The sequence below is a fragment of the Thermus igniterrae ATCC 700962 genome, assembly GCF_000376265.1.
Classification (GTDB): domain Bacteria; phylum Deinococcota; class Deinococci; order Deinococcales; family Thermaceae; genus Thermus; species Thermus igniterrae.
This window is the reverse complement of the sequence record NZ_AQWU01000067.1, coordinates 1-53,267: the sequence shown is the minus strand read 5'-3', so window position 1 is coordinate 53,267 and position 53,267 is coordinate 1. Positions and strand designations below refer to the sequence as shown.

56 protein-coding genes, 5 tRNA genes, 1 pseudogene and 2 CRISPR repeat arrays (1 of these 64 running past the window's edge) are annotated in these 53,267 nt (G+C 68.5%); of the genes and pseudogenes, 23 read left to right on the top strand and 39 right to left on the bottom strand.

Going from position 1 to position 53,267, the window contains the following annotated elements; genetic code table 11:
* The 5 genes in view from B128_RS0108535 to B128_RS0108515 are tightly spaced (at most 54 nt apart) and all read right to left on the bottom strand, a layout consistent with a single transcriptional unit that may run on beyond the window.
* Positions 1 to 61, bottom strand: the 5' portion of a protein-coding gene (locus tag B128_RS0108535) for a glycogen debranching N-terminal domain-containing protein (RefSeq protein WP_018111856.1). It extends 1,724 nt beyond the left edge of the window; the window shows 61 of its 1,785 coding nt (coding positions 1-61); it begins with the start codon at positions 59 to 61; its stop codon lies off the left edge, out of view.
* Between the two features lie 3 nt (positions 62 to 64).
* Entirely contained in the window at positions 65 to 1,426 is a 1,362-nt protein-coding gene (locus B128_RS0108530) for a carbohydrate ABC transporter permease (RefSeq protein WP_018111855.1), read from the bottom strand.
* Positions 1,426 to 2,529, bottom strand: coding sequence for a carbohydrate ABC transporter permease (locus B128_RS0108525; protein WP_018111854.1), 1,104 nt, complete (start codon positions 2,527 to 2,529; stop codon positions 1,426 to 1,428). The genes B128_RS0108530 and B128_RS0108525 overlap by 1 nt, the downstream gene beginning before the upstream one ends.
* Before the next feature lie 46 nt (positions 2,530 to 2,575).
* On the bottom strand, positions 2,576 to 3,811 hold the full coding sequence (locus B128_RS0108520) for an extracellular solute-binding protein (protein WP_026175137.1): 1,236 nt from the start codon (positions 3,809 to 3,811) through the stop codon (positions 2,576 to 2,578).
* A 54-nt stretch (positions 3,812 to 3,865) separates the two neighbouring features.
* On the bottom strand, positions 3,866 to 4,849 hold the full coding sequence (locus tag B128_RS0108515; RefSeq protein WP_018111852.1) for a LacI family DNA-binding transcriptional regulator: 984 nt from the start codon (positions 4,847 to 4,849) through the stop codon (positions 3,866 to 3,868).
* Positions 4,850 to 4,949: 100 nt separating this feature from the next.
* Here B128_RS0108515 and B128_RS0108510 point away from each other — a divergent pair, with 100 nt between their 5' ends.
* Positions 4,950 to 5,996 carry a glycoside hydrolase family 130 protein gene (locus tag B128_RS0108510; protein ID WP_018111851.1) on the top strand — a complete coding sequence of 349 codons (1,047 nt, stop codon included), beginning with the start codon at positions 4,950 to 4,952 and terminating at the stop codon, positions 5,994 to 5,996.
* Between the two features lie 338 nt (positions 5,997 to 6,334).
* A complete protein-coding gene (locus B128_RS12335) occupies positions 6,335 to 6,808 on the top strand; it encodes an LptF/LptG family permease (protein ID WP_018111849.1) in 474 nt (157 codons plus the stop codon).
* Positions 6,809 to 6,838: 30 nt separating this feature from the next.
* Here B128_RS12335 and B128_RS0108500 read toward each other — a convergent pair.
* Positions 6,839 to 6,915, bottom strand: a tRNA-Ile gene (locus tag B128_RS0108500).
* Positions 6,916 to 6,995: 80 nt separating this feature from the next.
* Between B128_RS0108500 and B128_RS0108495 the strand changes: the two genes are divergently transcribed.
* Both B128_RS0108495 and B128_RS0108490 read left to right on the top strand, forming a co-directional pair.
* Positions 6,996 to 7,187 (top strand): YgaP family membrane protein, encoded by a 192-nt coding sequence (locus tag B128_RS0108495; protein WP_018111848.1) that lies wholly within the window; start codon positions 6,996 to 6,998, stop codon positions 7,185 to 7,187.
* Complete coding sequence (locus B128_RS0108490; protein ID WP_018111847.1) at positions 7,184 to 7,708, top strand: ribonuclease FAU-1 family protein; 525 nt, start codon at positions 7,184 to 7,186, stop codon at positions 7,706 to 7,708. Before B128_RS0108495 ends, B128_RS0108490 begins: the two co-directional genes overlap by 4 nt.
* Here the strand turns inward: B128_RS0108490 and B128_RS0108485 are convergent.
* The 4 genes from B128_RS0108485 to B128_RS0108470 are packed head-to-tail and all read right to left on the bottom strand — an operon-like array spanning position 7,705 to position 11,418.
* Positions 7,705 to 8,721 (bottom strand): hypothetical protein, encoded by a 1,017-nt coding sequence (locus tag B128_RS0108485; RefSeq protein WP_018111846.1) that lies wholly within the window; start codon positions 8,719 to 8,721, stop codon positions 7,705 to 7,707. The two genes, B128_RS0108490 and B128_RS0108485, sit on opposite strands and share 4 nt — an antisense overlap.
* A gap of 6 nt (positions 8,722 to 8,727) precedes the next feature.
* Complete coding sequence (locus tag B128_RS0108480) at positions 8,728 to 9,276, bottom strand: LabA-like NYN domain-containing protein (RefSeq protein WP_018111845.1); 549 nt, start codon at positions 9,274 to 9,276, stop codon at positions 8,728 to 8,730.
* A gap of 53 nt (positions 9,277 to 9,329) precedes the next feature.
* Complete coding sequence (locus B128_RS0108475) at positions 9,330 to 10,337, bottom strand: NAD(P)/FAD-dependent oxidoreductase (RefSeq protein ID WP_018111844.1); 1,008 nt, start codon at positions 10,335 to 10,337, stop codon at positions 9,330 to 9,332.
* A gap of 49 nt (positions 10,338 to 10,386) precedes the next feature.
* Entirely contained in the window at positions 10,387 to 11,418 is a 1,032-nt protein-coding gene (locus B128_RS0108470) for a zinc-binding dehydrogenase (protein ID WP_018111843.1), read from the bottom strand.
* Between the two features lie 125 nt (positions 11,419 to 11,543).
* On the opposite strand from B128_RS0108470, the gene B128_RS0108465 reads away from it, so the two are divergent.
* The 10 genes from B128_RS0108465 to B128_RS0108420 all read left to right on the top strand — a co-directional run bounded on the left by B128_RS0108465 (position 11,544) and on the right by B128_RS0108420 (position 20,924).
* Positions 11,544 to 13,289: an ABC transporter substrate-binding protein gene (locus B128_RS0108465; protein WP_026175136.1), complete on the top strand. Its 1,746-nt coding sequence runs from the start codon at positions 11,544 to 11,546 to the stop codon at positions 13,287 to 13,289.
* 52 nt (positions 13,290 to 13,341) lie between these two features.
* Positions 13,342 to 14,325 (top strand): ABC transporter permease, encoded by a 984-nt coding sequence (locus tag B128_RS0108460; protein WP_018111841.1) that lies wholly within the window; start codon positions 13,342 to 13,344, stop codon positions 14,323 to 14,325.
* Positions 14,326 to 14,335: 10 nt separating this feature from the next.
* A complete protein-coding gene (locus B128_RS0108455; protein ID WP_018111840.1) occupies positions 14,336 to 15,691 on the top strand; it encodes an ABC transporter permease in 1,356 nt (451 codons plus the stop codon).
* A 73-nt stretch (positions 15,692 to 15,764) separates the two neighbouring features.
* Positions 15,765 to 16,784, top strand: a complete 1,020-nt coding sequence (locus B128_RS0108450) for an ABC transporter ATP-binding protein (protein ID WP_018111839.1) — start codon at positions 15,765 to 15,767, stop codon at positions 16,782 to 16,784.
* Positions 16,781 to 17,755, top strand: a complete 975-nt coding sequence (locus B128_RS0108445; protein ID WP_018111838.1) for an ABC transporter ATP-binding protein — start codon at positions 16,781 to 16,783, stop codon at positions 17,753 to 17,755. Before B128_RS0108450 ends, B128_RS0108445 begins: the two co-directional genes overlap by 4 nt.
* A gap of 50 nt (positions 17,756 to 17,805) precedes the next feature.
* A complete protein-coding gene (locus B128_RS0108440; protein ID WP_018111837.1) occupies positions 17,806 to 18,432 on the top strand; it encodes a CBS and ACT domain-containing protein in 627 nt (208 codons plus the stop codon).
* Positions 18,426 to 19,553: an acetoin utilization protein AcuC gene (locus B128_RS0108435; protein ID WP_018111836.1), complete on the top strand. Its 1,128-nt coding sequence runs from the start codon at positions 18,426 to 18,428 to the stop codon at positions 19,551 to 19,553. Before B128_RS0108440 ends, B128_RS0108435 begins: the two co-directional genes overlap by 7 nt.
* 4 nt (positions 19,554 to 19,557) lie before the next feature.
* The gene (gene ttuB / locus B128_RS0108430) at positions 19,558 to 19,755 is read left to right on the top strand and encodes a sulfur carrier protein TtuB (RefSeq protein ID WP_018111835.1); all 198 of its coding nucleotides are present in this window, start codon (positions 19,558 to 19,560) and stop codon (positions 19,753 to 19,755) included.
* Between the two features lies 1 nt (position 19,756).
* On the top strand, positions 19,757 to 20,722 hold the full coding sequence (gene ttuA, locus B128_RS0108425) for a tRNA-5-methyluridine(54) 2-sulfurtransferase (protein WP_018111834.1): 966 nt from the start codon (positions 19,757 to 19,759) through the stop codon (positions 20,720 to 20,722).
* On the top strand, positions 20,712 to 20,924 hold the full coding sequence (locus tag B128_RS0108420; RefSeq protein WP_018111833.1) for a DUF1653 domain-containing protein: 213 nt from the start codon (positions 20,712 to 20,714) through the stop codon (positions 20,922 to 20,924). Before ttuA ends, B128_RS0108420 begins: the two co-directional genes overlap by 11 nt.
* Positions 20,925 to 20,971: 47 nt before the next feature.
* Here the strand turns inward: B128_RS0108420 and B128_RS0108415 are convergent.
* Positions 20,972 to 21,048 (bottom strand) — tRNA-Val (locus B128_RS0108415).
* A gap of 7 nt (positions 21,049 to 21,055) precedes the next feature.
* Positions 21,056 to 21,130 (bottom strand) — tRNA-Cys (locus B128_RS0108410).
* A gap of 85 nt (positions 21,131 to 21,215) precedes the next feature.
* On the opposite strand from B128_RS0108410, the gene B128_RS0108405 reads away from it, so the two are divergent.
* Both B128_RS0108405 and B128_RS0108400 read left to right on the top strand, forming a co-directional pair.
* Complete coding sequence (locus B128_RS0108405) at positions 21,216 to 22,658, top strand: ATP cone domain-containing protein (protein WP_018111832.1); 1,443 nt, start codon at positions 21,216 to 21,218, stop codon at positions 22,656 to 22,658.
* On the top strand, positions 22,651 to 22,989 hold the full coding sequence (locus B128_RS0108400) for a hypothetical protein (RefSeq protein WP_018111831.1): 339 nt from the start codon (positions 22,651 to 22,653) through the stop codon (positions 22,987 to 22,989). The genes B128_RS0108405 and B128_RS0108400 overlap by 8 nt, the downstream gene beginning before the upstream one ends.
* On the opposite strand, the gene B128_RS0108395 is transcribed toward B128_RS0108400, so the two are convergent.
* From B128_RS0108395 to B128_RS0108380, 4 genes are read right to left on the bottom strand one after another with little or no spacing between them, the layout of a single operon-like run.
* Positions 22,962 to 23,258: a hypothetical protein gene (locus tag B128_RS0108395; protein WP_018111830.1), complete on the bottom strand. Its 297-nt coding sequence runs from the start codon at positions 23,256 to 23,258 to the stop codon at positions 22,962 to 22,964. The two genes, B128_RS0108400 and B128_RS0108395, sit on opposite strands and share 28 nt — an antisense overlap.
* Complete coding sequence (locus B128_RS0108390) at positions 23,258 to 23,572, bottom strand: hypothetical protein (RefSeq protein ID WP_018111829.1); 315 nt, start codon at positions 23,570 to 23,572, stop codon at positions 23,258 to 23,260. The genes B128_RS0108395 and B128_RS0108390 overlap by 1 nt, the downstream gene beginning before the upstream one ends.
* A 15-nt stretch (positions 23,573 to 23,587) precedes the next feature.
* Positions 23,588 to 24,643 (bottom strand): threonine synthase, encoded by a 1,056-nt coding sequence (thrC, locus tag B128_RS0108385; RefSeq protein WP_018111828.1) that lies wholly within the window; start codon positions 24,641 to 24,643, stop codon positions 23,588 to 23,590.
* 44 nt (positions 24,644 to 24,687) lie between these two features.
* Positions 24,688 to 25,686 carry a homoserine dehydrogenase gene (locus B128_RS0108380; RefSeq protein WP_018111827.1) on the bottom strand — a complete coding sequence of 333 codons (999 nt, stop codon included), beginning with the start codon at positions 25,684 to 25,686 and terminating at the stop codon, positions 24,688 to 24,690.
* Between the two features lie 21 nt (positions 25,687 to 25,707).
* Here B128_RS0108380 and queG point away from each other — a divergent pair.
* A pseudogene (gene queG / locus B128_RS0108375) lies at positions 25,708 to 26,853 on the top strand (tRNA epoxyqueuosine(34) reductase QueG); the annotation flags it as partial.
* Here queG and B128_RS0108370 read toward each other — a convergent pair.
* Positions 26,764 to 27,468 (bottom strand): metallophosphoesterase family protein, encoded by a 705-nt coding sequence (locus B128_RS0108370; protein WP_018111825.1) that lies wholly within the window; start codon positions 27,466 to 27,468, stop codon positions 26,764 to 26,766. The pseudogene queG and the gene B128_RS0108370 sit on opposite strands and share 90 nt — an antisense overlap.
* A gap of 67 nt (positions 27,469 to 27,535) precedes the next feature.
* Between B128_RS0108370 and lnt the strand changes: the two genes are divergently transcribed.
* Positions 27,536 to 28,867 carry an apolipoprotein N-acyltransferase gene (gene lnt, locus B128_RS12705; RefSeq protein WP_026175135.1) on the top strand — a complete coding sequence of 444 codons (1,332 nt, stop codon included), beginning with the start codon at positions 27,536 to 27,538 and terminating at the stop codon, positions 28,865 to 28,867.
* Positions 28,846 to 28,932 (top strand) — tRNA-Leu (locus tag B128_RS0108360). Before lnt ends, B128_RS0108360 begins: the two co-directional genes overlap by 22 nt.
* 121 nt (positions 28,933 to 29,053) lie before the next feature.
* On the opposite strand, the gene B128_RS0108355 is transcribed toward B128_RS0108360, so the two are convergent.
* Genes B128_RS0108355 through B128_RS0108340 form a run of 4 tightly spaced genes read right to left on the bottom strand, consistent with a single transcriptional unit; the run spans position 29,054 to position 32,288 of the window.
* Positions 29,054 to 29,806 carry a class I SAM-dependent methyltransferase gene (locus tag B128_RS0108355; RefSeq protein ID WP_018111824.1) on the bottom strand — a complete coding sequence of 251 codons (753 nt, stop codon included), beginning with the start codon at positions 29,804 to 29,806 and terminating at the stop codon, positions 29,054 to 29,056.
* A complete protein-coding gene (locus B128_RS0108350) occupies positions 29,797 to 30,441 on the bottom strand; it encodes a class I SAM-dependent methyltransferase (protein WP_018111823.1) in 645 nt (214 codons plus the stop codon). The genes B128_RS0108355 and B128_RS0108350 overlap by 10 nt, the downstream gene beginning before the upstream one ends.
* A 4-nt stretch (positions 30,442 to 30,445) precedes the next feature.
* Positions 30,446 to 32,032, bottom strand: a complete 1,587-nt coding sequence (locus tag B128_RS0108345) for an alpha-amylase family glycosyl hydrolase (RefSeq protein WP_018111822.1) — start codon at positions 32,030 to 32,032, stop codon at positions 30,446 to 30,448.
* A 49-nt stretch (positions 32,033 to 32,081) separates the two neighbouring features.
* Positions 32,082 to 32,288, bottom strand: a complete 207-nt coding sequence (locus B128_RS0108340) for a CDGSH iron-sulfur domain-containing protein (protein ID WP_026175134.1) — start codon at positions 32,286 to 32,288, stop codon at positions 32,082 to 32,084.
* A gap of 21 nt (positions 32,289 to 32,309) precedes the next feature.
* On the opposite strand from B128_RS0108340, the gene tilS reads away from it, so the two are divergent.
* Entirely contained in the window at positions 32,310 to 33,836 is a 1,527-nt protein-coding gene (gene tilS / locus B128_RS12700) for a tRNA lysidine(34) synthetase TilS (protein ID WP_026175133.1), read from the top strand.
* Positions 33,815 to 33,906, top strand: a tRNA-Ser gene (locus tag B128_RS0108330). The genes tilS and B128_RS0108330 overlap by 22 nt, the downstream gene beginning before the upstream one ends.
* Before the next feature lie 25 nt (positions 33,907 to 33,931).
* Here the strand turns inward: B128_RS0108330 and B128_RS0108325 are convergent.
* Together B128_RS0108325 and B128_RS0108320 are read right to left on the bottom strand one after the other, a co-directional pair.
* Positions 33,932 to 34,537 carry a YkgJ family cysteine cluster protein gene (locus tag B128_RS0108325; RefSeq protein WP_018111820.1) on the bottom strand — a complete coding sequence of 202 codons (606 nt, stop codon included), beginning with the start codon at positions 34,535 to 34,537 and terminating at the stop codon, positions 33,932 to 33,934.
* Positions 34,534 to 34,737 carry a hypothetical protein gene (locus tag B128_RS0108320; RefSeq protein WP_026175132.1) on the bottom strand — a complete coding sequence of 68 codons (204 nt, stop codon included), beginning with the start codon at positions 34,735 to 34,737 and terminating at the stop codon, positions 34,534 to 34,536. The genes B128_RS0108325 and B128_RS0108320 overlap by 4 nt, the downstream gene beginning before the upstream one ends.
* A 31-nt stretch (positions 34,738 to 34,768) precedes the next feature.
* On the opposite strand from B128_RS0108320, the gene B128_RS0108315 reads away from it, so the two are divergent.
* Positions 34,769 to 35,257 carry a DinB family protein gene (locus tag B128_RS0108315; RefSeq protein WP_018111818.1) on the top strand — a complete coding sequence of 163 codons (489 nt, stop codon included), beginning with the start codon at positions 34,769 to 34,771 and terminating at the stop codon, positions 35,255 to 35,257.
* Positions 35,258 to 35,294: 37 nt separating this feature from the next.
* Positions 35,295 to 35,687, top strand: coding sequence for a DUF3197 domain-containing protein (locus B128_RS0108310; RefSeq protein ID WP_018111817.1), 393 nt, complete (start codon positions 35,295 to 35,297; stop codon positions 35,685 to 35,687).
* On the opposite strand, the gene B128_RS0108305 is transcribed toward B128_RS0108310, so the two are convergent.
* The 16 genes from B128_RS0108305 to B128_RS0108230 form a co-directional block, all read right to left on the bottom strand.
* Positions 35,684 to 36,541 (bottom strand): hydroxymethylglutaryl-CoA lyase, encoded by an 858-nt coding sequence (locus B128_RS0108305; protein ID WP_018111816.1) that lies wholly within the window; start codon positions 36,539 to 36,541, stop codon positions 35,684 to 35,686. The two genes, B128_RS0108310 and B128_RS0108305, sit on opposite strands and share 4 nt — an antisense overlap.
* A 16-nt stretch (positions 36,542 to 36,557) precedes the next feature.
* Positions 36,558 to 38,219 carry an acyl-CoA carboxylase subunit beta gene (locus B128_RS0108300; protein ID WP_018111815.1) on the bottom strand — a complete coding sequence of 554 codons (1,662 nt, stop codon included), beginning with the start codon at positions 38,217 to 38,219 and terminating at the stop codon, positions 36,558 to 36,560.
* 24 nt (positions 38,220 to 38,243) lie between these two features.
* Complete coding sequence (gene rnhA, locus B128_RS0108295) at positions 38,244 to 38,774, bottom strand: ribonuclease HI (protein ID WP_018111814.1); 531 nt, start codon at positions 38,772 to 38,774, stop codon at positions 38,244 to 38,246.
* 5 nt (positions 38,775 to 38,779) lie between these two features.
* Positions 38,780 to 39,160 (bottom strand): VOC family protein, encoded by a 381-nt coding sequence (locus tag B128_RS0108290; RefSeq protein ID WP_018111813.1) that lies wholly within the window; start codon positions 39,158 to 39,160, stop codon positions 38,780 to 38,782.
* The gene (locus B128_RS0108285; RefSeq protein ID WP_018111812.1) at positions 39,161 to 39,448 is read right to left on the bottom strand and encodes a glutamine synthetase/cystathionine beta-lyase binding protein; all 288 of its coding nucleotides are present in this window, start codon (positions 39,446 to 39,448) and stop codon (positions 39,161 to 39,163) included.
* A 24-nt stretch (positions 39,449 to 39,472) separates the two neighbouring features.
* The gene (locus B128_RS0108280) at positions 39,473 to 40,042 is read right to left on the bottom strand and encodes a Uma2 family endonuclease (protein WP_018111811.1); all 570 of its coding nucleotides are present in this window, start codon (positions 40,040 to 40,042) and stop codon (positions 39,473 to 39,475) included.
* On the bottom strand, positions 40,042 to 41,553 hold the full coding sequence (gene guaA, locus B128_RS0108275) for a glutamine-hydrolyzing GMP synthase (protein ID WP_018111810.1): 1,512 nt from the start codon (positions 41,551 to 41,553) through the stop codon (positions 40,042 to 40,044). The genes B128_RS0108280 and guaA overlap by 1 nt, the downstream gene beginning before the upstream one ends.
* A gap of 24 nt (positions 41,554 to 41,577) precedes the next feature.
* A CRISPR array of direct repeats spans positions 41,578 to 42,518; the repeat unit is 28 nt; unit sequence GGTCCATCCCCACGCGTGTGGGGACTAC.
* A 57-nt stretch (positions 42,519 to 42,575) separates the two neighbouring features.
* Entirely contained in the window at positions 42,576 to 42,932 is a 357-nt protein-coding gene (cas2e, locus tag B128_RS0108270) for a type I-E CRISPR-associated endoribonuclease Cas2e (protein WP_018111809.1), read from the bottom strand.
* Complete coding sequence (gene cas1e, locus B128_RS0108265) at positions 42,892 to 43,857, bottom strand: type I-E CRISPR-associated endonuclease Cas1e (RefSeq protein ID WP_018111808.1); 966 nt, start codon at positions 43,855 to 43,857, stop codon at positions 42,892 to 42,894. Before cas1e ends, cas2e begins: the two co-directional genes overlap by 41 nt.
* An 8-nt stretch (positions 43,858 to 43,865) precedes the next feature.
* Complete coding sequence (gene cas6e, locus B128_RS0108260; RefSeq protein WP_018111807.1) at positions 43,866 to 44,486, bottom strand: type I-E CRISPR-associated protein Cas6/Cse3/CasE; 621 nt, start codon at positions 44,484 to 44,486, stop codon at positions 43,866 to 43,868.
* On the bottom strand, positions 44,476 to 45,138 hold the full coding sequence (cas5e, locus tag B128_RS0108255; protein WP_018111806.1) for a type I-E CRISPR-associated protein Cas5/CasD: 663 nt from the start codon (positions 45,136 to 45,138) through the stop codon (positions 44,476 to 44,478). Before cas5e ends, cas6e begins: the two co-directional genes overlap by 11 nt.
* A gap of 15 nt (positions 45,139 to 45,153) precedes the next feature.
* Complete coding sequence (cas7e, locus tag B128_RS0108250; protein ID WP_018111805.1) at positions 45,154 to 46,269, bottom strand: type I-E CRISPR-associated protein Cas7/Cse4/CasC; 1,116 nt, start codon at positions 46,267 to 46,269, stop codon at positions 45,154 to 45,156.
* Positions 46,266 to 46,763: a type I-E CRISPR-associated protein Cse2/CasB gene (casB, locus tag B128_RS0108245; protein ID WP_018111804.1), complete on the bottom strand. Its 498-nt coding sequence runs from the start codon at positions 46,761 to 46,763 to the stop codon at positions 46,266 to 46,268. The genes cas7e and casB overlap by 4 nt, the downstream gene beginning before the upstream one ends.
* Positions 46,764 to 46,775: 12 nt before the next feature.
* A complete protein-coding gene (casA, locus tag B128_RS0108240; RefSeq protein WP_026175130.1) occupies positions 46,776 to 48,215 on the bottom strand; it encodes a type I-E CRISPR-associated protein Cse1/CasA in 1,440 nt (479 codons plus the stop codon).
* Positions 48,216 to 48,273: 58 nt separating this feature from the next.
* Positions 48,274 to 51,036, bottom strand: a complete 2,763-nt coding sequence (locus tag B128_RS0108235) for a CRISPR-associated helicase/endonuclease Cas3 (protein WP_018111802.1) — start codon at positions 51,034 to 51,036, stop codon at positions 48,274 to 48,276.
* A 9-nt stretch (positions 51,037 to 51,045) separates the two neighbouring features.
* Entirely contained in the window at positions 51,046 to 52,014 is a 969-nt protein-coding gene (locus tag B128_RS0108230; protein WP_018111801.1) for a helix-turn-helix transcriptional regulator, read from the bottom strand.
* Between the two features lie 190 nt (positions 52,015 to 52,204).
* Positions 52,205 to 53,267: direct repeats of the CRISPR family, unit length 28 nt; unit sequence GTAGTCCCCACGCACGTGGGGATGGACC.

The following is a 53,267-nucleotide window of genomic DNA, read 5'->3' as shown; positions in this document are numbered from 1 at the left end:
CGGCGAAGCCCTTGGCGTTCAGGACCAGGTAGGTGTCGTCTTCCTTCAGGGGAATGGTCATGGCCTACTCCTTTACCGCCCCCACGCTCACCCCCTCCACGAAGTAGCGCTGGAAGACGGCGAAGAGGATGAGGACGGGGATCATGGAGAAGAAGCCCCCGGCCAGAATGAGCCCCCAGTCCCCCACCTGGCCGTAGGCGCTGCGGAAGGAAAGGAGGCCCACGGGCAGGGTGTAGATCTCCCGGGGGCTGGTGAGGACCACGAAGGGCCAGAAGAAGTCGTTCCAGGCGCCCTGGAAGGTGAGGATGGCCAGGGCTCCCAGGGCGGGTGTGGACATGGGCAGGACGATGCGGAAGAGGGTCTGCACCGGGGTGGCCCCGTCGATGAGGGCCGCCTCCTCCACCTCCTTGGGGATGGACTCAAAGAACTGCTTCATGATGAAGACGGCCCCCGCCCCCACCAGGCCGGAGAGGATGAGGCCGGTGTAGGTGTTGAGGAGGGTCTCCGCCCCGAAGAGGCGGGAGAGGCCGAAGATGCCGTCCCGCAGGACCAGGTAGTTGGAGATGAAGGTGACCTGCCCCGGCACCATCATGCTGAAGAGCATAAAGAGGAAGAGGGCCTGGCGGCCGGGAAAGCGCAGGCGGGCCAGGGCGTAGCCGGCCATGGAGGCGAAGACCAGGGTGGTGGCTATCTTGAGGAGGGCCAGGAGGAAGGAGTTGAAGGTCCAGCGCAGGAAGAGGCTTTCCCCCGTCTCCAGGCTCCGGGTCTCGCGGAAGGCCCGCACGTAGTTGTGGAAGACGTAGCCCAGGAGGCCGGGGACGGCGTTGTCCCAGCTGGCCACCCGCCCCCGGCGTTCAAAGCGGGTGGGGTCCAGGGTGGCCGCCACCAGGACCGCTCCCCGGGGGGCCTCGAGGTCCAGGGGCACCCGCTCCAGGTAGGGCCCCGCCCCCTCGTAGGCCAGTTCCAGGCGGTAGCGGTAGAGGAAGCCCTCGGCCTCCCCCAGCCGGAAGGGCCTCCGTTCCAGGAGCTTTGGCCCCCCAAGGCGCACGAAGTCCGCGGCGTAGGGGGCCTCAAACACCGCCCCCATGCCCGCCCCGGGCTTGCGCCGGGGGATCTGGGCCAGCAGGCTGGGCGCCTCCTCCCCGGGGAAGAAGTAGGCCACCTCCAGGGCCACCCGCCTCCCCGGGCGCATCCCCCCGAGCCAGGGGTCCCCCGCCCCCTCCCGCCCCAGCCGCCAGGCGGCGGCCCAGTTCTTGGGGCTCACCTGGGCGAAGCCCAGGGTGAAGGGCCACTCCAGGGGGTTGGCCTTGAGGCTGGCCAGGAAGCCCATGAGGAAGGGTCCCACGAAGAAGACCCCGAAGGCCAGGAGGAGGCCGTAGGCCCAGGCCACCCGGGCCCAGCGGCGGCGGGCCGCTTCCTTGCCCATCAGGACCACCCCCTTTCCCCCACGCCGAAGCGCCGTTGCACCAGGACGATGAGGAGGGTGAGCCCCGCCAGGACCAAGGCCGCCGCCGAGGCCAGCCCCACCCGCGGGCTGGCCCCCGAGGGGAAGACGTTGTTGTACACGTAAAAGGCCAGGGTGATGGTGCTTTCCAGGGGGGCCCCGCCCGAGCCGCCCACGAAGAGCACCTGGTCAAAAAGCTGCAGGGTGCCGATGAGGCCCATGGTGATCACCAGGAAGAGGACGGGCCTGAGGAGGGGAACGGTGATGTGGCGGAACATCACCCAGGGGGTGGCCCCGTCCAGGGCCGCCGCCTCATAGAGGGTCCGGGGAATGCCCTTAAGCCCCGCCAGGAAGAGGACCATGAAGGTGGGGATGGTGGTGTAGGTGTTCATGAGGATGATGGCCCAAAGGGGGTAGGGGAGGCCCAGGAAGCTGGCCCGGCTGGGGAGCCAGGGCACCTCCACCCGTACCTCCCTGGGGACCAGAGCCCCCAAGGCCCCCAGGGCGTAGACCCCCAGGAGGGCCAGGAGGAGGGAGAGGGCGGCCAGGGCCGGGTCAAAGAAGGGGGTGGGTAGGCCCTTCCGCCGCTCCCAGGCCACCTGGACCCCCTGGAAGGCCAGGAAGAGGAGGAGGAAGGCCCCCAAGTGGGGCAGGTGGGCCAGGAGGAGGGAGAGCCCCTGGTTGACCAGGCCCGTGCGCTGGAAGAGCCAGAGGAGGAGGAGGCTGGCCGCCGCGGTGGAGATCACCGAGGGGAGGTAGTAGAGGGTGCGGAAGAGGGTGATCCCCCTGAGGGGCTGGTTCAGGGCGATGGCCAGGAGGAGGGCCAGGAGGGTCTGGAGGGCGGTGACGATGAGGCTGTAGGCCAGGGTGTGCTTTAAGGCGGTGAGGAAGAGGGGCTCCTGGAAGAGCCTGAGGTAGTTGGCGAGCCCCACCCAGCGGGGAGGAGAGAAGAGGTCGTAGTCGGTGAAGCTGAAGTAGACCGCCCGCAGGAAGGCGTAGAGGAAGAAGACCAGCAGGGTGAAGAGGAAAGGGAGGAGGAGGAGGAGGGCGTAGAGGCCCTCGAGGGTTCTTGCCTTGAGCCGCATGGCGCTCCTAAAAGGGGGGCGGCACAGGCCGCCCCCCAAAGCCCCTTTACCGCCTGCCCGTGAGCCGGTCCAGGGCGGCCTGGGCGTCCCTAAGGGCCTGGTCCACGCCCTTCTGCCCGGTCATCACCGCCAGGAGGGCGTCGTTGATGGGCCGCATCCAGTCGCCGCCCAGGCTGCGGAACTTGAAGGGGAAGACGTTCCCCCCTTGCGGGGTGGAGCCCTGGAAGACGATGCGGTTCAGCTCGGGCTCCTTGCCCGGACGCTGGAAGTAGGGGTTGTTGGCCAGGGCGCGGCGGCTGGGGATGGCCAGGCCCCGCTCCAGCACCCACTGCTGGGCCTCGGGGGAGGTGAGGGCCTTGAGCACCTTGACCGCCGCCTCCTTGTTCTTGCTGGCGGCGTTCAGGCTCCAGGACACGGTGTAGACGAAGTTGCCCCGCCTTTTGCTCACGGGGTCCAGGGGCAGGAAGGTGGTACCGTAGCGCAGGTTGGGGGCCTTGTCCCGTAGGAAGCCGGCGATCCAGGCCCCCTCCAGGGCCGTGGCCGCCTTTTCCCCGCCGAAGCAACCCCCGGTCCAGCCCTCGCCCAGGTCCTGGGCGAACCTGGCCGCCCCCCGCCGGACCAGGCCGGTGTACCACTCAAAGGCCCGGCGGAAGTTCCCGTCCAAGATGGTGTGTCCCTTCTCGTCAAAGGGCTTCCAGCCCGCGGCGAAGGCGAAGGCCCCAAAGCGGGCAAAGTCGGCCACCACGCAGAGGCCGGCCACGTCCTTCAGCCTTTCCTGCACCTGCCGTAGCTTCGCCTCAAAGGTCTCCCAGGTGTCCTGCTGGTTGGGGTAGGGCACCTTGGCCTCGTCAAAGAGGTCCTTGTTGAACTGGAGGGCCAGGGTGTTGAAGTCCTTGGGGATGCCGTACAGCCTGCCTCCGTAGGTGAAGGCCTGGAGCAGGTTGCTCAGGAACTCCCCCCGTTCCGCCGGGGTGAAGTAGCGGTCTAAGGGCTCCACCCGCCCCGTGGCGAAGAGGCTTTCCGACCAGAAGATGTCCACGTAGAAGAGGTCGGGGGCGGTGCCCGCGGAGAGGGCGTTGAAGAGCCACTGGGTGTAGTCCCCCTCAATGGGCTCGTAGACCACCCGGATCCCCTCCCGGTCCATCCGGGGCTGCACCACGTCCTTCAAAAGGCCGTTGACGATGGCGATATCCGTACCGCCCCAGCCCGAAATGCGCACCTGGGTCTGGGCCAGGGCACCGAGGCCCACCAGGGCCAGGAACAAAACCGCAATCCTACGCATCCTTACCTCACCAAAGGGCCAAAAAGCCTGGGGCCGAGGGCCGACAAGGGGTCTTTAGCCTGCTCCCACCTCCCTTCGCGCCGTGGTCCCCCGGGGGACCAGGTGCACGGGGAGGCGGCGGCCCTGGGGTGGGTGGCCCTCGAGGGCCAGCTTCAGGAGGGCCACCGCCTCCCGGGCGATGGCGGGGATGTCCTGGTGGATGGTGGTGAGCCTCTCCCCCAGGTCGGGCAGGTCGTCGTAGCCCACCAGGCTCACCTCCTGGGGCACCCGCAGGCCCAGGTCCTCCAGGGCTGCCCAGGCCCCCAGGGCCATCTCGTCCGAGGCGGCGAAGAGGGCGGTGAAGCGCAACCCCCCCTCCCAGGCGCGGCGCACCGCCCGGTAGGCGGCGAGGGCGTCAAAGTTGCCGTCCAGCACCAGTTCGGAGCGGAAGGTGAGGCCGGCTTCCAGGAGGGCCTTCTTGTACCCCAGGAGGCGCTCCCTACCGGCCTGGTGGTGGGGGTGGCCGGTGAGGTGGGCCACTTCCCGGTGGCCCAGCTCCAGCAGGTGGCGGGTGGCCTGGTAGCCCCCATCCCGGTCGTCGGGGGCCACCCAGAAGACCCCGGGGTAGGCCCCGATGAGGACGAAGGGGGTGCCCCGGGTGCGGAGGGCCTCGAGGCGGGGGTCGTGGTCGTGGGCCCCCAGGAGGAGGTAGCCCAGGGCCTCCTCCTGGGGCAGGCCCCGGGCGTCCGTGGGCACCTCGGCCACCCTCAGGCCCTCCCGCCAGAGGGCCTCGGAGAGGGCCTCCAGGAGCAGGGCGAAATAGGGGGTGTACCGCCGCACCCCCGGGGCGAAGAGGAGGCCCACGGTGGTGGACTTACCCACCAGTTCCCGGGCGGCCACGCTGGGCACGAACCCCAGGGCGCGGACCGCCTCCAGCACCCGGGCCCGGGTCTCTGGGCTCACCCCGGGGCGGCCGTTGAGGGCCCGGCTCACCGTGCCTACGGAAACGTTTGCGGCCTTGGCGATCTCCTTTATGGTCAGACGCCCATTCCGTGCCATCGTAAACGTTTACGAAAACTCTAAACCCCCCTGCCCCTCCCTGTCAAGGGCCTAGGGTCTCTTTCCCTTTCCCGGGCCTCGCCTCCGCTACCATGACCCCATGGGGCTTTCCGAGCTGGAGGCAACCCTGGTGGAGAAGGGCCGCTCCTTCCTGGCCCAGGTCCAGGGCCTGCGCCCTCCCCGGACGGAGGACATCTTCCGCCGGCGCCTCTACATCTCCCCCGAGGCCATCCGGGTGGAGAACCACCTGAGGCAGCGCCCCCTAGCCGCCTTCAATCCCGGGGCCGTCCTTAAGGAGGGGGTGATCCACCTCTTCCCCCGGCTGGTCTTTGAGTACTACAGCTATGTCTCGGCCATCGGCCATGCCGCTCTGCCCGTGGAGGACCTCCTTGCGGGGAGGGTCCCCGACCCCTTGCCGGTGGAGATCGTCCTCTACCCTACGGAGGTGTGGGAGGCCTCGAGGGGATGCGAGGACGCCCGGGCCCATGCCCTTGGGGATGGCTTCGCCCTCTTCTACACCGGGGTGGGCAAGGTGGGGGAGGCGGCCCTCACCGAGCACAAGGATGTCTTCTTCCCCGTGCTGGCCCTGGCCGAGCTCACCCCGGACCTTCGGATGCGGCGCAAGGGGGTGGTGCGAGTGGGCCGGGAAGGGGAGGGGCTTTTGCTCCCCACCAAGAACGCCACCTTTCTGGAAGGGGGGGCCTTTCTCCTGCGCCCAAGCCTCCCCCACCTCCCCGACCTCGGCTGGCGGGGCCACCTGGACTGGAAAAGCCTCCGGGCCACGGGCCTGGAACCCGTCCTGGTCCCCGAGCCCTTTGAGTTCAAGGTGGGCTGGTCCACCAACGCCCTGCCTCTGGGAGACGGCACCTACCTGGTGGCCTACCACGGCATCCTCCGGGAGGACTTCTCCTACCGCCACGGGTTTGCCCGCCTCTCGCGCCAGGGAGATCTTCTCGGACTCACCCCCTACCTCCTTGCCCCCCAGGGACTGGTGGAGTCCCTGGGGGACCGGCCCCTAACCCTTTACGGCAACGGCCTCTTTCGCGTCGGCGAGGAGCTCGTCTTCGTGGGCGGGGTGGGGGACTACGCCCTGGGGGTCTTCACCACCCCCTTAGAGGAGGTCCTCGGGCGGATGCGGCGGCCCTAGGCTAGGCCGCCTTGGGGGTCTCCTCAGGCCTCAATGCCTCGGCCACGAAGGCGGCCATGATGCCCAGCATGAGCCCCAGGACCACCGCCAGGGCGAAGATGAGCCCGCGCTTGGGGGCCACCTTCTCGTAGATGGGGTACGCAGGGGCGATGACCTGGGCCAGACTGTTCTGGGAGCTGACCAGTTCAATTTGGAGTTTTGGAGTTCGGTCTTCTTCTGGATTAGGGCTAGGTAGACGTTTCTGGCCAGCTCGAGGGTCTGGTTTACTTGCTCTTACTCCACCTGGGCTTTGGCCACACGTTCCTTATAGTAGGGTGATCCGGGCGTCTACCTAAGCCGTGCCGGGCCTCGAGGAGGCCTCGGACCTCCTCGCCCAGGTGCGGCGGGTCTTCCGGGTGGTGAGCCAGGGGGAGGTTTTGGAGGTGGAGTCTGACCTCTCCCGGGCCCGGGCCATCGCCGACTACGCGGACACCTTCAGCTTCGGCCAGGACAGCCTCTCCGAGGCCTGGCGCAAGGCCAAAGACCCCTTCCTGCCCCCCCTGGAGCGCTGGCGGGCCAGGCTGGAGTTCCACTCCAAGCTGGCCCTGCCCCTGGCCAACCTGGTCCTGGTGCTCCTGGCGGTGGCCATGGCCCTGCGCCATGGGCGGAGCACTGGGCTCGCCTTGGGCCTGAGCGTGGTCCTGGCCTTGGGGTACTACGGGGCCTTTTTCCTGGGCCGCTCCCTCTCGGGCATTGGGGTCTTGCCCCCGGAGCTTGGGGCCTGGGGGGCGAACCTGCTCTTCCTGGCCTTAGGTGCCCGGGCCCTTCGCTAAAGGGGAAGGCCCCCCTGTGGGGGGCCTTGCTGGTGGGCCGTGCAGGACTTGAACCTGCAACCAACCGGTTATGAGCCGGCCGCTCTAACCCGTTGAGCTAACGGCCCATGCCAAGGATTTATTGTAGCACAGGGAGGGCCAAATATCCCCGGGTGCCCGGCTATACTTAGAGAGTGGAGGTGAAAAAATGACGGTGAACGAAAGCACCACCGATCGGGTCATCCGCTTTGTCCTGGCCCTTGTGCTCCTCTACTTTGCCTTCCAGTCGGCTTCCCCCTGGAACTGGGTCCTGGGGGTCGTGGCCGCGGTCCTCCTCTTTACGGCCATCACCGGCTTCTGCGCCCTCTACCGGGTGCTGGGGATCAGCACCAAGCGGTGAGCTGGCCGGTTTCCCCCGGGGACTGGGTGCGGGTGGAGTTCCGCAAGTTCCCGGGGGACGCGCTCCATTACTTCTGGCAGGCCCGGGTGGTGGAGGTGCGGCCTGAGGGGGTGCTCACCCTCCTCCCCCAAGGGGGGGTCTTCCACCACGTGGCCAAGGGCAGGGCGGTGGTCCTGGACCACGACGCCTACGTGGCCTTCTTCCCGGGGGCCTGGTACTCCGGGGGACCCGATGTGCGGGAGGGGCGGGTCCTGGAGTACTACTGGAACGTTCAGACCCCGGCGGAGTGGACGGGAGTGGGGTTTTGCCAGTACGACCTGGAGCTGGACGTGCGCTGCCGCGCCGACCACACCTGCGCCGTCTTTGACCGGGAGGAGTTCCTGGCCAAGCGCGCCCTTTACCCAGAGGCCTGGGTGGCCCAGGCCGAGGCCGCGGTGGAGGCCATTCTGGACCACATGCGCCAGGGCCGCTGGCCGGTCCTGCCCCCCGGCGAGCCCCTGCCCTGGCTGGAGCGGGTCTAGGGGGTGAGGCCGGGGGTCGTCCCCGGGCCCCCGGTACTCCCCGGGCCCCAGGCCTTGAGGGGGGTCAGGGTGGTGCCCTCCAGGTGCCAGCGCTCCTCCAGGGCCACCTGGTAGAAGAGGCCTTTGAAAAAGCCGTGGAAGCTGTCCTCCCAGGTTTCCAGGTTCTGCGCCCTTAGGGGGTAGTTGTGCCAGGCGGGGCCCAGGTAGTAGAGCCAGGGGTCCTCCAGGGGCCGGGTGTCCCCGGACGGTAAGCCCATGAGGGCGTTGAAGAAGCCGCGGAGACGGCTGGCGGCGAAGAGCAGGTTGAGGTAGGGGTCCTCCAGGGCCTTCCTGGCCTCCAGCTCCGTGCGGGGAAAGGGCTTGGCCGGGTCCCAGGCGCCAAAGCGGCGTAGCCTTTCCTCCTGCCTTAGGGCGTCCTCCCAGCTCATCTGGGCCAGCCCCAGGGTGCGGCTTAGGGGTGCTTCCCCCTGGACCTCAGCGAGGCCCTTGGCCAGGGTGTCCGCCGCTTCCCTGACCCCCCGGGAAAGGCCCAGGGCCTTGTCCCCCCCGTGTTGCTCGTTGTCCACGATGGCGGCCAGCACCCCGTGGGGGATGCGGAGGGCCCCTGCGGCCGCCCGTATGGCCTGGGCGTGGGGGAGGACATGGTGGGGAGCGCTGGGGAGGCCCTTTAGCTCCACGGGGCCCAGACGCACCGCCTGGCCGATGGCCGCCACCCAGGCCTGGGCCGCCTCCAGGGCCTCCCGGGCCCCCTTAAAGGCCGAACGCTTCCCCGCCCGCTGGTTGGCCAGCTCCAGGCGCAAGAGGCGGTCGTAGGCCCGCGCCGCCTCGTCGCCCAGGAGGAGGCGCAGGCTGGCCTTGTTGGCCAGGTGGCGGGCCACCAGGGCCTCCCGCTCCCCTTTGGGGTAGGGGAGGAGGTCCCGCAGGCTGGGCGAGGGCAGGGGGGTTGGCGGGGAGGGGAGGGCCAGGAAGAGGAGGCCGGCCACGGCCAGGACCAGCCAGGGCCCCAGGGGCATGGCCGCCTATAAACCAGAACCTTCCGCCGGAGTGGGGGGCACCTCCACCGTGGCCTCCACGGGGTAGCCCACATAGGTGCGGCGGCCCCCCAGGGTCCTTTCCAGCACCTCCCGCCAATCGGCCAGGTTGAGGAAGCGGTCCGCCTGGTTACGGAGCTCCAGGTCGGAGAGCTCATGGAGGCCTAAGAGGTGGACCTCCTTGCCCAGGGCGCGCAGGGCGGCGAAGGTGTGGGCCAGTTCCCCCGCGCCGCTGGCCACGATGGCCCGGTCCCAGCGGGGGGCGGTGGTGAGGAGGTCGGTGGCCATCATGGCCTCAAACCGCGCCTCCCCCCGCACCAGGCGGCTGCGCACCGTATACCCCATGAAGACCAGGGCGTCGATGAAGCGCTGCTGGCGCTCATCCTCGGGGTCGGTGATGGGCACGTAGTAGAAGGCGTTGTAGAGCTGTTCGGGGGTGGCGAACTGGGTCAGGACCCGGCGGTGGTCCACGTTCCAGCCCAGACGCTTGGCCGCCTGGTACATGTAGGAGCCGTCAATGAAAAGGGCAACCCGCATATGCCCCCCATCTTAGGGCAAAAGAGGACCCCAGGGCTATACCCAGGGGTGCTTTAGGCCGGGGCCTTCTCCTCGGCCTTTTCCGAGGAGTGCCCGGGGTTCACCTTGAGGCTGGGGTTGGCGTAGGCGGCGGCGTGGTTGGCGGCGATGGCCGCCTCGCCGAAGCCCAGCACGATCAGGGGAAGCTTCCCCGGGTAGCTCACGATGTCCCCGCAGGCGTAGACCCCGGGGAGGCTGGTGGCCATGGTGGTGTCCACCTTGATGCGGTTCTTCTCCAGCTCCAGGCCCCAGTTGGCCAGGGGGCCCAGCTTGGTGAGGTAGCCCGCCAGGATGAGGACGGCGTCCACCTCCAGCGGGACTTCCTCCTGGGTCTGGTTGTGGAAGATGACCGCCCTTTCCACCCGGGTATCCCCCTCAATCCGCCGCACCTCGTAGGGGGTGAGGACCCTGAGCTTTCCTTCCTCGTGGGCCTGCAGGAGCTCCTTCACGCTGGCCTCGTGGGCCCGGAACTGGGGCCGGCGGTGGATGAGGGTGATTTCCTTGGCGGTGTCCAGGAGGTTCAGGGCCCAGTCCACGGCGCTGTCCCCCCCGCCCACGATGAGGACCCGCTTCCCCTGGAACTCCGCCTTGGTCTTCACCGCGTAGTAGACCCCCTTGCCCTCCAGCTCCCGCTCCCCCGGGGCGCCCAGGCGCCTGGGCTCAAAGGCCCCCACCCCGGCGGCGATGATCACCGCCTTGGCGGTGTAGGTGTTCCCCGCGGAGGTGGTCACGCGGAAAAGGCCGTCCACCCGCTCCAGGGTTTCCGCCCGCTCCCCCAGGCTGTAGATGGGGTTGAAGGGGGCCACCTGCTCCACCAGACCCCGCACCAGGTCCTTGGCGTACACCTTGGGGAAGCCAGCCACGTCGTAGATGTATTTCTCCGGGTAAAGGGCGGCTAGCTGCCCCCCTGGTTCCGGCAGAGGGTCCAGGAAGCGGAAGGTGAGTCCCCGCATCCCCACGTAAAAGCCCGCGAAAAGCCCCGCTGGTCCGGCGCCGATGATGATCACGTCCGTGTGCTCCATGGCCCACCTCTTCCCGGCATTTTATGCCCTTGGCCGGGGAAACGTGTCCTTAGTCCACCCGCAGGACCACCTTGCCGAAGACCCGCCTTTCCTCCAGGAGGCAGTGGCCCTCGGGGGCGGCCTCGAGGGGCAACACCTCCCCCACCACCGGCCTGAGCCTCCCCTCCTCCACGAAGCGCAGGATGGGGAAGAGGCGGCTTTTAGAGCCCATGGTGGAGCCCAGGATGGAGAGCTGGCGGAAGAACACGTGGGCGAAGGGCAGGGTGCCCTCGTACCCCGAGGAGGCCCCGGCGATGGCGATGCGGCCGCCGTTGGCCGTGGCCCGGACCACCCCCTCAAAGTAGAGGGCCCCGGTGTGGTCCACCACCTTGTCCGCCCCCTTGCCCCCGGTGAGGCGGCGTACCTCCTTGGGCCAGTCGGGGTGGGTGTAGTTCACTACCTCGTCTGCCCCCAGCTCCTTGGCCCGCCGGAGCTTCTCCTCGGAGCCTGCGGTGGCGATGACCCGGGCGCCGAAGAGCTTGGCGATCTGGATGGCGGCCACGCTGACCCCGCTTCCTGCCGCCATCACCAAGACGTCCTCCCCGGGCCGCACCTGGAGCTTGTCCACCACCATCTGCCAGGCGGTAAGGAAGGTGAGGGGGATGGCTGCGGCCTCCTCAAAGGAGAGGTTCTTGGGTTTTTTGAGGAGGTTGGCCTCGGGCACCACCAGGTACTCGGCGTAGGCCCCGTGGCGGTGCTCCCCCAGGATCTCGTACCTGGGGCAGAGGTTGTCCTCCCCCGCCAGGCAGCGCTGGCAGTGCCCGCAGGAGAGGCCGGGGTTCACCACCACCTCATCCCCGGGGGCGAAGCCCGTCACCCCGGGCCCCACCGCGTCCACCACCCCGGCGGCGTCCGCCCCCAGGATGTGGGGCAGGGGGAGCCTGGGGCTTGCCACCCCCTTGCGCACCCAGATGTCCAGGTGGTTTAGGGCTGCTGCCTTTACCCGGAGGCGCACCTCCTTGGGACCGGGCTCGGGGGTGGGAACCTCCCCGGGCTTCAGCACCTCCGGGCCGCCTCGAGCCTCCATCAGGATCGCCCGCATGAACCCTCCTTATGGAGGGGATTTTTCCATGGCCCCCTCCTGGGGTCAAGGTTGGGCCTCCGCCCTTGACAGGGTCCAAGGAAAGGGGGTACCCTGACCGGCGTAAGACCTTCGGGAGGAAGCTTATGAGAAAAGCTTTCTGGTTGGCGGCAGCTTTAGCTTTGGCCGGCGTGGCCAGCGCCCAGACCTTTGTCTGGCCCCAGAAGTGGACGGTGGCCAAGCCTTCGGAGGTGAAGCGGGGGGGCACCCTGCGGGCCTCGGTGATCAGCGACTACCGCACCTTCAACCCCTTCATCACCGCCGAGGCAGGGAACGTGCCCAGCATCATCTCCCCCTACGGCCTGGTGCGCCGCGACCCCAGCACGGGGGACTGGATCCCCTACATGGCGGAGTCCTTCAGCGTAAGCGCCAACAAGCTGGAGATCACCTTCAAGATTCGCCGGGGGATGAAGTGGTCCGACGGCCGCCCCATCACCGCCGACGACTGGATCACCACCTGGCGCATCCACACGGACAAGGCGGTGGGCTCCAACAGCTATGACTCCTTCTTCATTGACGGCAAGCCCATCACCCTGCAGAAGATTGACGACTACACCCTGCGCTTCAGCTACCCCAAGCCCGACGCCACCGCCTTCGCCGTGGCCGGCTTTGTACCCTGGCCGGCCCACATCTTCGGCCCCGTGTACCAGCGGGAGGGGGCCGAGGGCATCAAGAAGATGTGGACCCTGAACGAGGACCCGAACAAGATCGTTTCCGCCGGTCCTTGGCTCATTGAGAGCTACCGCCCCGGCGAGCGCCTGGTGCTGAAACGCAACCCCGCCTTCGGGGAGTGGAACAAGGACGAGGCGGGCAACCCCCTACCCTACCTGGACCGCTACGAGATCAAGATCGTCAAGGACACCAACGCCCAGCTGGCCGAGTTCCTGGCGGGGAACATCGACCTCCTCGCTCCCTCCACCGTGGACCACATCTCCCAGGTGCGCCAGGCCATCCAGCAGGGCCGCCTGGACGCCACCATCAGGGTGAACGCCTCCCCCGTGGCCTCCAGCCAGTTCATGGTCTTCAACTGGAACAAGGCCTCCGACCCCTTCAAGCAGAGCCTCTTCCGCTCGGAAAAGTTCCGCCGGGCCATGAGCCACGTCGTCAACCGCCAGGCGGTGGTGGACATCGTCTACGGCGGCCTGGGCACCCCCATGTACACCAGCGTCTACCCGGTGCTCACCCAGTGGATCAACCCCCGGGTGCCCAAGTACGAGTACAACCTGCAGGAGGCGGCCAAGCTCCTGGCGGAGCTGGGCTTCACCAAGAAGGACCGGGAAGGCTACCTGGTGGACAACCGCGGCCGCCGGCTGGAGTTCAACCTGGCCACCAACGCCGGCAACGCCCAGCGGGAGCAGATGGCCAAGCTGATCGTGGACGAGGCCAAGAAGGTGGGGGTGAAGGTCAACTTCTCCGCCATTGACTTCAACACCCTGGTGGGCCAGCTCCTCTCCTCCGGGGCGGACCGGCCCTTTGACGCCATCATCATCGGCCTCTCCGGCGGGGACCTGGACTGGCCCTTCGGCTCCAACGTGGTGCCCTGCAAGGGCAACCTGCACATGTGGAACAAGTCCGGCCAGTGCCTGGACCCCCGGGAGACCCAGCTGGACGCCCTCTACTCCCGCGGCCGCACGGAGCTGGACTTCCAGAAGCGCCGGGAGATCGGCTTCCAGATGCAGCAGATTGAGGCCCAGCTTCTGCCCGTCATCTACATCGCCGGGCCCAACTACCACCCGGCCTGGAACAACCGCCTGGGCGGCGAGCACCCCGAGGCCCTCATCAGCGCCATCTGGGGGCAGCGGCAGCTGGAGCTGACCTTCATCAAGAAATGAGCTAGCCCTGTGCGTCCCCCGGGGCCCATGGCCCCGGGGGCCCTTTGGAGCCATGACCGCTTACATCCTTCGGCGCATCCTCTACCTGATCCCCACCTTCTTCGGGGCCACCTTTTTGGCCTTTCTCATCATCCAGCTGGCCCCGGGGGACTACCTGACCCAGCTGGAGCTGGACCCCAAGGTGACCCCGGAGACCATCGCCCGCCTCAGGGCCCAGTTCGGCCTGGACCGGCCCATCTACGAGCAGTACCTCCTCTGGATGAACAACCTCCTGCACCTGAACCTGGGCTACTCCTTCGCCTACCAGGCGCCGGTCCTCGAGGTCATCTGGCCCCGGGTGGTCAACTCCATGGTCATCGTCATCCCCTCCACCCTCCTCCTCTACCTGGTGGCCATCCCCATCGGGGTCTACGGGGCGGTGCGCCAGTACTCCCTGGGGGACCGGATCCTCTCCTTTTTGGCCTACGTGGGGCTTTCCGTGCCCAGCTTCTTCCTGGCCCTCATCGCCATCTACCTCCTCCTGCAGATCAAGTTCCGCACGGGCACCCTCATCTTTCCCGTCTCCGGCATGACCAGCAGCGGCTTTGAGCAGCTTCCTCCCCTGCGCCAGTACCTGGACATCGCCTGGCATGCGGTGGTGCCCGTTCTGGTGGCCACCGCCAACGACATCGCCGGGCTTTCCCGGCTCATGCGGGGGCAGATGCTGGAGGTCCTGGGCCAGGACTACATCCGCACTGCCCGGGCCAAGGGCCTGGCGGAGCGGGTGGTCCTCTACAAGCACGCCTTCCGCAACGCGGTGATCCCCTTCGTGGCCACCTTAGGGGGGCTCCTTCCCGGCCTCATCTCCGGGGCGGGGTTCGTGGAGGTGGTCATGGCCTGGCCGGGCATCACCCCCTTCTTCCTGGACGCCATCGCCAACCAGGACCTCTATGTGATCGCCGGCTTCCTCACCGTGAGCCTGGTCCTCCTCATGATCGGCAACCTGATCTCCGACCTGCTTCTGGCCTGGGTGGACCCCAGGATCCGCTACGAGTAGGGGGTGAGCTGTGGCTACCTCTGCCAGCGCTACCCGCACCAACCTGGTCCTGCGCCAGTTCCGCAAGCACCGCCTGGCGGTCTGGGGCGGGCGCATCCTCCTGGTGCTCTACCTGATGGCCGCCTTCGCCGGCTTCTTCAGCCCCTACGACCCCAACTACTACGAGCTCTACCCCCCCAAGGGCCACCACCCCCCCACCCGCATCCACTTCGTGGACCCGGAGACGGGGAGGCTCAGTCGGCCCTTCGTCTACGCCACCAAAAGGACCATTGACCCCGTCTCCCTCCAGCCCAAGTACGAGGAGGACCCCAGCCAGGGGAAGTTCTACCTCCGCTTCTTCGTGCGCACCCCGGACCAGCCCTACACCATCTTCAAGGTCTTCCGTTCCGACCTGCGCCTGGTGGGGGTGGATCCCCCGGGGCGGCTCTACCTGATGGGCACGGACAACTTTGGCCGCGACCTCTTCAGCCGCATCGTCTATGGGGGGCAGGTTTCCCTCACCATCGGCATCCTCTCGGCCCTGGTCTCCTTCGCCCTGGGGCTTCTCCTGGGGGGGATTGCCGGCTACTTCTCCGGAAGGCCCTTTGCCCTCTCCCTGCCCCCCAGGGCCTGGCGGGGGCTTGGCCTCCTCCTCGGCCCCTTGAGCCTCCTCCTCTGGCTGGGGGTGGCGGTGGGGGCCCTCTTTTTGGCCTGGACCTTCGTCCGCCTGAGCCCGGGCCAGGACCTCTTCTCCTTTGGGGTGGACGGGCTGGTCCTCCTCCTGGGCCTGGGGGCTTTCTACCTGGTGCTGCGCCGGATCTTTCGCGAGCCCCTGCGCCTTGACCCCGACGACCTCATCATGCGCACGGTGGAGATCATTGCCGCCATCCCCAGTCTCTTCCTCCTCATCTCCTTACGGGCGGTCTTCCCCACCAACATTGACCCCCTCTTCACCTTCTACCTGGTGGTGGGCCTTCTGGGCTTCATCGGCTGGGGAGGGCTGGCCAGGGTGGTGCGGGGGATCGTGCTTTCCGTGCGGGAGATGGACTACGTGCAGGCGGCCCGGGCCCTGGGGGCCTCGGATGGACGCATCATCGCCCGCCACATCCTGCCCGCCACCGCCAGCTACGTGATCGTGAGCCTCTCCCTCACCATCCCGGGGTTTATCCTGGGGGAGAGCGGCCTCTCCTTCCTGGGCCTGGGGGTCACCGAGCCCTACACCAGCTGGGGTCTGCTCCTGCAGGCGGCGCAGCAAGGGGGGTTTGCCTCCTTCACCGACCGCCCCTGGGTGCTGTGGCCGGGCTTTTTCATCTTCCTCTCCGTCCTCTCCTGGAACTTCCTGGGGGACGGCCTGCGGGACGCCCTGGACCCCAGGCGGAGGCAGTAGGCCCTTCTCTTTTGACCGGGTATGGCGTATAACATCTGAGGTGTTGTAGGGAGCTGTGCCCGAAGGAGTGCGCATGGACGAAAAACGGCTTTTGGAGGTGAGGGACCTCAAGGTCCACTTCTTCACCGACGATGGTGTGGTGAAGGCGGTGGACGGGGTTTCCTTCCACGTGGACAAGGGGGAGACCCTGGCGGTGGTGGGGGAGTCGGGCTCGGGGAAGAGCGTGACCTCCTTGGCCATCATGCGGCTCATCCCCACGCCCCCGGGGCGGATTGTGGGCGGGGAGGTGCTTTTCCGCGGCAAGGACGGGCAGGTGCGGGACCTCACCAAGCTCTCCGAGGCGGAGATGCGGCGGATCCGGGGCAACGACATCGCCATGATCTTCCAGGAGCCCATGACCTCCCTGAACCCGGTGTACACCGTGGGGGACCAGATCGCCGAGGCCATCATGCTCCACCAGGGGAAAAGCCGCAAGGAGGCCATGGAGCTGGCGGCCCACATGCTGGACCTGGTGGGCATCCCTGAGCCCAAGAAGCGCCTGGCCAACTACCCCCACCAGATGTCCGGGGGGATGCGCCAGCGGGTGATGATCGCCATGGCCCTCTCTTGCAACCCCTCCTTGCTCATCGCCGACGAGCCCACCACGGCCCTGGACGTGACCATTCAGGCCCAGATCCTGGAGCTCATGAAGAAGCTCCAGGAGGAGATCGGCATGAGCATCCTCTTCATCACCCACAACCTGGGGGTGGTGGCGGAGATGGCCGACCGGGTGGTGGTGATGTACGCGGGGCGGGCGGTGGAGCAGGCCGACGTGGTGCCCCTCTTCAAGGAGCCCCTCCACCCCTATACCCGGGGGCTTCTCCACTCCGTGCCCCGGCTGGACCTGGCCGCGGAGCACAAGGAGCGCCTCGAGGCCATCCCCGGCAACGTGCCGAACCCCCTCTACCTGCCCCCGGGGTGCGCCTTCCACCCCCGGTGCAAGCACTATGTGGAGGGGCTTTGCGACCGGGAGGTGCCCTCCCTGGAGGCCACGGGGGACGGGCGCCAGGTGCGGTGCGTGCGCTGGAAGGAGATCCGGGAGGTTAGGGCATGAGCGTCCTCCTGGAGGTCAAGGACCTGAAAAAGCACTTCCCCATCCGCGGGGGCATCCTCTCCCGGGTGGTGGGGAGCGTGAAGGCGGTGGATGGGGTATCCTTCGCCATCCGCAAGGGGGAGGTGCTGGGCCTGGTGGGGGAGTCGGGGAGCGGCAAGACCACGGTGGGCCGCACCCTGCTCCGCCTCATTGAGCCCACGGGGGGGCGGATCTTCTTTGACGGGCAGGACATCACCGACCTGCCCAAGGACAAGCTCCGTCCCTACCGCCGCCGGATGCAGATCATCTTCCAAGACCCCTTCAGCTCCCTCAACCCCCGGATGACCGTGGGGGACATCATCGCCGAGCCCCTGGTCATCCACGGGCTGGGCAAGACCCAGGAGGAGCGCACGGAGCGGGTGGCCGAGCTCCTGAAGCTGGTGGGGCTTTCCCCGGACCACATGCGCCGCTACCCCCACGAGTTCTCCGGCGGGCAACGCCAGCGCATCGGCATCGCCCGGGCCCTGGCGGTGGCCCCGGACTTCATCGTGGCCGACGAGCCGGTCTCCGCCCTGGACGTCTCCATCCAGGCCCAGGTGGTGAACCTCCTCCAGGACCTCAAGGAGGAGCTCGGGCTCACCCTGCTCTTCATCGCCCACGACCTGGCGGTGGTGGAGTACATCTCCGACCGGGTGGCGGTGATGTACCTGGGTAAGGTCATGGAGATCGCCTCCGCCCGGGAGCTTTACCGCAACCCCAAGCACCCCTACACCGAGGCCCTGCTCTCGGCCGTGCCCATCCCCGACCCCACGGTGAAGCGCGAGCGCATCGTCCTCCAGGGGGACATCCCTTCCCCCATCAACCCCCCCTCGGGGTGCGTGTTCCGCACCCGTTGCCGCTACGCCCTTCCCGAGTGCGCCCACACCGTGCCCGAGCTGAAGCAGGTGGGCCCGGGGCACTACAAGGCCTGCATCCGGGACGACATCCTTTAGCGCCCTAAAGGCCAGCCCCCGGCGGGAACCGCCGGGGGTATACTGCTTCCATGCTGGTCAAGGACGTGATGCACCATCCGGTGTTCACCGTGGGGCCGGAGGTGAGCCTCGAGGACGCCTACAGGCTCCTCCTGGAGAAGGGCATCCGCCACCTGCCGGTGGTGGAGGGGGGGAAGGTGGTGGGCATCATCACCGACCGGGACATCCGCCTGGCCACCAGCCACCTGAACCCCAAGGGCCCCTGCCCGGGGTGCACCCAGGTGGCCGAGGTGATGACCCGGGGCGTGGTCACCGCCCACCCCCTGGACCCGGTGGAGGAGGCGGCCCGGGTGATGCGGGAGCGGAAGATCGGCTCCCTGCCCGTCCTGGAGGACGGGGCCCTGGTGGGCATCGTCACGGGGATTGACCTTCTGGATGCCCTTTTAAAGCTCACCGGGGTCACCGAGCCCTCGGGGAGGCTGGAGGTGCGCCTGCCCGACCGGGTGGGGGAGCTGGCCCGCCTCACGGGCTTCCTGGCGGGGCGGGGGGTGAACATCCACTCCCTCCTCTCCTACCCGGAGAACGGGGACTATGTGCGGGCGGTGGTGCGGGTGAACACCCTGGAGACCCACCTCCTGGCCGAGGGCCTGCGCGGCCAGGGGTTTGAGGTGCTCTGGCCCCCCAAGAAGCCATGGTGATCTACCGGGACGAGTACCGCCTCTACGACTTCGGCCCCAACCACCCCTTCAGCCCGGTGCGCCTGGAGATGCTCACCTCCCTCCTCGAGGCCCTGGGCGTCTGGCGGGAGCCCCTTGCGCCCCCGGAGGCCACCCGGGAGGAGGTGCTCTCCGTGCACTCCGAGCGCCTGGTGCGGCGGGTGGAGGCGGCGAGCCGCGGGGAGAGGGTGCCCGACCTGGAGCACTACGGCCTGGGCACCTCCGACACTCCCGTCTTCCCGGGCATGGACCGGGCGGCCCGCCTCCTGGTGGGGGGGACCCTGGAGGGGGCGCGGCGGATCCTTGCGGGGGAGAAGCGGGTCCTGCAGCTGGGGGGTGGCCTCCACCACGCCCAGTACGACCGGGCCTCGGGCTTTTGCGTGTACAGCGACCTCTCCGTGGCCATCCGCCACCTGACCCGGGCGGGCCTGCGGGTGGTCTACCTGGACATTGACGTCCACCACGGGGACGGGGTGCAGTGGATCCACTACGAGGAGAAGGAGGTCCTGACCCTGAGCCTCCACGAGTCCGGGCGCTACCTCTTCCCCGGTACCGGGCACGTGCACGAGATCGGCCGGGGGGAAGGGGTGGGCCGCAAGCTCAACCTGCCCCTGGAGCCCTTCACCGAGGACGAGAGCTACCTGGAGGTCTTTGAGGCCCTGGTGCCCTGGGCCCTGGAGGCCTTCCAGCCCGATGTCCTGGTGGTGCAGGCGGGGGCCGACGCCCACTTCCTGGACCCCCTGGCCGACCTCCTCCTCACCACCCGGGCCTACGCCCGCCTCTTCCCCCTCATCCTGCAGTACGCCGAGGCCTACGCCGGGGGCAGGGTCCTCTTCACCCTGGGGGGTGGGTACAGCCTGGACGCCACCGTGCGGGTCTGGGCCCTGCTCTACCACGTCTTCCACGGCCTTCCCCTCCCCGAGCGCCTGCCTGAGGGGTGGCTCAGGACCTGGGAGGCACGGCTCGGCAAGCCCCTCACCCCCACCCTGCACGACCCCGAGGGGGCCTACCCCGGGATTCCCCGGAAGGGGGAGATTGAGAAGCGCAACCGCCTCACCCTGGAGCGGCTCACGGAGCTGGTGCGCCCCTACCTGCTAGACTAGCGGGGTGAGGGTCGTTCTGCGCCTACCCGAGCGCAAGGAGGTGGAGGTCCGGGGGGATAGACCCCTCAAGGAGGTCCTCCGGGAACTGGGGCTCAACCCGGAGACCGTGGTGGCCGTGCGGGGGGAGGAGCTCCTCACCTTGGAGGAGCGGGTGGGGGAGGAGGAGACCATAGAGGTCCTCTCCGCCATCTCTGGAGGCTAGGATGGTCTGCAAGCTCTGTGGGGAGAAGGCCCAGGTGGAGGTGCGCTCCCGAGGCCTGGCCCTTTGCAAGGGGCACTACCTGGACTGGTTCGTGAAGGAGACGGAGCGGGCCATCCGCCGCCACCGCATGCTCTCCCCGGGGGAGCGGGTGCTGGTGGCCGTTTCCGGCGGCAAGGACTCCCTGGCCCTGTGGGATGTCCTCCACCGCCTGGGCTACCAGGCGGTGGGCCTGCACCTCCAGCTGGGGATTGGGGCCTATTCCGAGAGGAGCCTCGAGGTCACCCGTCGCTTCGCCCAGGAGCGGGGGCTGGAGCTTTGGGTGGTGGACCTCAAGGAGGCCTACGGCTTCGGGGTGCCGGAGCTGGCCCAGCTTTCGGGGCGGGTGGCCTGCTCCGCCTGCGGGCTTTCCAAGCGCTACATCATCAACCAGGTGGCGGTGGAGGGGGGGTTCAGGGTGGTGGCCACGGGCCACAACCTGGACGACGAGGCCGCGGTGCTCTTCGGCAACCTCCTCAACCCCCAGGAGGATGCCCTGGCCCGCCAGGGGCCCCTCCTGCCGGAGAAGCCCGGTCTGGCCGCCCGCATCAAGCCCTTCTACCGCTTCAGCGAGCGGGAAGTCCTCTCCTATGCCCTCCTGAGGGGCATCCGCTACCTGCACGAGGAGTGCCCCAACGCCAAGGGGGCCAAGAGCCTCCTCTACAAGGAGGCCCTCAACCTGGTGGAAAAGGAGATGCCTGGGGCCAAGCTGCGCTTCCTGGAGGGTTTTTTGGATAAGATCCAGCCCCGTTTGCAGGCTGGGGAGGAGGTGGTGCTCCAAGAGTGCCAGCGTTGCGGCTACCCCACCACCGGGGCCGTCTGCTCCTTCTGCCGCATGTGGGACGCGGTGTACCGGCGGGCCAAGAAGCGGCGCCTCCTGCCCGAGGAGGCGGAGTTCACCCCCAAGGCGGAGGCGGTCCGTGTCCCTTAGGCCCGGGGTTTACCGGCATTACAAGGGGGGGCTTTACCGGGTGCTCTTCCTGGCCCGCCACTCGGAAACCGAGGAGGAGCTGGTGGTCTACCAGGCCCTCTACGGGGAAAGGGGGTACTGGGTGCGGCCTCTGGCCCAGTGGCTGGCCCCGGTGGAGGTGGCCGGGGAGGTGCGGCCCCGCTTCCAGCCGGTGGAGGAGTAGGGGCTTCCCAAAAGGTGAAGGCCCCGGGAAGGTCCCGGGGCCTTTCCTGGTGGGCGCGAGTGGACTTGAACCACCGACCCCTACCGTGTCAAGGTAGTGCTCTGGCCACCTGAGCTACGCGCCCGTGCTTTTGGAGGCGCCGGCCGGATTCGAACCGGCGAATGGAGGTTTTGCAGACCTCTGCCTTACCCCTTGGCTACGGCGCCAAGCCAAGGGTTATGGTATCACGCTTCCCTAAACCCTGTCAAGGAAACCCGCATCCCCATGGGAAAAATGCTATCATGCCCCCTAATGGACGAGGTCTTCGTGCGGCTCAAGCGGGGGCGCTGGCCCTTCTCCAAGGGGCTTCTGGTGGAGGCCCTCCTGCCTTTGGGCGTCTCCCCGGAAGCGGCCCACGCCGTGGCCCACACCGTGGAGGAGCGGCTCAGGCGGGAAGGGCGCCTGGAGGTCTCCCCTCAGGCCCTGAGGCGCCTCTTCCTGGAGGAGGTGGCCCTCGCCCTGGGCCCGGAGGTGGCCGAGGCCCTGAGCCGCCAGACCCTGCCCTTTGAGGAGATCCTGGTGGCCGAGGGGCGCAGGCGGCGTCCATTTTCCAAGGGGCTTTTGGCCCGGAGCCTGGAGGACGCGGGCTTCTCCCTCAAAGAGGCCCACGAGATCGCCAAGCGGGTGGAGCGCCGTCTGCGCCAGGAGGGGGTGCGCCAGATCTCCGCCCGCCGGCTGGAGGGCCTGGTGGCGGAGGAGGTGCGGGCCCTCCACGGCCAGGAGGCGGGCCGGCGCTACCGGGAAAGGCTCCTTTGGGCGGGGGAGCTCTTCGTGGAGGAGAAGCCCGGGGAGCCCAGGGTCCCCTTTTCCAAGGGCATCCTGGCCCAGTCCCTTATGGCCATCGGCCTCTCCCCGGACCGGGCCTACCGCCTGGCCCGGGAGATTGAGATGGGCCTGCACCAGGAGGGGGTCCAGGTGGTGCAGCGGGACCGGCTGCGCCGGCGGGTGTACGAGACCCTGCTGAGGGAGGCGGGGGAGGAGATGGCCCGCCGCTACCTTCTCCTGCGGCACCTAAGGCGGAGCGTGCGCCCGGTGCACATCCTCATCGGGGGGGTGACGGGGGTGGGGAAGAGCGTTTTGGCCTCGGCCCTGGCCTACCGCCTCGGCATTACCCACATCATCCCCTCGGACGCGGTGCGGGAGGTTTTCCGGGCCTCCTTCTCCAAGGACCTCCTGCCCACCCTGCACTGCTCCACCTTTGAGGCCTGGAGGGCGCTTCTTCCCAACATTGGCCTCGAGGCGGAAAGCCACGAGGCCCGGGTCATGCGGGGCTTCCTGGACCAGGTGGCCCGGGTGGCCGTGGGCCTGAGGGCCATCCAGGAAAGGAGCGCCCTGGAGGGCACCTCCATCGTCCTGGAGGGGGTGCACGTGGTGCCCCGGTACCTGGAGCATCCCCACCGGGAGCAGGTCTTCACCATCCCCATGCTCCTGGTGCTGCAGGACGAGCGGCTCCACCGGGACCGCTTCCTCTTGCGGGACCGGGAGACGGGGCACGCTAGGCCCCAGGAGAAGTACCTGCACCACTTCCCGGAGATCCGCCTCATCCAGGACCACCTCCTGCGCTGGGCCCAGGAGGAGGGCATCCCCGTCATCCCGGGGGAGGACCTGGACGAGGCCATTGAGAAGGCCCTGGAGGTCCTGGTGGCCTACCTGGAGGCCCAGGGCCGGCGTTTGGGGGAGGACGTCCGTGCTTGAGGCCCTGGGGTTTCTCCTCCTCCTGGCCCTGGCCTTCCGCCTCCAGAGACGGGTTCCCCTATGGGCCATAGGGGTTTGGCTTAACCTCCTCTGGTTCGTCTACCAGAACGAGGTGGGCTCGGGGTGGCTTACCTACCTGAAGGGCCTGGGGGCCGGCCTCTTCCTGGCCGCGGGCTACGGCCAGCCCCTTCTGGCCTGGGCCCTTACCCCCTGGCCCCTCCTCCTCTACCTGCGGCTGGACGTGCGGGAATTCCTCTTCTACCTCCCCGCCCTGGGGGAGGGGATGCTCCTGGGGGGCCTCCTCTACCTGGTGGGCTTCCGCAGGCGGTAGCGGAGGTAGGGCAGGCCTGCTCCCAAAAGGCCTCCCCCCAGGGCGAAGAGGGGGTGGCCGAAGAAGACCTGGAGCACCAGGTAGACGGCGAAAAGCCCCAGGAAGAGGGGGACGGGGAAGGGCCGCTCCCCGTAGCCGAAGGCCGCTCCGCCCAGGGTAAGGCCCAGGGCCAGGGCGATGCCCTCCTGGCTCGGCCGGAACCAGAGGAAGTAGGCGTACCCCGCCACCCCCAGAAGGGAGAGGGCTTGCGCCAGGCGGTTGGCGTCCATCAGTCCTTGACGAAGCGCCCCACCAGGAGCTGGGAGAGCGCCAGGGCCACGCCCCCCCAGGCCACCTGGGGCTCACGGCCTAAAAAGCCCATGGCCGCGGAGAAGACCCCGGCCACCAGGAAGAAGGGGACGTACTTGGGGTTCACGGTGAGCCCCAGGACGAAGGCCACCAGAAACCCCGCCACCCCCGGGGGGAGGCTGGCCCCCAGGGCCAGGAAGAGGAGCATGAGGGCGATGGTGATGGCCCCTGCCAGGTAGTAGGCCCCCGGGAAGGGTTCCTTGCGCTTCTTACGGGCGTCCTTGGCCTCGGCCATGGCCCAAGCTTACCACTAGAGGAGGCCCGCCGCCCGGGCCACGGCCTCGAGGGTGGCGGGCACCGGAGGGGCAAGCCCGGCCACCTTCTCCGCGGTGGCTGGGTCCTTGAGGCCGTGGCCGGTGAGGGTGAGGACCACCTGGCTTTCCCCTTCCAGCCGGTCCTCCCTCAGGAGCTTCCACACCCCGGCCAGGGCGGCGGCGCTGGCCGGCTCCACGAAGAGGCCCTCCTCCTCGGCCAGGTAGCGGTAGGCGGCCAGGATTTCCTCGTCCGTGACCGCCTCAATGACGCCTCCCGACTCCTCCTTGGCCCGCACGGCCCCCTCCCAGCTGGCCGGGTGGCCGATGCGGATGGCGGTGGCCAGGGTCTCGGGCCGGGCCACCGGGTGGCCCAGGACCAGGGGGGCGGCCCCCGCCGCCTGGAAGCCCAGCATCCGGGGAAGGCGGCGGGCCTTCCCCAGGGCCCGGTACTCCCGGTAGCCCATCCAGTGGGCGGTGATGTTCCCCGCGTTGCCCACGGGGAGGGCGTGGTAGTGGGGGGCTTCCCCCAGCTCGTCCACCACCTCAAAGGCCAGGGTCTTCTGCCCCTCCAGGCGGTAGGGGTTCAGGGAGTTCACCAGGGCCACGGGGAAGGCCTCGCTCAAGGCCTTGGTGAGGGCGAGGGCCTGGTCAAAGTTGCCCTCTACCTGCACGATGCGGGCCCCGTGGACCAGGCTCTGGGCCACCTTGCCCAGGGCCACGTACCCCGCGGGCAGGACCACGATGGCCCGGATGCCCGCCCGGGCCGCGTAGGCGGCGGCGGAGGCCGCGGTGTTCCCCGTGCTGGCCGCGGCCACCGCCTTGGCCCCGGCCTCCACCGCCTTGGAGACCGCCAGGGTCATCCCCCGGTCCTTGAAGCTTCCCGTGGGGTTCAGGCCCTCGAACTTGGCGTAAAGCCGTATCCCCTTCCTTTGGGCCTCCTTGGGGCCTTTTAGGGGGATGAGGGGGGTGGAGCCCTCCAGGAGGCTCACCACCGGGGTCTTTTCGGAGACCGGCAGGTGGGCGCGGTAGCGCTCAATGAGGGGCAGCCGCATGGAAATATGCTCTAGGCTAGGTTTCCTTAGGTCAAGGGCCTGCCCTAGGCCACCTGGGGGAAGGGGCTTCCCTCCGCCAGGGGAGGCTTGGGGGTGGGGGCGGGGAGGTGGCCTGAGGCCCCGGAGAGGAGGCGGAAGAGGTCGGCCAGGAGGCCGCTGGCCGTGGCCCCACCTCCTGCTCCCGGGCCGGTGACGAAGACCTCTCCCAGGGGCCGGGTGCGCACCCAGAGGGCGTTGCCCCGGGCCCGGGCCAGGGGGTGGTCCTGGGGCAGGCGCACGGGGGCCACCCGGGCCTGCCACCTGCCCCCTTCCCCATAGAGGCTGGCCACCAGGCGCACCCGCTCCCCCCGGGCCTCCGCCTCCTTTAGGGCCTCGAGGGTGAGCCCGGTGATGCCCCGGGCCTCCACCCCGGCGAAGGGGAAGCCCGGGTCCACAAGGAGGCGGGCCAGAAGGGTGAGCTTGTGGGCGGCGTCCGTCCCCTCCACGTCCAGGGTGGGGTCGGCCTCCGCGTAGCCCAGGCGCTGGGCCTCCTGGAGGGCCTCCGCGTAGGTCCGCCCCTTTTCCATCTCCTGGAGGATGTAAAGGGTGGTGCCGTTCAGGATGCCGTGGAGCTCCAGAAGCTCGCTCCCCCTTAGGGTTTCCAGGAAGGAGAGGGCCGGGGTCCCGGCCATGACGCTGGCCTCGTGGTAGATGAGGCCCTCCTCGGCGAAGGGCCTGAGCCTCTCCCAGGCCTCGGCCAGGAGGGCCTTGTTGGCGGTGATGAGGGGGATGCCGGCCTCGAGGGCCGGCAGGACCAGGCGCAGGGGAGCCTCCACCCCGCCCAGGGCCTCCACCACCACGTCGGCCTCCAGGAGGTCAAAGGGCTCGGTCTTCAAGATTTCTTGGGGAATCGGCCGGGCCTTGCCCGGGGTGCGCACCAGGACTCCCAGGAACCTGGGGGAAACCCCTAGGGCATGGAAGTCCTCCAGGCGTTCCTGCACCAGGGTGTAGAAGGCGCTTCCCACGGTGCCCCCGCCCAGGAGGGCGATCTTCAGGGTCTCCATGGCGAGGATTATAGTGGCCCCGTGGACCTTAGGGACCTCCTGGAGGAGGCTGCCCGCAAGGGGGGCTTCCTGGTGGCCTGGGCCCCCCTAGAGGGGCTTGGGGCGGCAGAGGCCCGCTTCCAGGCCTGGCTGGCCGCGGGGCGCCACGGGGGGATGGCCTACCTGGAGAAGGGGGTGGAGGCCCGCTTCCGTCCCCAGGCCCGCTTTCCCTGGGCCAAAAGCGCCCTCCTCCTCTTTGCCCCCTACGCCTACGAGGACCCCGGGGTGCCCCCGGGGGGATTCCGGGTGGGCCGGGTGGCCCGCTACGCCTGGGTGCGGGACTACCATCTCCTCCTGGGGGAGGCGCTTGGGCGGCTGGCGGAAGTGGCCCGGGGCCTGGGGGTGGAGGCCCGGGGGTACGTGGACCACGGCCCCCTGCCCGAGAGGGCCCTGGCCCTCCTCTCCGGAGCGGGCTGGGTGGGGCGGAGCGGCATGTTCCTCTCCCCGGCCTTCGGCGTCCACGCCTTCATCGGGGTCCTCCTCACCGCCTTGGAGGTGGAGGCTCCCGCACCCCACCCTTTCCGCTGTGGCCGTTGCACCCGTTGCCTCCCCGCCTGCCCCACGGGGGCTTTGCTGGGGGACGGCACCCTGGACGCCAGGCGGTGCGTGAGCTACCTTACCGTGGAGCACAAGGGCTTCATCCCCCCGGAGCTCTGGCCGGGGGTGGGGGAGTGGCTTTTGGGGTGCGATGGGTGCACGGAGGTCTGCCCCTGGGAGCGCTTCGGCCGGGTATGGCGGGGCTTTGTCCCCGACCCCGAGCTGGCCCACCCCGACCTGGGGGACTTCTTCCGCCTCTCCGGGCGGGCATTCCAGCGCAAGTACGGGGACACGGCCTTCGCCCGGCCGGGCCGGGCCCGCATGGCCCGCAACGCCCTCATCGTCCTGAGCAACCTGGGCCTGGGGGAGGGCCTGATGGCCGAGGCGGCCAAGGATCCAAACCCCCTGGTGCGGCGCACCGCCCTCCACGCCCTCTTCCGCGTGGGGAAGCCCGTGGAGGGCTTCCTCCGGGACGAGGACCCCGGGGTGCGCCGGGAGGCCCTAGCCCTCCTTGGGGAAGCGGCCGGTGCGGTAGACCTTCTCCAGCACGGGGGGCAGGCCCCAGGCCCGCAGGTCAAAGAGGAGGGGGCCCAGGTCGTAGGGGACCTTGAGGAAGCGGGCCTCGAGGGTGTCGGTGTCCAGGACCAGCACGTCGGCCCCATGCTCCCCGGAAAGGCTTAGGCCCACGCTCCCCGGGTCGGCCAGCATCCCCGTCCCCACCCGGCGGGCCAGGGGCAGGTGCCGTCCCCCCAGGAGGAGGATCTGGGCCCCGTAGCGCTCCAAAAGGGGGAAGAAGTCTTTGGCCGGCCCCAGGAGGTCCAGGGACTCCTCGGGGCGGCCCGGTTTGCCGTGGAAGGCCACCAGGCGCCTTTCCCCGTAGGTGCGGCGGTGGGAGAGGCGCAGGGCGCGCAGGTAGTTGAGCTCCTTCTCGGAAAGCTGGGCCCTGGTCCAGGCCAGGGTGGCCCGCCCCACCCCTTCGGGCAGGGTTCCCGGCAGGGGGTAGGCCACCCGCAGGTCCCAGGCCCCGGCGATGGCGGGAAGCCCCTCCTTCCAGAGCCGCTGGAGAACTTGGCGGGGATGGGGGCCGTAGCCCACCAGGTCCCCCAGGACCAGGACCTCGTCCACCCCTTCCCCGCGCAGGGCCTCCAGGGCCGCTTCCAGGGCGGGAAGGTTGGCGTGGAGGTCGGAGAGCACGCCAAGGCGCATGGCCCTATTCTGCCATTCCGCCAGCGAAGGCCTGGGAAAACCGGCCTCGAGGGGATATGGTGGAGGGGTGCGGGCGCTTCTCCTCGGCCTCCTCCTGGCCCTCACCCTGCCTCCCTTTCCCTTTGGGTTTCTCGCCCCCCTGGTCCTGGCCTTTCTCCTGCAGGGGGGGTGGCGCACGGGCTTCCTCATGGGCCTGGGGTTTTGGAGCCTGCACCTCCTCTGGCTTCCCCAGAGCTTTGCCCAGCTCTTCGGCCCCCTGGGGGCCTTGCCCTTTTTGCCTCTCGTCCTGGTCAAGGCCTTGAGCTTCGGCCTCCTCTTCGCCCTGACCCCCAGCCCCCTCCTCCGCGTGGGGGGGTGGGTGGTGCTGGAGTGGCTCACGGAGCAGGGGCCCCTGGCCTTCCCCTGGGGGTTTCTGGGCTACGCCCTGGTGGAGGCCCCGGGCCGGGTGCTGGCCGCCTGGGGTGGGGTCTACCTTCTCTCCCTCTTGGTCCTCCTCCTGGCCTGGGGGCTTAGGGCGGGGCGGTACTGGCTCCTCCTGCCCTGGGCCCTCCTCTGGCTTCTCCCTCTTCCCCCGGCCGAGGCCCCGGAAAAGGCCCTTTTGGTCCAGGGGAACATAAACCCCCTGGCCAAGGTCCAGGGGGAGCTGGGGGAGGCGGTCTACCCCCGCCTCACCCGGGAGGGCCTGGCCCGGCACCCCGAGGCCCGCCTGGTGCTCTGGCCGGAGACCGCGGTCTGGGAGATCCCCGAGGAGGCCACGGGCATCCTGGAAGGCCGCCTCCTCCTCACCGGCCTCAACCTTCCCGGCCCCAACCGGGCGGTCCTCTACCGGGAGGGGGAGGTCCTGGCCCACTACGACAAGGTGCGCCTGGTGCCCTTCGGGGAGCGCTTCCCCTTCCGCGAGGCCCTGGGGGGGGCCTACGCCTTCTTCTTCCGCGCCTTCGGCCTGGGGGAGCTGGGGGACCGCACCCCGGGGGAGGGGTTTGCCCCTTTGGGGCCTTATGGGGCCATGATCTGCTACGAGTCCGTCTTTCCCTCCGTGGCCCGGGCCCTGGTGCGGGAGGGGGCAGGGGTGCTGGTCCTCCTCACCAACGACGCCTGGTACGGCCCCTCCTTCGGGGGGGCGCAGCACTTCGCCCTGGGGCGCCTTCGGGCGGTGGAGACGGGGCGCTGGCTCCTTAGGGCGGGCAACGACGGCATCACCGCCAGCCTTGACCCCTACGGCCGGGTGGTGGCCCGCATCCCCCCCCACCGGGAGGGGTACCTCCTGGCCCCCTACGCCCTAAGAGGGGGGCTTACCCCCTACGCCCGCTTCGGGGACTGGGCCGTGGGGCTGGCGTTGACGCTTCTTCTCCTGGGCCTTATCCTTAGGGTGCGCGCGCCGGGGTGGCGGAACCGGTAGACGCGGCAGACTCAAAATCTGCTGTCCGCGAGGACGTGCGGGTTCGAGTCCCGCCCCCGGCACCAAGCGTGGGTCTGGCCCCGTCTGGGAAAAACTCCAGACGGGGCTTTGCCTTGGGGGCCAGGGTTGGGGCCGCGGCCCACCCCGTCCCTGCTGAAGGGGAGAGCCCCACGGCCTAGCGGGCCATCAAGGGCGCTTCTCCCAAAGGGCCAGGGTGTAGCCCTCCTCCGGCCAGACTTCCGGGGGGCTTCCCAGGGCTTCCTGGAAGAGCCTCGCCAGGGCCTCGAGGGAGAGGCGGTGCTCCAGGGGAGGGCCCACCTCCTCCTCCCGGTGGGGCCATTCCAGCACCGCCACCCGCCGGGCCACCCGGGCCGCCTCCCGCAGGGCGGGGAGGGGGTCTAGGTGGTGGAGGGCGAGGCCGAAGAAGGCCAGGTCAAAGCTCCGGTCGGGGAAGGGGAGGCTTTCCGCCCGCCCTTCCACGAAGCGGGCGTGGGGCACCCGGCTTTGGGCCACCTCCAGGCGGTCCGCCCTGGGGTCCAGCCCCACGGTGAAAAGCCCCAGCCGGGCGAAGGCCTCGGCGAAGACCCCGGTGCCGGTGCCGATGTCCAGGGCGCTTCGGGCCTCGAGGCCCTCCAGGGCCTTCCGGGCAATCCCCTCGGGGGGAAAGCGCTCCAGGCGCTCGGGGTTGCGGAAGGGGTCCCTGGCCTCGCAGGCGTTGGTGAGGAGGGCCCACATCACCAGGGCCCCCTCCTCCGCGGCCCTCTGGAAGGCCTCCTGGAGGGCGCGGAAGACGGCCTCCTCCTCCCCGGATAGCTCGGAGTGGGTGGGGAGGACCCGGTGGTCCACCCCGCTTTCCTCCAGGGCCAAAAGGGCCTTCTCCACCGCCTTGTAGTCCCCCTGGAGGAGGGGATAGAGGGCAAAGAGCGCCTTTACCGCCATCTTCCCAAGTATAGGGCGGGGCGGTTGCCCGCCCGCTGGCCGGCCCGGTCGGCCTCGGGAAAGGGGGGCTGGGCCTCGGGGGCCAGGAAGACGGCCCCCGCCTCGGCCTCAGGGGGGCCCAGGAGGCGCCTTAGGTCCTCCCGGGTGAGGAAGCGGGCCTCTTTCCAGGGCCTCACCCCCTCCTCCCCCAGCCGGCGGTAGAGGGCGGCCCAGGGGGAGAGGGCCTCGAGGATCCCCACCACCAGCCTGCCCCCCGGCCTCAGGACCCTCCGGGCCTCCGCCAGGACCTTTTCCACGTCCTCCACGAACTCCAGGGTGGTGAAGAGGAGGACCACGTCAAAGGTCCCCGCAGGCAGGGGCAGGGCCTCCCCCCGCGCCGCCACCCACTCCGCCTGGGGGACCCGGGCCCTCCCCACCCGGAGCATGTCCGGGGAGGGCTCCACCCCCACCCGCCTGGGGTAGGGGAGGCGCTTAAGCCAGTAGCCCGTGCCCGCCCCCACCTCCAGGAGGCTTTCCCCGAAGGGCAGGAGGCCCTTTAAGGCCCGCTCCTCCTCGGCCACGGCAAAGGCCCCCAGAGGGGTCTCGTACCAGGCCTCGTAGGCCTCGGCCAGGCCGGCAAAGGGGTCTTTTTCCATGCCCTCAGCCTAGCCGCACCACCGCGCCCTCGCTAGGCCTCAGCACCAGGTTTTCCCCCACCTCCTCCTCCCGGTCCAGGTGGGTGGAGAGCACCACCTTCCCCCCCCGGGGAAGGGCCAGGGCCCGCTCCTTCTCCGTGAAGTTCAGGGCCACCAGGAAGCCCTCCCCCCGCAGGTAGGCGTAGACCCCCTCCCCCGCCCGGTAGGTGCGGTAGGCCCCGTAGAGGAGCTCTGGGTCCTTGCGCAGGCGGAGGAGGCGCTTCACCAGCTGGAGCATGGACCGGGGGTCCTGTTCCTGGAGGGCCACGTTGCGCACGGGGTAGTCAGGGTTCACCGGCAGCCAGGGCTCGGCGGTGGAAAAGCCCGCATGGGGGCTGGCATCCCATTGCATGGGGGTGCGCTCGGGGTCGCGGCCCGGGGGCAGGCCGTGCTCCCCCAGGCGGCCCTTCTGGCGGAGGGCGGCGGGGTCTTGCACCTTCTCCCAGGGGATTTCCCCGTTCACCATGCCGATCTCGTCCCCGTAGTACCAGGTGGGGGTGCCCCGCAGGGTGAAAAGGAGCATGGCCGCCACCCGGGCCTGGGCCTCCCCCAGCCGGGAGGCCAGGCGGGGCTGGTCGTGGTTGCCCAGGACCCAGTTGGGCCAGTCCCAGCGGGTAAGCAGGCTTTCGTACTCCTCCACGATGCGGGCGATGTTCTCCGGCCGCCAGTCGGGGAGGCCGCGGAAGATGAGGTGGAAGTTGAAGGGGAGGTGGCAGCCCGCCTGGTAGTAGCGCACCAGCTGGGGGTAGGGCAGGTAGATCTCCCCCACCATGACCCGCTCGCGCCCCGGCTCGGAGAACTCGTCCAGCACGGAGCGCATCTCCCGCACGTAGGCGTAGGTTTCCGGCTGGTCCTCGGTGAAGACGTGGAGGTGGCGGCCCCGGTCGTACATGCCCGGGCGCCAGTCGGGGTTGCCGGGCTCGTCCCGCAGGAGGAGGTCCTCGGCCAGGAGCCAGAGCACGTCCACCCTGAACCCGTCCACCCCCCGCCTTAGCCAGAAGCGCATGGCCTCGTGGATGGCCTGGCGCACCTCGGGGTTGCGCCAGTTGAGGTCGGGCTGCTCGGGCAGGAACTGGTGCAGGTAGTACTGGCCGGTCTTCTCGTCGTAGGTCCAGGCGGGCCCGCCGAAGAAGCTCTGCCAGTTGTTGGGGGGGCCCCCTCCGGGGGCAGGGTCGGCCCAGACGTACCAGTCCCGCTTGGGGCTATTCCGGGAGCTCCGCGACTCCAGGAACCAGGGGTGCTGGTCCGAGGTGTGGTTGGGCACCAGGTCAATGAGCACCCTGAGCCCCAGGGCGTGGGCCTCGGCCAGGAGGCGGTCAAAGTCGGCCAGGGTGCCGAAGATGGGGTCCACGTCGCAGTAGTCGGCCACGTCGTAGCCGAAGTCCTTCATGGGGCTTTTGTAGAAGGGGGAGAGCCAGATGGCGTCCACCCCCAGCGCCTTCAGGTAGGGAAGCCGCCGGCGGATGCCCTCGAGGTCGCCTATGCCGTCCCCGTTGGCGTCCTGGAAGCTCCGGGGGTAGATCTGGTAGATGGCCGCCTCTTTCCACCACATGCCCCCAGTCTACCCCTGGGGCGGGGGAGGCTGGAAGCCCTTCCAGACCCTAGGGTTCCGCCTCCAGTTCCCCCGCCTCCGCCTGGAAGCCCTCCTTGTGGCTCCCGTCGCAGAAGGGCTTCTGGGCGGAGCGGCCGCAGCGGCAGAGGGCCAGCTTGGCCCGTTCCAGGCGCATCTCCTGGCCGCCAAGCCGGAAGGCCGTGCCCTCGGGCAGGTCCAGCACGTAGGGCCCGTTTTCCCGAAAGCGGAGCCGCATGCCCCCCACTATAGTGGGGGCGTGGACCTCGAGGGCCTCTTCGCCCAGCACCTGGCGCGGCTGGCCCCCAAGGACCCCCTGGTCCTGGCGGTCTCCGGGGGTGGGGACTCCGTGGCCCTGGCCCACCTGGTGAGGCGGGCGGGGCGAAAGGGGGTGGTGGCCCACCTGGACCACGCCTTAAGGCCGGAAAGCCCCCAGGACCTGGCCTTCGTGGAGGCCCTGGCCGGGCGGCTTGGCTTTCCCTTCTTTGCCGAGCGGGTGGAGGTGGGGAGGATCGCCCAGGCCAGGGGGGAGAACCTGGAGGCGGTGGCCCGGGAGGTCCGCTACGCCTTCCTCCACCGGGTGGCCAAGCAGGTGGGGGCCAGGGCCATCCTCACCGCCCACACCCTGGACGACCAGGCGGAGACCGTTCTCCTGCAACTCCTCCAGGGCACGGCCCGGGCCCCGGGCATCCGGGAGAAGGAGGGCCTGGTGGTGCGCCCCCTCCTCCCCTTTCCCCGCGAGGCCCTGAGGGCCTACCTGCGGGGCCTGGGGGAGGCCTGGCGGGAGGACCCCACCAACCAGGACCCCTCCCTGGACCGCAACTACCTGCGCCTCATGGTCTTTCCCCTCCTCCTAGAGCGCTTCCCCCGGGCCAAGGAGGCCCTAGCCCGCTTTGCCCAGGTGCGGGCTGAGGAGGAAGACCACCTGGAGGCCGAGGCCCAGGTCCGCCTCCTCCCCGACCCCCGCTTCTTCGTGCCCGCCTACCGGGCCCTGCCCCTCCTGCAGGCCCCCGAGGCCCTGCGGCGGCGGGCCCTGCGGCGGGTGCTGGAGGCCTTGGACCTGCGCCCCGAGGCCCGGCTCATCGCCCTCCTGGAGGAGGCCCTGCGGGGAAAGGCCACCACCCTTCCCGGGGGGCATCTGGCCCGGCGCAAGGGGGGGACCCTCTTCCTCATCCCCCCTTCCCCCAGGGTTCCCCTTCCCCCCGGCTTCCGCCGCCCCCACCCTGGGGACCACCTGGTCCTGCCCTACGGCCGGAAGCGCCTGGTGGACTTCCTGGCGGAGAAGGGGGTGCCCAAGGAGCTCAAGCCCCTCTGGCCTGTGCGGGCCGAGGGGGGCCAGGTGGTGGAGGTCTACGGGCTTTTCCCGCCCCCAGAGGAGGAAAGGCTCATGGGCCTGGCCCTGGAGGAGGCCCGGGCCGCCTTTGCCGAGGGGGAGGTGCCCGTGGGGGCGGTCCTGGCCCTGGGGGAGAGGGTGTACCGGGCCCACAACCGCGTGGAGGCCACCCAGGACCCCACGGCCCATGCGGAGATGCTCCTGTTGCGCCAGGTGGGCAAGGAGGCCCGGGGCGGAAGGCTTTACGTCACCCTAGAGCCCTGCCGCATGTGCCACCACGCCCTCCGGGAAGCGGGGGTGGAGGTGGTCTACGGGGCGGAGAACCTGAAGGAGGGAGCCCTCACCCGCTTCGGCCAGGGGGGAAGGCTACGCGGTGGCGTGCGGGAAGGGGAGTGTGCTAAGCTCTTAAGGGACTTCTTCGCCCGGCTCAGGGAGGGGTGCCGGAGCGGTTGAACGGGCCGGTCTCGAAAACCGGTAGGCTCCGCAAGGGGCCTCGCGGGTTCGAATCCCGCCCCCTCCGCCAGAGGCGGCCTGCGGGCCGCTCTTTTTTACACCAGCTGGTACCCCCAGCGCCCCCCCAGGACTCCCAGGCCCTTAAGGCGTTCCTCCGCCTCCTCCCGGGTCTGGGGAAACCCCATGAGGAGCAGGTAGAGGAGGCTGACCAGCTCCCCCAGGACCAGGAAGCCGTACCGCCTCCTCTCCTCCTCCCAGAGAGCCTCCATGCGCCGATGGGCCATGCGCCAGGGCACGGCCAGGAAGTGGTCCTTGGGGGTCTGGGCCTCGGGGTCGCAGAGGGCCGGGTCCTTGGCGGTGAGGAGGCCGCGGCAGGCCAGGGGCCTGTGGGGGTAGACCCCGCAAAGCCCCCCCTCCAGCAAGGGGCAGGGGGTGCGGCTTCGGAAGAAGCGGCTGGGGAAGTGGGGGTCGTCCTTGCCCTCCCGCAGGAGGGCCAGCCGCCTGGGGCCTTCCTCCAGGAGACGCGCCTGCTGGAGGGGGCTGAGGTGGGGAAGCAGGGCCTCCCCCTCCAGGCGGGAGAGGCTCACCCAGCCGAAGCAACAGGCGGAGCAACCCGCCTGGCAGGAGGGCTTTAGGCCCTTTAGCGCCAGGTAGTCGGCCAGGTCCTGGTCCAGGGCGTGCCAGTGGGCTTCCGGGTTCATCGCCGCAGGCGGTAAACCCCCTTCCTGGGGTCAAAGGGGCAGGCGCGGAAGGCCACGTGGGGGCAGTGGCGCCGGTGGCGGGCCACCTCCTCCGCCAGGGCCCGGGGCAGGCCACACCGGGGGCAGGCCCTGGCCGCCCTTTTGGGCCAGAGGAGCCAAAGGCCGAGCCCCCCCAGGAGGAGGAGGAAGAGGACCTCCATCCCGTCCAGTCTACCGGGGTATCCTGGGGGCATGTCCGCACCCTTCTTAGAACCCCTGGTGCCCGGGGTGCCCCCGGCGGTTTCCGCCTGGATGCGGGGCCTTCAGGAAGTGCGCCTCCACCTGGAGCGCTGGGCCTTTGACCTCCCCGAGGAGGCCTTCTGGTGGCGGCCCAAGGAGGGGGCCAACCCCATCGGCGGCCTGGTGCGCCACATCACCGGAAGCTCCCTGCGCCTGGCCGCCTACGCCCTGCCCCTGGCCTTGCCGGAGTGGGCCAGAAGGGGCCGGGAGTGGGAGCTTCAGGGGGAGCCGGAGGCCAAGGCGGTGGTGGTGGCCCGCTTCCAGGAGGCCTGGCCGGGGCTTTTGGAGGCCTTTGCAGGGCTCAGCGAGGAGGCCCTGGGGGAGGAGGTGCCGGTGGGCGCCCAGGGCCTCAGGGCCCCCCGGGCCCACGTGCTCCACCACCTGGTGGAGCACGCCCAGCACCACGCCGGCCAGGTGATCTACGCCCGCAAGCTCCTCTAGGACCTTTGGCCCCCAGGGGGGCCGGTAAGATGGGGGTATGGAACGCATCGGCCTTCGCGGTGCTCCCCGGACCACCCTCGAGGCCCTCAAGGAGGCCCTGAAGGGCCTGCGCCTTTCCGAGGCCAAGGTCTACCTCATCACCGACTGGCAGGACCGCCGGGAGAAGGCCCGCTACGCCCTCCTCATCCACGGGGGCAGGCGCGACCTCCTGGTCCCCGACGCCTTTGGCCCCGCCTTCCCCGGGGGGGAGGCCGCCCTCTCCCAGCTCATGGCCCTCCTCCTCCAGGGGGGAGCCCGGCGGTTTTACGAGGCGGTGGTCTCCCCGGGGGAGATGACCGCCCTTTTGGACCTGCCTCCCCAGGCCCTCCTGGCCCGGGTGAACGCCATCGCCAACCCCACCGATCCCGGCATCTACCTCAAGGCGGCCTAACCGTAAAGGGCCCGGAGCCGGGCCGCTTCCTGGGCCAGCCGGGGCAGGGCCTCCAGCCTTGCGCCGGTGGCGTAGCCCCGTGCCGCCAGGTGGGGCAGGACCACCTCCGTGGGCAGGTTGCCCACCAGCTCGTCCCCGGCGAAGGGGCATCCCCCCACCCCGGCCAGGGCACCCTCCAGCCAGCGCACCCCCGCCCCCAGCACCGCCTCCACCTTGGCCAAGACCCCCTCGGGCCGGGCGTGGAGGTGGGCGCCAAGCCCCTCGGGGCCGAAGCGGGCCACCGCCCTCTCCAGCACCTCGCGGATGCGTTCGGCGTCCGCCACCCCGTAGGTGTCCGCCAGGGCGATTTCCCGCACCCCCAGCTCCCGTAGCCGCCCGATGGCCTCCAGCACCCCTTCCACGCTCCAGGGGTCCCCGTAGGGGTTGCCGAAGGCCATGGAGAGGTAGACCACCAGGCCGAGCCGCCCCTCCGTGGCCCGCACCATGGCCGCCACCAGGGGCCAGGACTCCGCGAGGGAGCGGTTGGTGTTCTTCCGCTGGAAGGTCTCCGAGAGGGAAAAGGGGTAGCCCACGTGGGTGAGGTTCCGGGCCCCTAGGGCCCGCTCCAGGCCCTTCTCGTTGGCCACGATGGCCAGGTAGGTGCGCCCCTCCGGGGGGGGCAGGGCGGCCAGGACCTCCTCCGCGTCCGCCATCTGCGGCACCCACTTGGGGGAGACGAAGCTGGTGAGGTCCAGGTGGCGGAAGCCCGCTTCCAGGAGCTTCCCCAAGAAGCTCACCTTCTCCGCGGTGGGGATGAAGCGGCTGAAGCCCTGCCAGGCGTCCCGGGGGCATTCCACCCACTTTAGGGTCTCCATGGGCACCTCCTGGGGCCTAGACCTGGAAGACCCCCACCCGGAAAGGCTCCCGCTCAGGGTTCAGGGCGCAGGCCTCGAGGGCCTTGATGAGCCACTTCCGCGTCTCGTGGGGGAAGATTACCCCGTCCACCCAGAGCCGGGCGGCGGCGTAGCGGGGGTCCAGGGTTTCCTCGTAGCGGCCCTTGATGCGCTCGTAAAGCTCCTTGAGCTCCTCGTCCGAGGGCTCCTTGCCCTCCCGCCTGAGCTTTTCCACCTCCAGCTCCAGAAGGGTCTTGGCCGCCTGGGCCCCGCCCATCACCGCGTACTTGGCGCTGGGCCAGGCGAAGAGGAAGCGGGGGGCGTAGGCCTTGCCCGCCAGGGCGTAGTTCCCTGCCCCGAAAGAACCCCCCAGGATCAGGGTGATCTTGGGCACCACCGAGTTGGAGACCGCGTTCACCAGCTTGGCCCCCCGGCGGATGATGCCCGCCTGCTCCGACTCCTTGCCCACCATGAAGCCCGTCACGTCCTGGAGGAAGAGGAGGGGGATGTTCATCTGGTTTACCTCCAGGATGAACCGGGCCGCCTTGTCCGCCGCCTCCGCGTAGATGACCCCCCCCACCTCAATCCGGCCCTTTTTCTTGAGGACCAGGCGCTGGTTGCCCACAATCCCCACGGGAAAGCCCCCGATGCGGGCAAAGCCCGTGACCAGGGTCTCCCCGTAGCCCCCCTTGTACTCCAAAAACTCCGAGCCGTCCACCAGCCTTGCGATCACCTCCCGCAGGTCGTAGGGGCGGGAGCCGTCCGGGGCGATGAGGCCGTAGAGGTCCTCCGCGGGGTAAAGGGGCTCCTTGGGTTCCTTGCGCCCCTCGGCCCAGGGGGCGAGCCTGGGGGGCGGGTAGAGGGCGGCCAGCTTTCGGATGCGCTCCAGGGCCGCCTCGTCCGAGGGCTCGTAGAAGTCCACGGTGCCCGAGACCTCCGCGTGCATGCGCGCCCCACCCAGTTCCTCGCTGGAGACCTCCTGGCCGATGGCCGCCTTCACCAGGGCGGGCCCTGCCAGGTAGAGGCCGCTTCCCTCGGTCATGATCAGGACGTCGGTCATCACCGGCAGGTAGGCCCCCCCGGCCACGCAGTTGCCCATGATGGCCGAGATCTGGGGGATGCCCAGGGCGGACATGCGGGCGTTGAGGTAGAAGATGCGGCCGAAGTCGTCCTGGTCGGGGAAGACCTCGTCCTGCAGGGGCAGAAAGACCCCGGCGGAGTCCACCAGGTACAGGGTGGGGATGCGGTTTTCCAGGGCCATGGTCTGGGCGCGGATCACCTTTTTGGCGGTGATGGGGAAGAAGGCCCCCGCCTTCACCGTGGCGTCGTTGGCGATGATCATCCAGTCCCGGCCCTGGATGCGGCCGATGCCGGTGATGACCCCCCCCGCCGGGGCCCCGCCCCACTCCTCGTACATGCCCCAGCCGGCGAAGGCCATGAGCTCGTAAAACTCCGTGCCCGGGTCTATGACCCGGGCGATGCGTTCCCGGGCGGTGAGGCGGCCCTTCTTGTGCTGGCGCTCCACGGCCTTGGGCCCGCCCCCCTGGCGCACTCGCTCCAGGCTCTCCTTGAACGCCCGCACCAGGGCCACCCAGGCGTCCTTGTTGGCCTTGTAGACCGGACCCTCCCGCTCCTCGGGGCGGAGTTTGCTCTCCAGCATGGCCTGAGTATAACGCTTTTCTGCCTATTCGGAGAAAAGCGTTGGAAGAGGCGCCTTGGGAGGGCAGGGAGCCTGGGCCTTTTTCAGTTCGGCCTGCCTCCTGGCCTCCCGGTCCACCCGCTCGTTCTCGGGGTGGCCCGCGTGCCCCCGCACCCAGTGGAAGCGCACCTGGTGGGTCTTGAGGGCCTCGAGGAGGGCCTGCCAGAGGTCCTGGTTCTTCACCGGGTGCCCGTCCCGGGTGCGCCAGCGGTTTTTCTGCCACTTTTCCAGCCAGCCCTCGGCAAAGGCGTTCCTCAGGTACTGGCTGTCCGTGTAGAGCTCCACCTGGCAGGGCTCCTTGAGGGCTTTGAGGCCCTCCAGGGCCGCGGTGAGCTCCATGCGGTTGTTGGTGGTGCAGGCCTCCCCGCCGGAAAGGAGCTTCTCGTGCCTGCCATAGCGGATGAGGGCCGCCCAGCCCCCGGGGCCGGGGTTGCCCAGACAGGCCCCGTCCGTGTAGAGGGCCACCTGCTTCAGGCCCCTGGGGCGGGGCTTGGGTTCTTCGGGACGGGAGGGCATGGGGCTCATTCTAGGCCCCAGATTTGGGCGGGGGCCAGCTCCACCAGGTTGCCCGCGGGGTCGCGGGTGTAGAGGCTTTTTCCCCGGGGCCACGTTGCCCACCACACGGGGTAGCCCGCCTGGGAGAGCCTCTTTGCCCACAGGGGAAGCTTTTCCTCGGGCACCCGGAAGGCCACGTGCACGCTTCCCCGGGCCCCGTGGGGAGGCAGGTTTTCCTCGGCCTCGGTGCAGGCCGGGTTAAACACCAAAAACACCCCCCGCCCGGCGCGGAAGAAGGCATGCCGTGGGGGTTGGAACTGGAAGCAGGGGAGGCCCAGCACCCCTTCGTAAAAGGCCCGGGCCGCCTCCAGATCCTCCGCGTAGACCGAGGTTTCCAGGACCTCCACCTACTTGAGCCTGGCGATGAGGTCGGCCACGGGGATGGCCTCGAGGGTGGTGGTCTTCACGCTCCCCCGGGCGGAGAGGTGGAGCATGGCCCGGGCCACGGCCACGGCGTCCGGGGCCTCCACGATGTTCACGAAGTCGTAGGGGCCCAGGACCGCGTACTGGGCCACCACCTTAACCCCGAAGTCCTGCTCCAGCTCCTGGTTCACCTCCTTGATGCGCTCGGGGTTTTTCACCAGGGTCTCGGCGCCGTCATCCGTGAGGGTGCTCAGGACGATGAAGGTGGGCATACTTGGCCTCCTTTCCCCTCCAGTCTACCCCGGGCGGCCCTCCAGCTCCACCCCTGCGTACACCTCCCTCAGGGGTAGGGTGCCCTCGAGGCAGGGAAGGAAGGCCTCGCCCTCCTCCAGGACCTGGTAGAGCACCCCCTCGGGCCCCTTGCGGTAGAGCTCCACCCGCTCCTCCAGGGCGCTCACCAGGAGGTAGCCCTCCAGGGAGGGCAAGGCAAGGTAGCGCCAGAGCTTTTCCCGGCGGTCCACCCCCTCGGTGCTTTGGGAGAGCACCTCCACCACCAGGCAGGGGGCTTCCTCGTAGAAGGGGTTTTCCGGGGGTGGGGCGCACACCACCATGAGGTCGGGGTAGTACACGGTGCGTTCCCCCACCCTGAGCTTCATATCGGCCACGTAAAGGCGGCAGCCTTTCCGCCGGGCCAGGGGGCCCAGGAGGAGGGCCAGGTTGGTGGCGATGAGGTTGTGGGCCCGGCTGGCCCCCGCCATGGCGTGGGGAAGGCCTTCCACCAGCTCATGCTTGACGGGGGCCTTTTGTTCCCAATCCAGGTACTCCTCTAGGGAAAGGGGCCGCAGGGCCCTGGCGGCTTGGCCCATCACTCCCATTCTATGGTGGCGGGGGGCTTGGAGGTGAGGTCGTAGACCACCCGCCCCACCTGGGGCACCCGCCGGGTGATGCGCCTGGCCACCTCGTCCAGGAACTCCAGGGGAAGCCTGGCCCAGTCCGCGGTCATGAAGTCCTCGGTGGTCACGGCCCTGAGGGCCAGCACGTAGCCGTATTTGCGCTCGTCCCCCGCCACCCCCACGCTCCTGAGGGGGGTGAGCACGGCCAGGGCCTGGGCCACCTGGGGGTAGAGGCCCCACTCCCTCAGGAGGCTGATGAAGATGTCGTCCGCCTGGCGCAGGATTTCCAGGCGCTCCTCCGTGACCTCCCCCAGGATGCGCACCGCCAGCCCCGGCCCCGGGAAGGGGTGGCGCAGGCGGATGGTGTCGGGCAGGCCCAGGAGAAGGGCCAGCTCCCGCACCTCGTCCTTGAAGAGGAGGCGGAAGGGCTCCAGAAGCTCAAACTGCAGGTCCTCGGGCAGGCCGCCCACGTTGTGGTGGCTCTTGATCTTGGCCGCCCCGTGCCCCCCCGCGGACTCAATCACGTCGGGGTAGAGGGTGCCCTGGGCCAGGAAGCGGAAGGGGCCCTCCTCCCGGGCCACCTGGCTGAACACCTCCACGAACTCCCGCCCGATGATCTTGCGCTTCGCCTCGGGGTCTTCCACCCCCCTTAGGGCCTTCAGGAAGCGCTCCCTGGCGTCCACCACCCGCAGGTGCACCCCAAGGGCCCTGAGGGCCCCCTCCACCTCCTCCCGCTCCCCCAGGCGCAGGAGGCCGTGGTCCACGAAGACGGCCAGGTGGTCCACCCCGGCCCGGGCCAGGAGGAGGGCCAGGGTGCTGGAGTCCACCCCCCCGGAGACCGCCAGGAGCACCCGGTCCCCTCCCACCCTTTGCCGCACCTCTTGGAGGAGCTCCTCCAGCACGTGCTCGGGGGTCCAGTCCCGGCGCACCCCGGCTATCTCAAGGAAGTTCTCCAGGATTTGCATGCCCTTGGGGGTGTGGGCCACCTCGGGGTGGAACTGCACGGCGAAGCTCCGGCCGTCCGCCGCCTCCATGGCCGCCACCGGGTTCTCCTCCGTCTCGGCCGAGACCCGCCAGCCCGGGGGGAGCTCGGTGACCGCGTCCTGGTGGCTCATCCAGACCTGGACCTCGCCCTCGAGGCCGCGGAAGAGGGGGCCGGTGTGGCGGGTGAGGAGGGCCTTGCCGTACTCCGCCCGGCCGGCCCGCTCCACCTTGCCCCCCTTGAGCTGGGCCAGAAGCTGCATCCCGTAGCAGATGCCCAGGATGGGCAGGCCCAGTTCCAGCACCCGAGGGTCGGGCCGGGGAGCGTGGGGGTCAAAGACGCTGGCCGGCCCCCCCGAAAGGATGAGGGCTTGCGGCTTGTGCTTTTGGATTTCCTCCAAAGGCGCATTCCCGGGGAGTATGAGGGAGAAGGCCCTCAGTTCCCGGAGCCTGCGGGCGATGAGGCGGGTGTACTGGGAGCCGAAGTCTAGCACCAAGACCATGGGGGTTAGTCTACAACGGCCGCCGGTCCATCCCCACGCGTGTGGGGACTACGGGGGAGGCCAGGGTGCGGTTTTCTGCGACCAGGTCCATCCCCACGCGTGTGGGGACTACCTTTTGTGGGTGTGGCTTTAGCTCAGAGCCAGCGGTCCATCCCCACGCGTGTGGGGACTACCCGCCCTCGAGGACCCTAGTGGGGACTGCCGCCGGTCCATCCCCACGCGTGTGGGGACTACCCTACCCGCCTACTCCACCCTGATACCCGGGACGGTCCATCCCCACGCGTGTGGGGACTACGCTATCCAGCGGAGGGCCCGCAGGCTCATTCGGTCCATCCCCACGCGTGTGGGGACTACGCACGCTACCGCCGCGCGCACTTTCCACCAGCGGTCCATCCCCACGCGTGTGGGGACTACGGTCACGCTGGGAACATTATGAGAAACAAACACAGGTCCATCCCCACGCGTGTGGGGACTACACCCCCGTGGGAAGCCTACGGGCCAGGGCCACGGTCCATCCCCACGCGTGTGGGGACTACCCCGCCAACTCCATTCTAGCATCTCGGCCAAGTGGTCCATCCCCACGCGTGTGGGGACTACGAACCCCTTGGCTATACTTGGCCTTATACAACGGTCCATCCCCACGCGTGTGGGGACTACATCTCCTCCAGCTCCTGCCGCGGCAGATACGGGGGTCCATCCCCACGCGTGTGGGGACTACGAGGAGATTCTTTTCGCCCTATACGCCAACAACGGTCCATCCCCACGCGTGTGGGGACTACCATAGAGGGCCCTTCTAATGCCACGGGGACCTCGGTCCATCCCCACGCGTGTGGGGACTACTATCGCCCCCATCAGGTCCGAAGCGGCCTCATTCTCGGTCCATCCCCACGCGTGTGGGGACTACGCAGGCGTTTACCCCGGCTCTGGTGAGGTAACGGGTCCATCCCCACGCGTGTGGGGACTACACATGACCCAGACGGTAAAAACCCCCGCTGACCCCCTGTTATGTGTCTTTTATGGACCTAGTCCGGGGTTTGCTTGTCAAGATCCCCGCGCAAAGCCTTGGACATGCGTTTTAGCTTTTCTGCCTTCTGCATGGCCTCGGCGTTGCGCACAGTTACCAGTACTATACCATCAAAATCCCGCAAGGTGCGGTCTGGGTGGTTGTGGAGCCTGAGGGAGAAACCCTGCTCGTTGTTGGTGCGCCAGGCCATGGCGCACCGACCCTCCCCAGCCTTTTGCACCACTTTTTCCCAAAGGAGTTCCCTCACGGTGGCGCTCAGGCGGCCCACGAATACCCCGGTGTCCACCTCTAGGAGCCAGCGGGTCAGCTCTCCCCTAAGGCTCCTCGGCACTTTCTCCAGGATCATCACCACCATAGGCCACCCCGCCTTCTACCTCTCCTGCGGGGTCCCAAAGCCCACCTGGAAAGGTGGGGTCTTCCTCCTTATCGTCCTCAGGGAAGCCTAGGCCGGAGAAAAGCTCTAGCAAGTCCCCCACCATGCGCTCTAAGAGACGCTCTTCCAGAATGCGTTCCCGAAGCTTCTGCCGTATACGGCGCTCCACCTCCAGGTCCGACTCCGCCACCGTGAGAAAGGCGGCTGGCACCAGGACCTCGGTTTTGTAAAGGTCGGCCACATCGTAAACAAAAGAGAGAAGCCAACCTACGTGGATAAAGCCCAGAGCGGGGCTAAAGCCGCTACTCACAATGGCGGCATGGGCCAAACCATAGAGGTAGGCTGCCCCGGCGGAAAGCGCCCGGTTTACCGGGTCCGAAGAGGCCCAGTTCCGGCGGTCATAGCTCCGGCCATGCCAGGGCACGCCGGTCTCCTGGCTCCAGCGGGCATAGGCCGACCGTACCCGTACCCCTTCCAGCCCCCGTACCTGCTCCAGACTGAGGTTCTTGGGCAAGGGCTCTTTGAAACGCTTTTGGTAGAGGCGGAAGACCACCTCCAGGTGGAGCTCCGGGTCAGCCCAGGCCCTGGCCTGGCGCTGGAGCCTGAGGGCGCTTCGGGTGTCTCCCAGGCCCTGGGCGTAGAAGCGGGCAAAGCCCTCCCCAATCCAGGCCACGGTGCAGCCGTTGCCGGCCAGGGCCCGGATGGCCGCGTGGGTGATGCGGGTTCCCGGGCCCAGAAAGAGCACCCCCAGGGCCGCCACCGGCACCAGGGTGAGGCCTTCTTGGGTATAGATGCCGATACCCTGGGCTTCTTGCTCAATGAAGGCGTGTTCCACGTAGAGGTAGGAGAGCCCATCCCGGAACTTGGGCAGTTCCTTGAGGTTGCGGGTGTTGGGAACCGGCGGCACAAGGCCCCCTAAGGTCTCAGGGAAAGCAGGCCAAGCCCCAGGGCCTTTCCAGGCCCGATGCCCCTGGAGAGGGTTTGGAGGGCTTTCTCCGGGTTCACCACTTCCAGCGTGCCTTCAAAGAGCACCGCTTGCACCTGAATCAGATGGCCGGATTTGCGCACCTCCAGAAAAGTGTCCTGCAGGATGCGGACCATGGGTTTCGCTTCCTCATCGGTGCAGAGGCGGAAGCCTCCTTCCACCAGCTTGCGCTCAAGCCAAAAGGTTTTTTCTGCGGGCGTCTTTAGGGCTACCCTTTCCCCGCGGTCCTTGGCCCGCTTGCTGGGGTTGGCCCGGAGGCGGAAGCGCAACACCTGGCCTTCCCGCAGGACGGGGGTAAAGGGCTTGGGGGGAAAGACCTCGGCGTAGTCCTTTTCCAAGACGCTCCAGTCGGGCTCCGTGAGGGTCTGGACCAGGACCACGGGGGCTTCCAGGCTCCGGGTGGGCTCGAGGCGCCAAAGAAGCCGTTCTTTCCCCTCCTTTAAGGCCTGGGACACTGCCTTGGAAAGGGTGCGGTGCATCTCGTAGGGGCTGGCCAGGTCCTTGCGGGCGGCTTTGGAGCGCGGGTTGAGCACCAGTTTGCTAACCCACATGGGCTTTCTCCCTGAAGTAGACCTCTTCCTTGGCAAGAAGCCTTTCCTCCACGTACCTGGCCCCAAACTGCCGCTTGGCGAAGGGGGCGATGGGCTGGTCGTAGACCAGGCGGCCTTGCTCCGCCTCGAGGACCAAGAGCAGGTCCTCTCGGGGTTTGTGGGGGAGAAGGTAGGGGTAGGTGCGCAGGGCCTCCTCGAGGGATTCCTCCCGCAGGCCGTCGGGAAGATAGGGGGGCGGGCTTGGGAGGTACCCCTTGCGCCCCAGGTAAAGGGCAAACCTGGGGTTGAGGAGGGCCTGGTGGGCTTCTTTCAGCAGATTCGCGTCTCCCTCCAGGCCCACCAGGAAGGCGGCGTCCGAGAGGTAGTACCGCCAGCTTTGCACCACGTCCCGGGTGGTGGTCTGGCTGGAGGTCAGGACTTCTTGCGCGGTCTGGTAGTCCACTTTCAGCACACCCTTCCGGTCCACCCGCACCCCCATGCGCAGGCTGGCCAGGTCGGAGACGTCCTCCTTCCGGTCCCGGCCCAAGGCGGCGGCCAAAAGCCCCAGGACCCCGCTCTTGGTGGGGTAAGGCCAGGTGTCCCGGTAGTCAAAGCGGCTCCGGGTGCCCCAGGACTGCAGGGGGCCCTGAAGCCTAAGGAGAAGCGTGGGCATACATCGCCTCCCTCCTTACCCCAACAGCTCTTGCAGGGCCTTTTCTACCTTTGCCTTGAGGTCGCCTATGCTATCTAGAACCTCCAGGTGATCCGTATGCGCTTCCGTGAGGTTCAGAGCTCCTTTCCACTCGGGCTTCAGGGGGCCGAAGACCCGGTCAAACTTTTCCCATTCCTTGACCAAAGCCTCCACCGAGAGGGCAGAAAGGGGCTTGTCCTCCCGGGGGCGGATGGGGCGCTCAAAGGCTGTGGCCAGGTTCCGGGGCAGGCCCTCTCCGGCACGGAAGGCCAGGAAAAGGGGTGGGTTGTGGGCGGCAAAGCTGTTCTGCTTGCCCGAAGGCAGGGTGAGGGCAAAGGCCTCCAGGAAGGCCAGAGCCCCCTTGAGGGCCAGTTCCCCATCCCCTTGGAGGTTTTCCAGGAGTTTATCCAGGTTCACCACGGCGTAGCGGTACAGGGTGGCGGAGTAGAACTCCACATCCCCCATCATCCCCGCTCCGGTTTCCTCCTTGGGGTTGAGGTCGTCCACAGCGGTGTAGAAGTCAAACTCCCGGTCTACCTTGTGGGTAGAGATGGCGTGGGCCACCTGGGCCGCCGCATCCACCCCCAGTTCGGGCCGGTCGGCCAGCATGCGGCCAAAGAGGGCCAGGTCCACGGCCTTGCCCCCATCGAACACCCTTTCCAGGGCCTTCTTAAGCTCCCCGTCCACCTCGGTCTTCTTTTTCCCCTTGGTCTCTTGAGCGGCGAGAGCTTGCAGGTTTTTCCTTATCTCTTCGGCCAGAGCGTCCAGCTCCTGGTTGCCCAGGAAGAGGAGGTATTCCGTACGGCCCTCCTTCACCCCAAAGCCCAGGGCGTTCAGGGCGTTCTCTATGGCCCGGCGAGCGTCGGCTTCTGGCAAGCCCGCAAGCCTTTCCAGAAGGGCCTCCATCAGGCGCTTGGTGCGGATGGCCCGCTCGGCCTCGGAAAGCAAGGGCCAGGTGCCAAAGGCCACCCGCACCGCCCGCTTCTGGGCCTGGCTGGAGATGCGTGCCCGGCGGTAGCCGCCAAAGAGGGCGTCCTTGGGGCTTCCCGTGTCGTCCCGGTTCAGGTTGTTGGGGGCCACGGTCTGAATCACGTGCACTTCCAGAAGCTTCATGCCACCACCTCCTTTTCCTCCTCTGCGCTTTCCTTGCCGTAGAACTCCTTGGCCCAACGGGCCTGTACCCTGCGCTCTGGGTGGAACCAATACAGAAGGTCTTCCAGGAGCCTGGCGAAGTCCAGCCCGCCTTCCAACAGGCTCACCGCCTGCCGCAAGCGGAAGGCCAGTTGGTCCCTATCCGCGTCCAAAAGTGCCTGAAAACGCCGTTCCAGGCTGTCCGAGCCCCGGGCCTCCATGGCCTCCCGCAGGGCGTGGGCCAGGGTGCGCCCTTCCCAGTGCTCCCCGTCCTTCAGGGCATAGAGGGCGGCCACCAGGTAGTGGGCCTCCCGCGCCCAGCCTTCTTCCTGCACAAAGGGCTCCACATAGGGCATGGCCGGGGGATAGGCACCCGGGTCAAAGGCCAGGCTCCGCCGCAGGGCGGCCCGGGCAGGCGTCCAGGCCTTCTGCTCTTTAAGTTTTTCCAGCCAGTCTAGAAACGCCTTTCCCTTCACCCTTACACCTCCTTATAGCGTTGCCAGGGCAGTGGCCAGGGTCTCTTCCCCCCGGACCAGGGCCTTCAGGTGCCGGGCCTGGGTGCCCAGGGAGCGGCGGGTCTCCTCCCAGGCGAAGCGGGCGGCCTTCTTGAGTTCCTCCCGCCACACCTCCATGGCCCCGGGGTTATTTAGGGCCTCGAGGAACCGGGGAAAACTCCCGTCCAGCTCGGCCCAGTAAAGGCGCAAAAGGGGAAGGGAGTCCCTGAAGGCCTGAAGCTGAGGCTGGTCCCCGGTGCCCAAGACCTCCTGAGCCAGACGCCACGCGGCGGTTTGGAGCCGCTGGCCCAGTTCTTCCGCCAGTTCCAAAGCCCTTTGCAAAAGGGCTTCTCCCTTGGGGGAAATGAGACCAGGAGGCAGGGGGTAGACCTCCCGCCGGATGTCCAGCACCTTGGACTGGTCGGAGACCTGGCCCAGGACCCGGATGCGGGGGTTGAGGTCTGCCTCCTCCGCCACCTGGGCCGCGTGGGAGACCACCGCAGGCCAACTGCCCCCGGCCCCAGGCAACATGGCGCCGAAGTCCCGCCAGAAGCTCTTTTCCATGCTGAGGCGCAAGGGGAGGATTTGCCCGGTCTTGTTTTGCTGGCGGTAGGCTACCATGGGGTCCCGCCAGCCTACCTCCTGAGGCTGGACTCCAGGCCCGTAGGCCATAAAGCGCACGCCATTTCCCTCGTCCAGAAGCCGTACTCCCCGGGCAGGCCAGGTGTAGACCCGGGCTGTGCCCTCCAGGGGCCATGTGGTGGCATACCCCGTTACGTCCTTGGTGGGCAGAGGGGGCTCCTCCCAGATGGGCGTTCCCAGGTTTCTTTGGGGCACCAGGTTTAGCACCAGGGTTTCAAAAAGGTTTCTCCCCGTGACCAAGAAAGCCGCGGGCCGGGCCAGGGGAGCGTCCTTGGCTGAGGTTACACCCAGGCGCCGCAACAACCCTCCGGGGGCAAAGGTCTGGTGCACCACCAGGGCCCGGGCCGCCTGGGCGTAGGAGGCGGTGGGCGGGTTGTTGTCCAAGGTGTGGTCAAAGAGGGTGGGGTTGTTGCCGCTGGAAAGCTCGGGAAGGAGCTTGCTCCAGGGGAGGGGGTCCTCGTCGGGGAGGTCCGCGATTTGCAGGAAGGGAGCGGTGGGATGGAAGAGGAAAAAGCGGTCCTGGTAAGTGTTCAGGTAGGCGTCTAGTTGCCCCCGGTCAAATTCGCCCTTTTCCAGGAGTTCCAGGGCATCGTCTAGGTCCCTCGGCGGTTGTGCCCGGTAGAGGATGGCCAGCAGCAGGCGGTGCAGGGCCGCTTCTTCCAAGGGGGAGGGGGTCTCTATACGCTCTATGGAAGAAGCGTTAAACAACGCCTCCCGGAGGCTCACCTCCCGCACCTGGCCCCCCTCCAGCACCGGGATCCAGGGTTCTTCCAGCAGGTTGAACTTGGCCAAACCTACCACCTCCCTTTCCTTGCAAAGTAGCACCCCAAGCCGACAACCCTTGACGGATTCAACCCCGCCTGTAGACCACCCCTAGCTCCGGGTCCAGCTCCACCCGAAGGGCACCCCCTTCCTTCAGGGGAAAGGCACGGCCCACCTCCAGGGGCCGCAGGCCCCGAAGGAGGCCGCTTTCGCGCCAGGCGGGGGGTGGCTCCTGCCCTAGGAGCACCTGGGGAATGGGAGGGCGGGAAAGCCGCACCGCCCGGCGCCAGAGGGCCAGCACCTCCTCCTTAGCAAGCTTCCCTTTGAGCCTGGCGGGGTGCTGGCCGTGGGGGTCAAGAAAGTAGCCGTTTTCTCCCTTGTAGAGGGGCACCACCGCCACGCTGGGGTCGCCCAGGCGGGTGAGGAAGCGCTGGGTGCGCTCGTCCTCGGCCTCGTCGTCCAGGCGGAATTCGGCAGCTAGGCTGGCGGCATCGGTTCGGCTGAGGAGGCTTTCCGGCTCTCCCAGCGCAAGGTTTTCCGCGGTCTTGGCTTCCCTTTGCCGGCGTTCCTCCAGCTTCTTGTGGGCTTCCTGGGCCCTTCCTTGCAGGGGTTCGGGGAAGCCTTCGGGCCTTCGGCCGTAGACCTCCTCCAGGAGGCCCTCGAGGTCCTTCGGCACCTCCAGCGTCTTCCTCTCCCTAAGGGAAAGCCAGGTGGAGAGGAGGATGTAGTCCTCATAGACCCGGTTCCAGTAGAGCTCCCCTCCAAACTCCGGTTCCTCCTCGATGCCGCCTACCAGCAGGCGGGCCTCCCGGAGATGGCTGGGCCTTTCCCGGAAATGGCGCTGGAGCCGGCCCGCCCGCTGGAAGAGGAGGTCTATGGGGGCCAGGTCGGTGTAGAGGAGGTCAAAGTCCAGGTCCAGGCTCTGCTCCGCCACCTGGGTGGCCACCAGGATGGCCCGCTCTGGCCTGGGCCCGTGCTTGCCAAAAAGGGCCAGGGCCACCCCTTCCCTCAGGGCCCGCTCCTCGGCGGGGAAGCGGGCGTGGAGGAGGAAGACCAGGGTGCCGTCCTCCAGGCGCTTGCCCACTATGGCCTCCCCCTTTTCCTCCCGCAGAGCATGGAGTTCCTGCCAGGGGCCTGAGGAAGGCCCCCGGCCCAGGTGGTCCAGGAGAGCGGCCAGGGTGAGCCTTTCTCCTTCTCCCAGCGCCTGGTAGAGGGCCTGGGCCCGGTCCACGGTGTTCACCATGGCCCCCAGGGCTCCAGGGAGCCGGGCCTTCAGGGCTTCTGCCAGGGAAGAGGGTTCCACTGGAGCGGCTTCCAGGTGGAACACCTTGGGGCTTCCAGGGGGTAGCTCATGGGTCCCAAGATGCCTCCCCCCGGAGAAAGCCGCCACCCGGGGGTAGGGGGGAAGCTCCGTTTCCTCTGCCCCCCAGGCTTTCAGGAGCTCTTGGCGCTTGGCTTTCGGCAGGGTGGCGGTCATGAGTACCACGCTGGAGCCCAGGGTGCGGAGCCAGCGGAGGAGGGCCATGAGGAGGCCCGAGGTATAGGTGTCGTAGGCGTGCACCTCGTCCAGCACCACCACCCGGTTCATGAGCCCCCAGAGGCGGATGAAGTGGTGCTTGACCTTGAGCACCCCCAAGAGGGCCTGGTCCAGGGTGCCCACCCCGTGCCCCGAGAGCATGGCCCGCTTTTTGGCGGAGAACCAGGCCGAGGCCACCACGGCCCCTTCCTCCTCGTAGACCTGCTGGGGCTGGGCCCGCTCCAGAAGCTCCCCGTAGGCTGGGTTCAGGGCGGCGGCCCCGTGCTGGAGCTGTAGGTCCAGGGGGGCTTTGCTTCCCAGCTTCTCTAAGAACCCCTTTACCCGGGGGAAAAGGCCGTTGGCCGTGGCCTGGGTGGGCAGGGCCACGTAAAGGCCCCGGTGTTCAAGCCGGCCCTGCAGGAGGTGATAGGCGTAGAGGGCGGCTTCCGTCTTGCCCAGGCCCATGGGGGCCTCCACCAGGAGCAGAACCGGCTCCTGGGCACCTGCCAAAAGCTCGGGCACCTTTTTCTGGAGGGGGTTGGGGGAGAAGGGGAAAAGCTCCTGGAAGTCCTTCGGGGATGCTGGGGCAGGAGATGGCCAGGGAAGAGCGTCCAGAGCCTTGCCGGCCCGGTCCAGGGCCTCTGGCCAGTAGTCAGGGCTCAGGGGGTGGGGCCGGCCGGCGTAGGGGAAGAAGCTGGGGTCTGAGGCGATCCAGTCCGCGAAGGAGGCCAGGGCCATGACCCGCAGGATGGCCTCGGGGGAGGGGTCGTGCCCCTGGGGAAGCTTCTGGCAGGGAGCGCCCAGGACTTGGTGAAGGCGCTCCACCAGGAAGCGCCGAACCTCATTCCAGCCCTCTGGTTCGCAGTTCACGTGGCGCCTGCCCTGCTTAAGCTCCTCGCCCTGGGCCTGAAAGCCGTGGTGGGCCCCCAGTCCCTGAGCCATCTGCCTGGCGGCCCTGGGGGAGAAGCCGTATTCCTTAAGAACCTCCTTCAGGTAGAGCTCGGTGAACACCCCGTGGGCCACCCGGCTTTCCTTTATCACCTCCTCATCCCAGGTGAGGCCCTGGGCCTTAAGCCGCTCTGCCCCTTCAGGCCAGGCCGCCTGGAAAACGGGGCTGGCCTTGCCCAGGTCGTGAAGCCCGGTGAGGAAGGCTACCAGGCCCTTGGCCTCCTCTGGCAGGCCCCAGTCCTGGGCGTAGAGGTGCCGGGTGCGCCTGGGTTCCCGCTCCAGGATGGCCCAGGCCACCGCGGCCGTATCCAGCATGTGGGCCAGGAGGGGGTGGTAGGGGTCACCACTTTTGGCCCAAAGGGCTAGGGCGGTTTGTTCGGTGGTCATGAGGCCACCTTACCCCGCAACCCCGACAGGCACTGACGCTTTGACCAGCACCTGCCGGGCTTCTTCCAGCCAAAGCGCCCGAAGCTCTGGTGGGGAAAGTACCTCCACCCGCGGCCCGAAGCTCTGAATCCAGGCCAGGACCTCCCAGGGCACCCCGCCCTTGAAGGGGGCTGCCGAAAGCCTGGCTTGCAGGCTACCATCGGCCAGTTCCCGCTCCACCACGAGGCCGGGGTAGTCTCCCTCCAGGACCCGCCATGCCGCCTCAGGGGCAAAGCGCAACCGTACCTCTATGGCTTCCTCCCGCACCCCCACCACCCCCCAGGCCTGGCGGAAGTAGAGGGTGGGGTCAAAGTCCCCGGGAAACTCGTAGGTATCTGCCAGCAGCCTGGCGTTGCGCATTCGGGAAAGCTTAAAGGTCAGGATAGCCTTGTGATAGGTGCGCTCGTAGCCCACGGCATAGAGGCCCAGGTTGGTGCGGTTGGCCTCCAGGAAGTACACCAAAAGCTCTTTGGGCCGCCAGTTTTTGGAACCTCCGGAGCGGTACTCAAAGGCCAGGACCCGTCTTTCCAGGAGCGCCCGGGCCACCATCTCCAGGGTGCGGGAGTCCCCCTGGCGGCCCTCGAGGCCCTGGGTGCTCCGGAGGAGAAGTTCCCGAAGGGGTTCTGGAAGCATGCGGGCCAGTTTTTCCAGGGCCCTGCCGTACTGGCGTGTGGGGGCCTGGTGGAACAAGAGGCGGCCGGCGGCGAAAAGGGCCAGGGCCTCCACGGGGTGGAGGGCGGGGGAACGGTCAGGGATGCGGTAAAGACCCCTCCCCACCTTTTCCACCTGGTAGCCCTGGTGGGCGAGGGCCTCGAGGTCGCGTTCTATGGTGCGCTCGCTCACCCCAAAGCGCTGGGCAAGTTCCAAAACCCGCATGGGGCGTAGCTTCAGGGCCTCGAGGATTCCCAAAAGCCGTTCGGCTTTAGGAATGTCAGGCATGGCTCCAGGTTAACACAAAGTTTCCCCGGGGTTTACAGGCTTGTCCAGAAAGTGCTAGTCTGAACTCAGCGCCTACCTCCCTGGTAGCTACTTGTGATGGCGCGGTGGATCTTGAAAGCTTTTCCTGGAAAAATCCCTCTCTATACACATAGAGGGGGGTCAAAAGGGGTTTTTGCCGTCTGGGTCAAGTGTAGTCCCCACGCACGTGGGGATGGACCGCAAGGGCGCAAAGGAAGCCTGGAACAGCGTCGGTAGTCCCCACGCACGTGGGGATGGACCTCCGGATACCGGAGAACCTCTACGCCGTGGCCAGTAGTCCCCACGCACGTGGGGATGGACCGCTGGCTCCGGTCCGATACGAGGCCTCCACTCCGTAGTCCCCACGCACGTGGGGATGGACCGCATAGAAGCGGAAGCGGGGACGCACCCCCTGCGTAGTCCCCACGCACGTGGGGATGGACCGCCCACGGCAAGGGCGGAGCGCATGGCCTCCAGTAGTCCCCACGCACGTGGGGATGGACCGCCGAAGGCCTGGAAGACCGCCTCGGGGATAGCGTAGTCCCCACGCACGTGGGGATGGACCGTCTCCCTACGAAAGGACAGGGATGGCTACCTCGTAGTCCCCACGCACGTGGGGATGGACCATCCCGCCACTCTCCCTTACGGCCCTCGGCATAGTAGTCCCCACGCACGTGGGGATGGACCAGCCGTATCGGCTCCATCCTGGGGCTCCCCTGGGTAGTCCCCACGCACGTGGGGATGGACCTCCCTGAAGGGCGGGACATCACCGCCCCCTCCAGTAGTCCCCACGCACGTGGGGATGGACCGGCCCGCTCCTGGTCAGCTGGGGGGATACCCTCGTAGTCCCCACGCACGTGGGGATGGACCGAACCCATAGCAAGAGCCTTGCTATGGCATGGGGTAGTCCCCACGCACGTGGGGATGGACCAGGTCGGGGCTGGAATCATCCGGCCCCGACCACGTAGTCCCCACGCACGTGGGGATGGACCATGGTGGAAGCCGTGGACCCCAAAACGGTGGCCGTAGTCCCCACGCACGTGGGGATGGACCGCGCGGGGGGCTCTATGCGGACCTGGAGATGGCGTAGTCCCCACGCACGTGGGGATGGACCGCCACCACCCGCGTGTTGGAGGGGCCCCAGGTGTAGTCCCCACGCACGTGGGGATGGACCGTGGTCCTCGGCCCACGGGAGCTCGGGCTGGAAGTAGTCCCCACGCACGTGGGGATGGACC

Coding starts and splice junctions, on each gene's coding strand:
- cas6e (WP_018111807.1), bottom strand. CDS start 44,486: ATGTGGGTTAGCAAACTGGTGCTCAACCCGCGCTCCAAAGCCGCCCGC.
- ttuA (WP_018111834.1), top strand. CDS start 19,757: ATGGTCTGCAAGCTCTGTGGGGAGAAGGCCCAGGTGGAGGTGCGCTCC.
- rnhA (WP_018111814.1), bottom strand. CDS start 38,774: ATGCCCTCCCGTCCCGAAGAACCCAAGCCCCGCCCCAGGGGCCTGAAG.
- B128_RS0108280 (WP_018111811.1), bottom strand. CDS start 40,042: ATGGGCCAAGCCGCCAGGGCCCTGCGGCCCCTTTCCCTAGAGGAGTAC.
- B128_RS0108530 (WP_018111855.1), bottom strand. CDS start 1,426: ATGGGCAAGGAAGCGGCCCGCCGCCGCTGGGCCCGGGTGGCCTGGGCC.
- cas2e (WP_018111809.1), bottom strand. CDS start 42,932: ATGGTGGTGATGATCCTGGAGAAAGTGCCGAGGAGCCTTAGGGGAGAG.
- B128_RS0108480 (WP_018111845.1), bottom strand. CDS start 9,276: ATGCGGGTTGCCCTTTTCATTGACGGCTCCTACATGTACCAGGCGGCC.
- B128_RS0108320 (WP_026175132.1), bottom strand. CDS start 34,737: ATGGAGGTCCTCTTCCTCCTCCTCCTGGGGGGGCTCGGCCTTTGGCTC.
- B128_RS0108390 (WP_018111829.1), bottom strand. CDS start 23,572: ATGGCCGAGGCCAAGGACGCCCGTAAGAAGCGCAAGGAACCCTTCCCG.
- B128_RS0108475 (WP_018111844.1), bottom strand. CDS start 10,337: ATGGAGCACACGGACGTGATCATCATCGGCGCCGGACCAGCGGGGCTT.
- B128_RS0108350 (WP_018111823.1), bottom strand. CDS start 30,441: ATGGAAAAAGACCCCTTTGCCGGCCTGGCCGAGGCCTACGAGGCCTGG.
- thrC (WP_018111828.1), bottom strand. CDS start 24,643: ATGCGGCTGCCCCTCATTGAGCGCTACCGCGCCCACCTGCCGGTCTCC.
- B128_RS0108450 (WP_018111839.1), top strand. CDS start 15,765: ATGGACGAAAAACGGCTTTTGGAGGTGAGGGACCTCAAGGTCCACTTC.
- B128_RS0108355 (WP_018111824.1), bottom strand. CDS start 29,806: ATGGCGGTAAAGGCGCTCTTTGCCCTCTATCCCCTCCTCCAGGGGGAC.
- B128_RS0108405 (WP_018111832.1), top strand. CDS start 21,216: ATGGACGAGGTCTTCGTGCGGCTCAAGCGGGGGCGCTGGCCCTTCTCC.
- B128_RS0108370 (WP_018111825.1), bottom strand. CDS start 27,468: ATGCGCCTTGGCGTGCTCTCCGACCTCCACGCCAACCTTCCCGCCCTG.
- B128_RS0108325 (WP_018111820.1), bottom strand. CDS start 34,537: ATGAACCCGGAAGCCCACTGGCACGCCCTGGACCAGGACCTGGCCGAC.
- B128_RS0108495 (WP_018111848.1), top strand. CDS start 6,996: ATGACGGTGAACGAAAGCACCACCGATCGGGTCATCCGCTTTGTCCTG.
- cas5e (WP_018111806.1), bottom strand. CDS start 45,138: ATGCCCACGCTTCTCCTTAGGCTTCAGGGCCCCCTGCAGTCCTGGGGC.
- B128_RS0108395 (WP_018111830.1), bottom strand. CDS start 23,258: ATGGACGCCAACCGCCTGGCGCAAGCCCTCTCCCTTCTGGGGGTGGCG.
- B128_RS0108230 (WP_018111801.1), bottom strand. CDS start 52,014: ATGCCTGACATTCCTAAAGCCGAACGGCTTTTGGGAATCCTCGAGGCC.
- B128_RS0108310 (WP_018111817.1), top strand. CDS start 35,295: ATGGAACGCATCGGCCTTCGCGGTGCTCCCCGGACCACCCTCGAGGCC.
- B128_RS0108445 (WP_018111838.1), top strand. CDS start 16,781: ATGAGCGTCCTCCTGGAGGTCAAGGACCTGAAAAAGCACTTCCCCATC.
- B128_RS0108345 (WP_018111822.1), bottom strand. CDS start 32,032: ATGTGGTGGAAAGAGGCGGCCATCTACCAGATCTACCCCCGGAGCTTC.
- B128_RS0108465 (WP_026175136.1), top strand. CDS start 11,544: ATGAGAAAAGCTTTCTGGTTGGCGGCAGCTTTAGCTTTGGCCGGCGTG.
- B128_RS0108440 (WP_018111837.1), top strand. CDS start 17,806: ATGCTGGTCAAGGACGTGATGCACCATCCGGTGTTCACCGTGGGGCCG.
- B128_RS0108525 (WP_018111854.1), bottom strand. CDS start 2,529: ATGCGGCTCAAGGCAAGAACCCTCGAGGGCCTCTACGCCCTCCTCCTC.
- B128_RS0108285 (WP_018111812.1), bottom strand. CDS start 39,448: ATGCCCACCTTCATCGTCCTGAGCACCCTCACGGATGACGGCGCCGAG.
- B128_RS0108485 (WP_018111846.1), bottom strand. CDS start 8,721: ATGCCCCTGGGGCCCTGGCTGGTCCTGGCCGTGGCCGGCCTCCTCTTC.
- B128_RS0108515 (WP_018111852.1), bottom strand. CDS start 4,849: ATGGCACGGAATGGGCGTCTGACCATAAAGGAGATCGCCAAGGCCGCA.
- B128_RS0108340 (WP_026175134.1), bottom strand. CDS start 32,288: ATGCGGCTCCGCTTTCGGGAAAACGGGCCCTACGTGCTGGACCTGCCC.
- B128_RS0108460 (WP_018111841.1), top strand. CDS start 13,342: ATGACCGCTTACATCCTTCGGCGCATCCTCTACCTGATCCCCACCTTC.
- B128_RS0108235 (WP_018111802.1), bottom strand. CDS start 51,036: ATGACCACCGAACAAACCGCCCTAGCCCTTTGGGCCAAAAGTGGTGAC.
- B128_RS0108315 (WP_018111818.1), top strand. CDS start 34,769: ATGTCCGCACCCTTCTTAGAACCCCTGGTGCCCGGGGTGCCCCCGGCG.
- B128_RS0108510 (WP_018111851.1), top strand. CDS start 4,950: ATGGGGCTTTCCGAGCTGGAGGCAACCCTGGTGGAGAAGGGCCGCTCC.
- B128_RS0108435 (WP_018111836.1), top strand. CDS start 18,426: ATGGTGATCTACCGGGACGAGTACCGCCTCTACGACTTCGGCCCCAAC.
- guaA (WP_018111810.1), bottom strand. CDS start 41,553: ATGGTCTTGGTGCTAGACTTCGGCTCCCAGTACACCCGCCTCATCGCC.
- B128_RS0108305 (WP_018111816.1), bottom strand. CDS start 36,541: ATGGAGACCCTAAAGTGGGTGGAATGCCCCCGGGACGCCTGGCAGGGC.
- B128_RS0108380 (WP_018111827.1), bottom strand. CDS start 25,686: ATGGAGACCCTGAAGATCGCCCTCCTGGGCGGGGGCACCGTGGGAAGC.
- B128_RS0108520 (WP_026175137.1), bottom strand. CDS start 3,811: ATGCGTAGGATTGCGGTTTTGTTCCTGGCCCTGGTGGGCCTCGGTGCC.
- B128_RS0108470 (WP_018111843.1), bottom strand. CDS start 11,418: ATGCGGGCGATCCTGATGGAGGCTCGAGGCGGCCCGGAGGTGCTGAAG.
- cas7e (WP_018111805.1), bottom strand. CDS start 46,269: ATGAAGCTTCTGGAAGTGCACGTGATTCAGACCGTGGCCCCCAACAAC.
- B128_RS0108300 (WP_018111815.1), bottom strand. CDS start 38,219: ATGCTGGAGAGCAAACTCCGCCCCGAGGAGCGGGAGGGTCCGGTCTAC.